At 71.2% G+C, this 43,897-nt stretch carries 42 protein-coding genes and 1 tRNA gene (1 of these 43 running past the window's edge); 22 read left to right on the forward strand and 21 right to left on the reverse strand.

The features are described from left to right. Positions 1-1,274 carry the 5' portion of a histidine ammonia-lyase gene (gene hutH, locus AC3ENQ_RS03245; protein WP_431801618.1) on the reverse strand. Its footprint begins 349 nt before the window's first position, so the window shows 1,274 of its 1,623 coding nt (coding positions 1-1,274); its start codon is at positions 1,272-1,274; the stop codon falls past the left edge of the window. Positions 1,275-1,326: 52 nt separating this feature from the next. Between hutH and AC3ENQ_RS03250 the strand changes: the two genes are divergently transcribed. Beyond that, positions 1,327-2,112 (forward strand): IclR family transcriptional regulator, encoded by a 786-nt coding sequence (locus AC3ENQ_RS03250; RefSeq protein WP_431801620.1) that lies wholly within the window; start codon positions 1,327-1,329, stop codon positions 2,110-2,112. A gap of 10 nt (positions 2,113-2,122) precedes the next feature. Here the strand turns inward: AC3ENQ_RS03250 and AC3ENQ_RS03255 are convergent, their stop codons facing one another. After that, complete coding sequence (locus AC3ENQ_RS03255; protein ID WP_431801622.1) at positions 2,123-3,124, reverse strand: LacI family DNA-binding transcriptional regulator; 1,002 nt, start codon at positions 3,122-3,124, stop codon at positions 2,123-2,125. Between the two features lie 184 nt (positions 3,125-3,308). Here AC3ENQ_RS03255 and AC3ENQ_RS03260 point away from each other — a divergent pair, with 184 nt between their 5' ends. Genes AC3ENQ_RS03260 through AC3ENQ_RS03275 form a run of 4 tightly spaced genes read left to right on the forward strand, consistent with a single transcriptional unit; the run spans position 3,309 to position 8,581 of the window. Then, a complete protein-coding gene (locus AC3ENQ_RS03260; protein WP_431801624.1) occupies positions 3,309-4,562 on the forward strand; it encodes a sugar ABC transporter substrate-binding protein in 1,254 nt (417 codons plus the stop codon). 4 nt (positions 4,563-4,566) lie between these two features. Next, entirely contained in the window at positions 4,567-5,772 is a 1,206-nt protein-coding gene (locus AC3ENQ_RS03265) for a carbohydrate ABC transporter permease (protein ID WP_431801626.1), read from the forward strand. Continuing rightward, positions 5,769-6,680 carry a carbohydrate ABC transporter permease gene (locus tag AC3ENQ_RS03270; RefSeq protein ID WP_431801628.1) on the forward strand — a complete coding sequence of 304 codons (912 nt, stop codon included), beginning with the start codon at positions 5,769-5,771 and terminating at the stop codon, positions 6,678-6,680. The genes AC3ENQ_RS03265 and AC3ENQ_RS03270 overlap by 4 nt, the downstream gene beginning before the upstream one ends. Next, on the forward strand, positions 6,677-8,581 hold the full coding sequence (locus AC3ENQ_RS03275; RefSeq protein ID WP_431801629.1) for a glycogen debranching N-terminal domain-containing protein: 1,905 nt from the start codon (positions 6,677-6,679) through the stop codon (positions 8,579-8,581). Before AC3ENQ_RS03270 ends, AC3ENQ_RS03275 begins: the two co-directional genes overlap by 4 nt. Positions 8,582-8,662: 81 nt before the next feature. On the opposite strand, the gene AC3ENQ_RS03280 is transcribed toward AC3ENQ_RS03275, so the two are convergent. Beyond that, positions 8,663-9,199, reverse strand: coding sequence for a YbaK/EbsC family protein (locus AC3ENQ_RS03280; RefSeq protein WP_431801631.1), 537 nt, complete (start codon positions 9,197-9,199; stop codon positions 8,663-8,665). Between the two features lie 134 nt (positions 9,200-9,333). Further along, positions 9,334-9,957 (reverse strand): hypothetical protein, encoded by a 624-nt coding sequence (locus AC3ENQ_RS03285; RefSeq protein WP_431801633.1) that lies wholly within the window; start codon positions 9,955-9,957, stop codon positions 9,334-9,336. A gap of 624 nt (positions 9,958-10,581) precedes the next feature. On the opposite strand from AC3ENQ_RS03285, the gene AC3ENQ_RS03290 reads away from it, so the two are divergent. From AC3ENQ_RS03290 to AC3ENQ_RS03300, 3 genes are all read left to right on the forward strand, one after another. Continuing rightward, positions 10,582-11,655: a Glu/Leu/Phe/Val dehydrogenase family protein gene (locus tag AC3ENQ_RS03290; protein WP_431801635.1), complete on the forward strand. Its 1,074-nt coding sequence runs from the start codon at positions 10,582-10,584 to the stop codon at positions 11,653-11,655. 128 nt (positions 11,656-11,783) lie between these two features. Further along, a complete protein-coding gene (locus AC3ENQ_RS03295) occupies positions 11,784-13,382 on the forward strand; it encodes an AMP-binding protein (RefSeq protein ID WP_431801637.1) in 1,599 nt (532 codons plus the stop codon). Further along, on the forward strand, positions 13,379-14,395 hold the full coding sequence (locus tag AC3ENQ_RS03300) for an NADP-dependent oxidoreductase (RefSeq protein WP_431801639.1): 1,017 nt from the start codon (positions 13,379-13,381) through the stop codon (positions 14,393-14,395). Before AC3ENQ_RS03295 ends, AC3ENQ_RS03300 begins: the two co-directional genes overlap by 4 nt. Positions 14,396-14,472: 77 nt before the next feature. Here the strand turns inward: AC3ENQ_RS03300 and AC3ENQ_RS03305 are convergent. Beyond that, positions 14,473-14,548 (reverse strand) — tRNA-Ala (locus AC3ENQ_RS03305). 83 nt (positions 14,549-14,631) lie between these two features. On the opposite strand from AC3ENQ_RS03305, the gene AC3ENQ_RS03310 reads away from it, so the two are divergent. Then, on the forward strand, positions 14,632-15,837 hold the full coding sequence (locus tag AC3ENQ_RS03310) for an amidohydrolase family protein (protein ID WP_431801641.1): 1,206 nt from the start codon (positions 14,632-14,634) through the stop codon (positions 15,835-15,837). A 51-nt stretch (positions 15,838-15,888) separates the two neighbouring features. Here the strand turns inward: AC3ENQ_RS03310 and AC3ENQ_RS03315 are convergent, their stop codons facing one another. From AC3ENQ_RS03315 to galU, 3 genes are all read right to left on the reverse strand, one after another. Next, positions 15,889-16,824, reverse strand: a complete 936-nt coding sequence (locus AC3ENQ_RS03315) for a large exoprotein (protein ID WP_431801643.1) — start codon at positions 16,822-16,824, stop codon at positions 15,889-15,891. A gap of 107 nt (positions 16,825-16,931) precedes the next feature. Beyond that, positions 16,932-17,564 (reverse strand): GNAT family N-acetyltransferase, encoded by a 633-nt coding sequence (locus AC3ENQ_RS03320; protein WP_431801645.1) that lies wholly within the window; start codon positions 17,562-17,564, stop codon positions 16,932-16,934. A 33-nt stretch (positions 17,565-17,597) separates the two neighbouring features. Continuing rightward, entirely contained in the window at positions 17,598-18,473 is an 876-nt protein-coding gene (galU, locus tag AC3ENQ_RS03325) for a UTP--glucose-1-phosphate uridylyltransferase GalU (protein ID WP_431801647.1), read from the reverse strand. A gap of 78 nt (positions 18,474-18,551) precedes the next feature. Between galU and AC3ENQ_RS03330 the strand changes: the two genes are divergently transcribed. From AC3ENQ_RS03330 to mscL, 3 genes are read left to right on the forward strand one after another with little or no spacing between them, the layout of a single operon-like run. Then, positions 18,552-19,148: a 5-formyltetrahydrofolate cyclo-ligase gene (locus AC3ENQ_RS03330; RefSeq protein ID WP_431801649.1), complete on the forward strand. Its 597-nt coding sequence runs from the start codon at positions 18,552-18,554 to the stop codon at positions 19,146-19,148. A gap of 20 nt (positions 19,149-19,168) precedes the next feature. Further along, positions 19,169-19,441, forward strand: coding sequence for an FmdB family zinc ribbon protein (locus AC3ENQ_RS03335; RefSeq protein WP_431801651.1), 273 nt, complete (start codon positions 19,169-19,171; stop codon positions 19,439-19,441). Between the two features lie 34 nt (positions 19,442-19,475). Continuing rightward, the gene (mscL, locus tag AC3ENQ_RS03340; protein ID WP_431801652.1) at positions 19,476-19,922 is read left to right on the forward strand and encodes a large conductance mechanosensitive channel protein MscL; all 447 of its coding nucleotides are present in this window, start codon (positions 19,476-19,478) and stop codon (positions 19,920-19,922) included. Between the two features lie 491 nt (positions 19,923-20,413). Here the strand turns inward: mscL and AC3ENQ_RS03345 are convergent, their stop codons facing one another. Beyond that, a complete protein-coding gene (locus tag AC3ENQ_RS03345; RefSeq protein ID WP_431801654.1) occupies positions 20,414-24,109 on the reverse strand; it encodes an AAA family ATPase in 3,696 nt (1,231 codons plus the stop codon). A gap of 211 nt (positions 24,110-24,320) precedes the next feature. Here AC3ENQ_RS03345 and AC3ENQ_RS03350 point away from each other — a divergent pair, with 211 nt between their 5' ends. Beyond that, positions 24,321-24,899, forward strand: a complete 579-nt coding sequence (locus AC3ENQ_RS03350; RefSeq protein WP_431801656.1) for a methylated-DNA--[protein]-cysteine S-methyltransferase — start codon at positions 24,321-24,323, stop codon at positions 24,897-24,899. Positions 24,900-25,013: 114 nt separating this feature from the next. On the opposite strand, the gene AC3ENQ_RS03355 is transcribed toward AC3ENQ_RS03350, so the two are convergent. Continuing rightward, positions 25,014-26,648, reverse strand: a complete 1,635-nt coding sequence (locus AC3ENQ_RS03355) for a solute symporter family protein (RefSeq protein WP_431801658.1) — start codon at positions 26,646-26,648, stop codon at positions 25,014-25,016. After that, positions 26,645-26,995, reverse strand: a complete 351-nt coding sequence (locus AC3ENQ_RS03360) for a DUF485 domain-containing protein (RefSeq protein ID WP_431801660.1) — start codon at positions 26,993-26,995, stop codon at positions 26,645-26,647. Before AC3ENQ_RS03360 ends, AC3ENQ_RS03355 begins: the two co-directional genes overlap by 4 nt. 129 nt (positions 26,996-27,124) lie before the next feature. On the opposite strand from AC3ENQ_RS03360, the gene AC3ENQ_RS03365 reads away from it, so the two are divergent. Together AC3ENQ_RS03365 and AC3ENQ_RS03370 are read left to right on the forward strand one after the other, a co-directional pair. Continuing rightward, positions 27,125-27,979 (forward strand): LuxR C-terminal-related transcriptional regulator, encoded by an 855-nt coding sequence (locus AC3ENQ_RS03365; RefSeq protein WP_431801661.1) that lies wholly within the window; start codon positions 27,125-27,127, stop codon positions 27,977-27,979. Between the two features lie 27 nt (positions 27,980-28,006). Then, positions 28,007-28,375: a histone-like nucleoid-structuring protein Lsr2 gene (locus AC3ENQ_RS03370; RefSeq protein WP_431801663.1), complete on the forward strand. Its 369-nt coding sequence runs from the start codon at positions 28,007-28,009 to the stop codon at positions 28,373-28,375. A gap of 20 nt (positions 28,376-28,395) precedes the next feature. Here AC3ENQ_RS03370 and AC3ENQ_RS03375 read toward each other — a convergent pair whose 3' ends face one another. Genes AC3ENQ_RS03375 through AC3ENQ_RS03385 form a run of 3 tightly spaced genes read right to left on the reverse strand, consistent with a single transcriptional unit; the run spans position 28,396 to position 30,457 of the window. Then, positions 28,396-29,283: a polysaccharide deacetylase family protein gene (locus tag AC3ENQ_RS03375; RefSeq protein WP_431801664.1), complete on the reverse strand. Its 888-nt coding sequence runs from the start codon at positions 29,281-29,283 to the stop codon at positions 28,396-28,398. Beyond that, on the reverse strand, positions 29,178-29,927 hold the full coding sequence (locus AC3ENQ_RS03380; RefSeq protein WP_431801666.1) for a hypothetical protein: 750 nt from the start codon (positions 29,925-29,927) through the stop codon (positions 29,178-29,180). The genes AC3ENQ_RS03375 and AC3ENQ_RS03380 overlap by 106 nt, the downstream gene beginning before the upstream one ends. Next, positions 29,924-30,457: a hypothetical protein gene (locus tag AC3ENQ_RS03385; protein ID WP_431801668.1), complete on the reverse strand. Its 534-nt coding sequence runs from the start codon at positions 30,455-30,457 to the stop codon at positions 29,924-29,926. The genes AC3ENQ_RS03380 and AC3ENQ_RS03385 overlap by 4 nt, the downstream gene beginning before the upstream one ends. Positions 30,458-30,579: 122 nt before the next feature. Between AC3ENQ_RS03385 and AC3ENQ_RS03390 the strand changes: the two genes are divergently transcribed. Next, positions 30,580-31,290 carry a DsbA family protein gene (locus AC3ENQ_RS03390; RefSeq protein WP_431801669.1) on the forward strand — a complete coding sequence of 237 codons (711 nt, stop codon included), beginning with the start codon at positions 30,580-30,582 and terminating at the stop codon, positions 31,288-31,290. 46 nt (positions 31,291-31,336) lie between these two features. Here the strand turns inward: AC3ENQ_RS03390 and AC3ENQ_RS03395 are convergent, their stop codons facing one another. Both AC3ENQ_RS03395 and AC3ENQ_RS03400 read right to left on the reverse strand, forming a co-directional pair. Next, positions 31,337-32,713 carry a M20/M25/M40 family metallo-hydrolase gene (locus tag AC3ENQ_RS03395; protein WP_431801671.1) on the reverse strand — a complete coding sequence of 459 codons (1,377 nt, stop codon included), beginning with the start codon at positions 32,711-32,713 and terminating at the stop codon, positions 31,337-31,339. 41 nt (positions 32,714-32,754) lie between these two features. Further along, positions 32,755-34,155: an SLC13 family permease gene (locus AC3ENQ_RS03400; RefSeq protein WP_431801672.1), complete on the reverse strand. Its 1,401-nt coding sequence runs from the start codon at positions 34,153-34,155 to the stop codon at positions 32,755-32,757. Positions 34,156-34,204: 49 nt separating this feature from the next. Between AC3ENQ_RS03400 and AC3ENQ_RS03405 the strand changes: the two genes are divergently transcribed. Further along, on the forward strand, positions 34,205-35,794 hold the full coding sequence (locus tag AC3ENQ_RS03405) for a catalase (protein ID WP_431801674.1): 1,590 nt from the start codon (positions 34,205-34,207) through the stop codon (positions 35,792-35,794). A 57-nt stretch (positions 35,795-35,851) separates the two neighbouring features. Here AC3ENQ_RS03405 and AC3ENQ_RS03410 read toward each other — a convergent pair whose 3' ends face one another. From AC3ENQ_RS03410 to AC3ENQ_RS03420, 3 genes are all read right to left on the reverse strand, one after another. After that, a complete protein-coding gene (locus AC3ENQ_RS03410; RefSeq protein ID WP_431801676.1) occupies positions 35,852-36,292 on the reverse strand; it encodes a hypothetical protein in 441 nt (146 codons plus the stop codon). A gap of 102 nt (positions 36,293-36,394) precedes the next feature. Further along, positions 36,395-37,129 (reverse strand): YidC/Oxa1 family membrane protein insertase, encoded by a 735-nt coding sequence (locus AC3ENQ_RS03415; RefSeq protein ID WP_431801678.1) that lies wholly within the window; start codon positions 37,127-37,129, stop codon positions 36,395-36,397. Positions 37,130-37,202: 73 nt separating this feature from the next. Next, positions 37,203-37,490 carry a DUF6412 domain-containing protein gene (locus tag AC3ENQ_RS03420; protein ID WP_431801680.1) on the reverse strand — a complete coding sequence of 96 codons (288 nt, stop codon included), beginning with the start codon at positions 37,488-37,490 and terminating at the stop codon, positions 37,203-37,205. A gap of 102 nt (positions 37,491-37,592) precedes the next feature. Here AC3ENQ_RS03420 and AC3ENQ_RS03425 point away from each other — a divergent pair, with 102 nt between their 5' ends. Beyond that, positions 37,593-37,898 carry a hypothetical protein gene (locus tag AC3ENQ_RS03425; RefSeq protein ID WP_431801682.1) on the forward strand — a complete coding sequence of 102 codons (306 nt, stop codon included), beginning with the start codon at positions 37,593-37,595 and terminating at the stop codon, positions 37,896-37,898. A gap of 28 nt (positions 37,899-37,926) precedes the next feature. On the opposite strand, the gene AC3ENQ_RS03430 is transcribed toward AC3ENQ_RS03425, so the two are convergent. Then, positions 37,927-38,856 (reverse strand): NAD-dependent epimerase/dehydratase family protein, encoded by a 930-nt coding sequence (locus AC3ENQ_RS03430; RefSeq protein WP_431801684.1) that lies wholly within the window; start codon positions 38,854-38,856, stop codon positions 37,927-37,929. A gap of 118 nt (positions 38,857-38,974) precedes the next feature. Continuing rightward, entirely contained in the window at positions 38,975-40,171 is a 1,197-nt protein-coding gene (gene dinB / locus AC3ENQ_RS03435) for a DNA polymerase IV (protein WP_431801686.1), read from the reverse strand. 130 nt (positions 40,172-40,301) lie between these two features. Between dinB and AC3ENQ_RS03440 the strand changes: the two genes are divergently transcribed. From AC3ENQ_RS03440 to AC3ENQ_RS03455, 4 genes are all read left to right on the forward strand, one after another. After that, a complete protein-coding gene (locus AC3ENQ_RS03440; protein WP_431801688.1) occupies positions 40,302-41,207 on the forward strand; it encodes a hypothetical protein in 906 nt (301 codons plus the stop codon). Further along, on the forward strand, positions 41,200-41,610 hold the full coding sequence (locus AC3ENQ_RS03445; RefSeq protein WP_431801690.1) for a GIY-YIG nuclease family protein: 411 nt from the start codon (positions 41,200-41,202) through the stop codon (positions 41,608-41,610). Before AC3ENQ_RS03440 ends, AC3ENQ_RS03445 begins: the two co-directional genes overlap by 8 nt. A gap of 82 nt (positions 41,611-41,692) precedes the next feature. Beyond that, complete coding sequence (locus tag AC3ENQ_RS03450; protein ID WP_431801691.1) at positions 41,693-42,631, forward strand: ADP-ribosylglycohydrolase family protein; 939 nt, start codon at positions 41,693-41,695, stop codon at positions 42,629-42,631. A 45-nt stretch (positions 42,632-42,676) separates the two neighbouring features. Further along, positions 42,677-43,621: a phosphotransferase family protein gene (locus AC3ENQ_RS03455; RefSeq protein WP_431801693.1), complete on the forward strand. Its 945-nt coding sequence runs from the start codon at positions 42,677-42,679 to the stop codon at positions 43,619-43,621. Positions 43,622-43,897: the final 276 nt, after the last annotated feature.

Genomic DNA, 43,897 nt, shown 5'->3' on the forward strand with positions numbered 1-43,897 from the left:
GGCACAGCCAGGCGCTTGAGCTCGGAGACGATCCCCGCCGCGGCGTACTGCGCGATCATGAGCCCCGAATCGACCCCGACCTCGTCGGCGAGGAACGGCGGCAGCCCGTGGCTGCGGGTGCGATCGAGCGCCCGGTCGGTGCGCCGCTCCGAGATCGAGGCGACATCGGCGACCGCGATCGCGAGGAAGTCGAGGACGTACGCGACGGACGCGCCGTGGAAGTTGCCGTTGGATTCGACCCGCCCGTCGGAGGTGACGACGGGATTGTCGACCGCCGCGGCGAGCTCCCGCGCGGCGATGAGCGCGGCGTGGGCGTGGGTGTCGCGCGCGGCGCCGTGCACCTGCGGCGTGCAGCGGAGCGAGTAGGCATCCTGCACGCGCGTGCAGACGGCCGGGTCGCGGTGGCTCGCCGTGATCTCCGAGCCGGCGAGCAGAGCCCGCAGGCGCGCGGCCGAGTCGGCCTGCCCGATCTGGGGACGAAGCGCCATGAGGTCGGCGGCGAACACGGCATCCGTCCCCAGCTGGCTCTCGACCGACAGCGCCGCCGCGACGTCGGCGGTGTCGAGAAGGACCGTGAGGTCGTGGAGGGCGAGCAGGAGCATGCCCAGCATGCCGTCGGTCCCGTTGATGAGGGCGAGACCTTCCTTCTCCTCGAGGACGAGCGGCGCGATCCCGGCCTCCGCGAGGGCGAGGGATGCCGGGAGGAGCTCGCCCGAGCCGTCGCGCACGTCGCCTTCCCCGAGCGCGGCGAGCGCGACGTGCGAGAGCGGTGCGAGGTCGCCCGAGCACCCGAGCGAGCCGTACTCGCGGACGACGGGGGTGATCCCGGCGTTGAGCATCGCGGCGTAGGTGTCGACGACGACCGGTCGCACGCCCGTGTGGCCGGTCGCCAGCGTCTGCAGGCGCAGGAGCATGAGGGCGCGAACGACCTCGCGCTCGACCTCCGCGCCGGTGCCGGCGGCGTGCGAGCGGATGAGGGATGCCTGCAGCTGGCGGCGCCGTTCGGGCGCGATGAACGTCGTCGCGAGCGCGCCGAACCCCGTCGAGATGCCGTAGTGCGGCTGCGGATCGTCGGCGAGACGCTCGATGAGGGCGCGCGTCGCGGCGACCCGCTCGTGCGCGGCATCCGCGATCTCGACAGTCGCCCCGTGTCGCGCGACGGCGACGACCTCGGCGGGCGTCAGGGGACGCTCGCCCAGGCGGACGGGGGCGGTGCGGCGTGTGCGCGCAGAGTCGGACGCGGTGTCGCGTGCGGTGTCGGGAACGGTCGTCATGATCCGATTCCAGCGCGCACGGCCCGCTGCGCACAGGCATCCCTGGCAGTATGTGTCTGTGATACCAGACAGCGATCTTCCGCAGGAGGCCGGCGCCCCGCAGGTTCCCGCCGCCGACCAGACGCTCCGGATCCTGTCGTTCCTCGGGCGTCAGCGGGGTCCCGTCGCGGCGCGGACGATCGCGGAGCAGCTCGGCATCCCGCGTTCGAGCGTCTACCACCTGCTCTCCGCGATGGCGGCGCACGGGTTCGTCGTGCACCTGACCGACGCCCGGCGCTGGGGGCTCGGCACCGCGGCGTTCGAGCTCGCCGGCGGCTACACGCGCCAACAGCCCCTCGCGCGTCTCGGCCGGCCGCTCGTCGCCGCGCTCGCCGACGCGACCGGGCAGAGCGCGCACCTCGCGGTCATGAGCGGCCGCGACGTCGTGTACATCGTCGAGGAGCGGGCGCCGCGCCGCCCGGCCCTCGTCAGCGACGTGGGCGTCCGCCTTCCCGCGCACCTCACCGCGACGGGGCGCGCGATGCTTGCCGCGCTCCCCCGCGCGCAGGTGCGGGCGCTGTATCCGGATGCCGCGGCGTTCGCCGACCGCACCGGGCGTGGCCCCCGCCGACCCGCCGAGCTGCGCGAGCTGCTGCGCGTCGTGCGGGCGGAGGGGTACGCGAGCGAGGACGGCGAGGTCACCCTCGGCTTCCGGTCGGTGGGCGTCGCCGTCCGCGACCACGCCGGGTGGCCCGCGGCGGCGATCGCCGTGACGTGGCCCGACGACGAGGCACGGGCCGAGGCGATCAGGCCGCTCGTCGCCGACGCCGCCGCGGAACTCGCCCGCCGGATCCGCTGACGATCGATCCTCAGCGCACGACGAGGCGCGGCTCGACGAGCACGTGCGCGCCGCCCGGCTCCGCCGCGCGCGGAGCGATGACGCTCCCCGCGCCCATCAGGAGGTCGAGCGCTCCCGATGCGACATCCTCGGGGCGCTGCTCGACGCTCGAAAGGCCGAGGGCCTCGGCGGCGGGGGTGTTGTCGAACCCGATGACCTCGAGGTCGGTGCGCCCGCTCGTCACGGCGGCCAGGTGCGCGCCGACGGCGAGCGAGTCACTCGCGCACACGAGCGCGTCGAGGTCGTGATGCGCGAGCGCGTCGGCGACCACCTCACGGGCCGTCGCCACGCTCTCCGGGGCGACGAGGCGCACGGCGTCCGCGCCGCGCGGCAGCGAGCGCCGCCATCCGGTCTCACGGTCGTCACCGGTCCCCGACCCTTCCGGCCACCCGAGGAAGCCGACGCGGGGTCCCGCGGAGGCGACGGCGTGCCGCGTGGCCTGCTCCGTGCCCGCCGCCCCGTCGACGTCGACCCACAGGTGCGCGGGCTCCGCGTAGTCGTCCTCGCCCCAGGGGCGCCCGAAGGAGACGAACGGGACGCGATGGTCGAGGAGCCAGCGCGTGCGCGGGTCACCCGCGAACGTGCCGGTGATGACGATCGCGTCGACCTCCGCACCGTCGCGGAGGTCGGCCATGCGGCGGATCTCCTCCTCGGGAGTTCGCGCCGCATACAGGGCGACCCGCAGGCCCCGCTCGCCGGCGCGCTCGGTGAGCGCGTGCACGAAGCGGTCGAGCACGACACCGGAGATGCCCCCGGCATACGGATCCAGGTGCACGCCGATCGTCGAACTGCGGCGCGTGCGCAGGCGCCGGGCCGCAACGTGCGGCGAGTAGCCGAGCAGATCGATAGCCGCCTGCACGCGTTCGCGCGTCTGCGCGCGCACGACGTCCGGTGCGTTGAGCACATTGCTCACCGTCTGCCGAGAGACGCCCGCCTCGCGGGCGACGTCCTCGATCGTCGCTGCCCGGTTCATCGTGTCCTGATCTTGACCTGCGCCGTCTTGACGCACTTCGCGTCGACGTCTACGTTATCTTCCAACCCACGAATTTGAACGATCAAATTCTTGCGGCGGATCCAGCGATGGAAACTGCCCACGGGGTGTCACGTCACGACGGGGCCGGTTCCCTCTCCGGCTTCGCAGGATCGAAGGAGATGCGATGAAGCGACACACAGCACGCACGCTGCTCGCGGCGGGAGGGCTCGCGGCATCCGCCGCGCTGGTCCTCACCGGATGCGGATCGGGGTTCGACGACTCGGGATCGGGGGGCGCCAGCGGAGAGCTCACCTCGTCCGACGACGCCCTGACGATCATGATCGGCTCCAGCGGGGATGCCGAGACGAAGGCCGTCACCGACGCCGTCGCCGCCTGGTCGAAGGATTCCGGCGTCGACGCGAAGGTGGTCGCCGCGACCGACCTCACCCAGCAGCTCTCCCAGGGATTCGCGGCGGGTTCTCCGCCCGACCTCTTCTACCTGTCGACCGAGGCGCTGGCCGGCTACGCCGACAACGGGTCGCTGAAGGCGTACGGCGATCAGCTGTCGAACAAGGATGACTTCTACCCGTCGCTCGTGAAGAACTTCACGATCGGCGACGAGTTCTACTGTGCACCGAAGGACTTCTCGACGCTGCAGCTCGTGATCAACAAGGGGCTGTGGGAGGCGGCCGGACTCACCGAGGCCGACATCCCCACCACGTGGGACGAGCTGGCCGATGTCTCCGCGAAGCTCACCAGCGGCAGCACGAAGGGGCTCGTCTTCAGCGGCGAGTATCAGCGCGTGGGCGCGTTCATGGCGCAGGCGGGCGGCCGGCTCGTCTCCGAGGATGGCACGAAGGCCGAGGCCGACAGCGACGCCAACGTCGAGGCCCTCACCTACGTGCAGACGCACCTGAAGGACGGCTCCTTCGCCTTCGCGGCCGACGTGGGCGCGGGCTGGGGCGGCGAGGCGTTCGGCAAGCAACTGGGCGCCATGACGATCGAGGGCAACTGGATCACCGGTGCGCTCGGCGACTACCCCGACGTCGATCCGCTGATCGTCGAACTGCCCGCGGGCCCCGGCGGCAAGGGCACCCTGCAGTTCACGAACTGCTGGGGCATGGCCGCCGACAGCCCCAACCAGAAGGCCGCGCTCGACCTCGTCGAGTACCTGACGACCGCCGAGCAGCAGCTGGCGTTCTCGAAGGCCTTCGGTCCGATGCCCTCGGTGCAGTCCGCCGCCGACGAGTGGAAGAGCGAGAACCCCGACCTCGAGGCGTTCCTCGCCGGTTCCGACTACGCCCAGGGCGTTCCCACCAACAAGGGCATCACCGACGTCCTCTCCGACTTCAACGCGCAGCTCGAGTCGCTCAAGACGGGTGACCCGACGGCGATCCTGACGTCGGTGCAGACGAACCTCGAAGGCATCGTCGGCTGATCCCATGACCGCTCCCGCCGCCCCGGCCGAGGCGACACCGCCGCAGGCCTCTCCCCCGCACTCCGCTCGCACCGCCCGTCGCGGCAATCCGCGCGGCGTGCACCGGGGAGAGGCCCGCGCGGGCTGGCTGTTCGTCTCGCCCGTCATCCTCATCCTCGGAGTGTTCCTGCTCGTCCCGGTGCTCATGGCGCTGTGGGTGAGCTTCTCGGACTGGTCGGGGCGCGGGAGCCCCTTCTCCGCGAACGTCTCGTTCGTGGGGCTCGACAACTACGCGTCGGTGACGGCAGAGCCGGGGCTCGCCCAGCGCGACTTCGGCACCGCCCTGCGCAACAACGCCTGGTATGTGGTGCTCGTGGTGCCGCTGCAGACGGCGCTGTCGCTGTTCCTCGCCGTGCTCGTGAGCCGGCGTATCCTCAAGGCGCGCGGCTTCTTCCGCACGGCTTTCTACTTCCCCTCGGTCACGAGCTCGGTCGCGATCACCGTCCTGTGGCTGTTCCTCTTCTCGTTCGCCGGTCCCGTCAACGCGATCATCGCCCAGCTCGGCGGATCGGGACCGAACTGGTTCAACGACCCCCGCGGCATCGTCCACGTCGCCCTCGGGAGCCTCGGTGTCAGCTCCGGTCCCGACGCCCTCACCGGCGGCGGCTTCCTCGGCATCTCGTGGTGGGAGTGGCTCTCCGGCCCCTCCGTCGCGATGTCAGCGCTCATCCTCATGGCCGTCTTCACGACCAGCGGGACCTTCATGCTGCTGTTCATCGCCGCTCTCCAGAACGTCGGCTACGAACTGACCGAGGCCGGCATGATGGATGGCGCGAACGGCTGGCAACGCTTCTGGCACATCACGCTCCCCCAGCTGCGTCCGACCGTCTTCACCGTCGTGACCCTCGGACTCATCGGGTGCTGGCAGGTCTTCGACCAGATCTACACCGGCACGCAGGGTGGTCCGGCCAAGACGACGGTGACGCCGGCGTACCTCTCCTACACGGCGGCGTTCCAGAACAATAACTGGGGCATCGGCGCCGCCATCGCGTTCATCCTGTTCCTCATCATCATCTTCTTCACGATCGTCCAGCGCTGGGTGCTCCGCGAGCGGCCCGTCTCCAAGCGCCGTTCGGCACCCTACGACCGCGCTCTGAAGAAGGACCGCGCGCGCGAGCAGGATGCCTCGGCATCCTCCTCCGCGACCGCCACGACCGGAGGTGCCGCATGAGCGCCGCGACCGTCCTCACCGAGGCCGAGATCCACGACCAGCCCCCGATCGCGGTGCCGCGCCGCCGGCGCCGGTTCACCGTGAAGAGCACGCTCGGACAGGTCGTCCTGTACGCCCTGCTCGTCGCGCTCGCGATCATCTACATCTACCCGTTCCTCGTGCAGGTGGCGACGTCGTTCAAGAGCGAGCAGGAGGCGGCGATCAGCCCCATCTCCCTCATCCCGCAGACGTTCACGACGGCCGCATACGAGCGCCTGTTCCTCAACAGCGACTTCCCGCTGTGGTTCGCGAACTCCGCGATCGTGACGATCTGCGTGACCCTCGGGCGCGTCTTCTTCGTCTCACTCGCGGGCTACGCGCTCGCTCGGCTGAACTTCCGCGGTCGCGGCGTCGTGTTCGCGCTCGTCGTGGGCGTCATGGCCGTGCCGGGCGTCGTCCTCCTCATCCCGAAGTTCCTCGTGCTGAACCAGCTCGGCCTGTACGACTCGTACGCGGGCATGATCCTGCCGCTGCTGGTGGATGCCGCGGGGGTGTTCATCATGAAGAACTTCTTCGAGTCGATCCCGCCGTCGGTCGAGGAGCAGGCCCGCATCGACGGCGCGGGGAGCTTCCGCATCTTCTGGTCGATCGTCCTGCCGATGGCGATGCCCGCCCTCGTCACGATCATCATCCTGTCGTTCCAGGGATCGTGGAACGAGCTCAGCCACTTCATCGTGTCGACCCAGTCGCCCCAGCTGACGACCCTGACCAAGGGCGTCGCTTCGCTCGCGTCGGGGCAGCTCAGCCAGGGCACGCAGTACCCTCTGAAACTCGCCGCCGCGGCGATCATGACGATCCCGGTCGCCGTGCTCTTCTTCATCTTCCAACGACGCATCATGAACACCAGCGAAGGAGCAGTGAAGGGATGACGGCACTCTTGCAGCCGTTCCTGTCCGATCGGGTCGTCGCGCTGTCGGCGCCGACCCAGGCGTGGTCGGGCACCGACGGCGAGGTGGGAGGTGCCGCGATCGACGGCATCTACCACGGCGACACGCGCTTCGTCCGGTCGGGATCGCTCCGCTACGCGGGCGCGTCGGGCGCGCTCGCTGAGCCCGAGTGGGTGTCGTGGTCGCTGCCGTCGGCCGAGACCGTGCGCTTCGACGCGCTGCTGCGCGGCGTCGACGACGAGTGGCCCGATCCCAAGGTGCGCCTCGTCCGCGAGCGGCACGTGTCCGACGGACAGGTGACCGAGACCCTCACGGTGCGCTCGCACCTGACCGAGCAGGTCACGGTGCGCCTCAAGGTGACCCTCGCCCCCGACTTCTCTCCCCTGCAGATCGTGAAGTCCGGGGCCACGGGAGACGCGTCGTGGGATGCCGAGGCCACGGCATCCGGTGTACGCATCGCCCACTCGGCGAGTGCGGCGGCGTCGGTCATCGACGCCCCGGACGCCGCGGTGGCCGTCGAGGGCGATGCGGTGACCCTGAGCTGGCGACTGCGGGTGCCGGCTCGCGGCGCGGCATCCGCACGGTGGGACGTCGCGATGGACGACCCGAGTCTCGTCGTCCGCGGACCCTCCGGCGCGGCGCCGTGGGACACCCCCGTGACCGTCCCGGGCGCCGACCCGCGCCTCGAGCGGTGGCTCGACCGCGCGCTCGGCGACCTCTCCGCTCTTCGCCTCGCCCTGCCCGACCATCCCGAGGACGAGTTCTTCGCCGCCGGCGCACCCTGGTTCTTCACCCTCTTCGGCCGCGACTCGCTGTGGGCCGCGCGCCTGCTGCTCCCGCTCGACGCACGCATGGCCGCGTCGACCCTCCGCGTCCTGGCGCGCCTGCAGGGGACGAAGAACGACCCGTCGACCGCCGAGCAGCCCGGCAAGATCATGCACGAGCTGCGCGCCGGCACGCTCTCGATGCCGGGCGAGGGCATCGAGCTGCCGCCGCTCTACTACGGCACCGTCGACGCGACGCCGCTCTGGATCTGCCTTCTCGCCGAGGCCGCCGATGCGGGGATGCCCGAGGACGATGTCCGTGCGCTCGTGCCGACGCTCGAGGCCGCGATCGCGTGGATGCGCGACAGCGTCGGCGCACACGGCTTCCTCGACTACGTCGACGAGACCGGCCACGGCCTCTCGAACCAGGGGTGGAAGGACTCAGGTGACTCGATCCAGTGGCGCGACGGGTCGCTCGCCGAGGGGCCCATCGCCCTCTGCGAAGTGCAGGGTTACGCGTACGAGGCCGCGCTCGGCGGGGCGGCGCTCCTCGATCGGTTCGGGCGGCCGGGCGGCGATGACGTGCGGTCGTGGGCCGCAGCGCTGAAGGAGCGGTTCGCCGAGAGCTACTGGGTCGAGACCCCCGAGGGCCGCTACCCGGCGATCGCCCTCGACCGCGACGGGCGCGCCGTCGATACCCTGACGAGCAACGTCGGACACCTGCTCGGCACCGGCATCCTCTCCCCCGAGGAAGAAGCACGGGTCGCCGGGCTCCTGGTCGGAGACTCGATGTCGTCGGGGTTCGGGCTCCGCACCCTGTCGACCGAGGCGGGCGGCTACTGGCCGCTCAGCTATCACGGCGGCAGCGTCTGGACCCACGACACCGCGATCGTCGCCCGCGGCATGCTGCGTGCGGGGCTCATCGACGAAGCCGAGGCGCTCGTCGCCGGGATGCTTACCGCCGCAGAGGCGTTCGAGTACCGTGTGCCCGAGCTGCACGCCGGCGACGACGCGGGCGCCATCGAGCGGCCCGCACCCTACCCCGCGGCGTGCCGCCCGCAGGCGTGGTCGGCGGCGGCAGCCGTCACCGCATGGGAGGTGCGGGGCTCGCGGCCGTAGCGCTCCGTCGACGCGCGGGGGCTGACGGGGTGCGGGGGTTGCGCGGGGGCTGACGGGGCGCGGGGGTTGGCGCGGGTGCCGTCAGTCGACGCGCGCGACGGTGCCGCCGGTGAGCCGGACGAGCTCGTCGTAGGTCAGTGGGGAAACGGTGTGCGGCGTGCCGCCCGCCGCCCAGATCTCGTCGTACGCGGCGAGGGCTTCGTCGACGATCGTCGTGAGGGGCGCGGGGTGCCCGGTGGGCGCGACCCCGCCGATCGCCTGACCGGTCGCGGCGCGCACCTGGTCGGGCGTCGCACGGACGATACTGCCCCGCCCGAGACGCTCGGCGAGGGCCGCGGTATCCACGCGGTGCGCTCCGCTGGTCATCACGAGCAGGGGCTCGCCGTCCGACCAGAAGACGAGGCTGTTGGCGATGGCGCCGACCTCGACGCCGAGCGCCGTCGCCGCGAGGGGCGCCGTGGCCGCGGCATCCGGCAGCACGACGATCTCGCCGCCGATCCCCGCCGCGCGGAGGGCCTCGTGGACGCGCCTGCTCCGCGCCCCGAGCCCGTCCGGCGCGCTCGCGCCCGCCTCGCCCGTGCCGCGCGTGCCGCGCGTGTCGCCCGCCTCACCTGTCATGCCCCGACCCTACCGCCACGTTCGGTTCGCAGGACTTTTGCAACGCGCGACCCCGTTGCGCCGCAGAAACGCGCGGGACGACACCAAATTTCCTGCGAACCGAACACACCTCTCGCCTCTTCCCGCCCCTGCCGTCATCCCCGGATGGCGAGCAAACCTCGAATCGCCGCCACGACGCGCTCCGGATGCCAGAAGATGTCCTCCGCGATCGGGCGGTACGTCACCATCCCCCGCGCGGCCGCCTCTTGGTCGCGGCGGCGATCGGTGCGCTGCTGATCCCAGGACTCGTGGAACTCCCGGCTGTCGCACTCGATGATGAGCCACCCGTCGATGACCAGATCGACCCGGCCGACGCCGTCGATCCGGACCTGAATCTCCACTTCGCATCCGAGCATCCGCAACAGCAACCGCATGAGCGTCTCCGATCCCGACTCCGCGCGCTCGTCCAGCAGTCCGCGGATGAACTGGAGCCGGCGCGGCAGCGCGGCGAACACCTCGCCGAGCTCCGCCTCGCCGATGAGTCCCAGATGCAGGGCCGAGTCGAGCGTCGCGACGGCCGCTCGCACCGGCTGGCAACGCGTCGCCTCGATGAGGGCCTCCACGATGTCGACGCTCGCCCACCCGTCGGCCCGCCGCCGGGTCCAGTGGACACGGACGTCGCGCTCGACCTTGCCGAGTCGGGAGCCGGTTCGCGGCACCTCGACGTGGAGCGCGGAGCGATCGAGCACGAAGACGCCCCACCGCGCCAGCTCGGACACGCACGTGAGACGCCCTCCGACCCGGCACGCGTCGACACAGTCACCTTCGACGTCGGGGAGGAGATAGGTGTTCTCCCGGGGGCGGAGGAGACGTCCGTCGCGGACGGCCTGCGTGAGGTCGCGGGGCCGGAAGCCCGCGTCGAGGAGTTCCTCACGCGTGTGAACCGGCGCGCGTTCGGGGATCCGGAGCTTTCGGGCGACGCGGCGCCGGACATATCGGGGAGCGAGAGCGCGGGGAGCAGACCGGATGCGAAGACGACGGAGCATGTGCAGGATCGTGCCGGGAGCACCCCGCCCGCGGGACCCGAAGGTGCGGATCGGTGGACAACTGGCGAGATTGCCCGCCTGGGGAGGAGCCGATGGCGGCGCCTCGGGCGCGCGGTGTTCGGTTCGCAGGAGATTCTGGCGAAAGCGCGTCGATATGCGGGCTGGAGCGCGCCTGCGCGCAAGAAGTCCTGCGAACCGAACGAGGAACCGAGACGCCCACCCGCGGACGCCCGCCCGCACACGCGTCCGCCGCGCCACCCCACGCGGCGTCGGCGCGGTGGCAGAATGGCTCGCGGATGCCGCAACGCCGCGGCATCCGCAGAGCACAGCCCACAAGGCCAGCCGAAAGAGGATGCGATGACGCACACCCTGCCCCTGCCCGATCTCACCCACGAACGCGTGGAGGTGACGACCGGCCCGCGCAGCGGCCTGGTCATCACCGTCGCCCTCCACTCCTCGGCGCTCGGCTCCGCCCTCGGCGGCGCGCGCCTGTGGACGTACCCGCACTGGAGCGACGCCGTCGGCGACGCCTTGCGCCTCTCCGCGGCGATGACCCTCAAGAACGCCGCCGCGGGCCTCGACGCCGGCGGGGGGAAGTCGGTGATCGCGCTCCCGCCCGGCACGACGCTCGACGCCGACCGCCGCCGCGCCGCATTCCTCGATCTCGGCGATGCGGTCGAGAGGTTCGGCGGCCTGTACCGCACCGCCGAGGATGTCGGCTCGACGACCGATGACATGCTCACGGTGAGCGAGCGGACGAGCCACGTCGTCGGCCTCCCCGATTCGGCGGGCGGCTCGGGCGAGCCGGCCGGTCCCACGAGCCTCGGCGTCTACGAGTCGCTTCGCGCGACCCTCGAGCGCGTCACGGGCTCCCCCGAGGTGGCAGGCCGGCGCATCACGATCGCGGGCCTCGGCCAGGTGGGCAGCCGCCTCGCGGTGCGGCTCGCCGCCGAGGGCGCCGCCCTCACCGTGACCGACGTGAACCCCGCGAAGCGCGCGCTCGCCGCCGACCTCGACGCACGATGGGTCGAGCCGGGCACGGAGCACCTGGTCGAGGCCGACGTCTTCGTCCCCGCCGGCATCGGCGGCATCCTCGACGACGAGGTCATCGACGCCCTCGCCGCGCGCGCCGTGTGCGGCCCCGCGAACAACCCGCTCGCCGACCGCAGCGGCGCCGGCCGCCTCGCGGCGCGCGGCATCCTCTACGCCCCCGACTTCGTCGTGAACGCCGGCGGCGTCATCTACCTCGACCTCGAGGCGAAGCGGCTGGGCTCGCGCGCCGAGATCATGGAGCGGGTCGCCGGCATCGGCGACACGCTCCGGGGCCTGTTCGACGCGGCCGCCGCGCAGGGCATCACCCCGCTGGATGCCGCGGAGCAGCGCGCCGGCGACCCTCTCGCCGCGGAACGCCTCGCGACCACGGCGGCCTGACGCGCACCGGACACGCGACACGACGCGGACCCGGTTCCACAAACAGTGGAACCGGGTTCGTCGTGGTGCGAGGATGGAGCCAGCCGGCGAAGCCGCCGGCATCCGTGCACCGTCGAAGGAGACCGCCCGTGTTCCGCAGCCCGTACCCCGATGTCGAGATCCCCGACACGAGCATCTACGACTACCTGTTCGGTTCACTCGATGAGAGCGACCTCGGGCGCGTCGCGCTCATCGACCCGACCTCGGGCGCCGAGACGACGTACGGCGCCCTCCGCGCCCAGATCGATGCGCTCGCCGGCGCCCTCGCCGACCGCGGCGTCGGCATCGGCACGACGCTCGGCCTCCTGAGCCCGAACGTCCCCGCGTTCGCGACGGTGTTCCACGGCATCCTGCGCGCGGGAGCGACCGTCACGACGATCAACGCGCTGTACACCGCCGCCGAGATCGAGAAGCAGCTGAAGGATGCCGGGGCCACGTGGCTCTTCACGATCTCGCCGATGCTGCCGCAGGCGGAGGCCGCCGCGGCGGCGCTCGGCATCCCGCCCGAGCAGCTGGTCGTCCTCGACGGCGCCGACGGCCACCCGAGCCTGCGCGACCTGATCGCCGAGCAGAAGCCGGCCCCCGAGGTCACGTTCGACCCGGCGACGCACATCGCCGTGCTCCCCTACTCGTCGGGGACGACCGGCAACCCCAAGGGCGTGATGCTCAGCCACCGGAACCTCGTGGCGAACGTCCAGCAGTGCCGCATCTCGATCACGCTGAGCGAGAAGGATCGCGTGCTCGCGGTGCTCCCGTTCTTCCACATCTACGGCATGACGGTGCTCCTGAACCTCGCGCTGCGCCAGCGCGCCAGCCTCGTGACGATGCCGCGCTTCGACCTCGTCGAGTTCCTCACGATCATCCAGCGCTACGGGGTCACGTTCCTGTTCATCGCGCCGCCGATCGCGGTCGCCCTCGCGAAGCACCCGATCGTCGACGAGTACGACATCTCGACGGTGCACACGGTGTTCTCCGGCGCTGCTCCCCTCGACGGCGAGACGGGGCACGCGGCCGGCCGCCGCATCCACGCGACGATGCTGCAGGGCTACGGTATGAGCGAGTTGAGCCCCGTCTCCCACGCGATGCCGCCCGAGCGCGACGACATCCCGCTCGACTCGATCGGCGTGCCGCTGCCGAACGTCGTGTCGAAGCTCGTCGACATCGACACGGGCGAGGAGATCACGGAGTTCGGCGAGGACGGGTTCACGGCGCCCGGAGAGCTCCTCGTGCAGGGTCCGAACGTCATGCTCGGCTACCTGGGCCGCGAGGACGCGACGGCGGAGACGATCGAGCCCGACGGCTTCCTCCACACCGGCGACGTCGCCGTCGCGCACCGCGACGGGTACTTCACGATCGTCGATCGCGCGAAGGAGCTCATCAAGTACCACGGCTACCAGATCGCTCCGGCCGAGCTCGAGGCGCTGCTGCTCAGCCACCCGAAGATCATGGATGCCGCGGTGATCGACGTGCTCGACGAGGAGAAGGAGGAGATCCCGAAGGCGTTCGTCGTCGCAGCTCCCGGCGCCGATCTCACCGAGGACGAGGTCAAGGCGTTCGTCGCCGAGCAGGTCGCCCCGCACAAGAAGGTGCGCCGCGTGGAGTTCATCGAGGCGATCCCGAAGTCGAGCTCGGGGAAGATCCTCCGGAAGGACCTCCGCGCGCGCGAGGCGGCACAGGTGAGCGCATGACGGATGCCGACGACACGGCGACGAGCATCCGTCTCGCCCGCCGCCCCGTCGGCTGGCCGACTCCGGGCGACTTCGACATCGTCAGGGAGCCGTTGCCCCCGCTCGAGGACGGGCAGGTACGGGTGCGGAACGAGTTCGTCTCCGTCGACCCGTACATGCGCGGCCGGATGTCGGATGCTCGTTCCTACGTCGCACCGTACGAGATCGGCGCCGTGATCTCCGGCGGCGCCGTCGGGCGGGTGGTCGCGTCGGAGAGCGAGGCGCTCCCGGTCGGTACGGCCGTCCTCCACCAGCGCGGCTGGAGCGATCTCGTGCAGGGCGACGCGCGCCGCTTCCAGAAGGTCGACGAGGTGGACGGCATCCCGCTGTCGACCCGCCTGCACATCCTGGGGCTTACGGGCTTCACCGCCTACGTCGGACTCACCGCGATCGCGCACCTGCAGCCCGGCGAGACGGTGTTCGTATCGGGCGCGGCCGGCGCCGTGGGGACGGCGGCCGGGCAGATCGCTCGCCTCCTCGGCGCGGGACGCGTCGTGGGATCGGCGGGTACGCCCGAGAAGGTGGCGCTGCTGACCGAGCGCTACGGCTACGACGCCGCGTTCTCCTACAAAGACCAGCCGGTGCGCACGTCGCTGAAGGCCGCAGCTCCGGAGGGGATCGACGTCTTCTTCGACAACGTCGGTGGTGAGCACCTCGAGGCGGCACTCGGGGCGTTCAACGACAACGGGCGTGCCGCGCTGTGCGGCGCGATCGCGAACTACAACGCGACCGAGCGTCCGCAGGGTCCGTCGAACATGGCGAACCTCATCACCCGCGCCCTGACCCTCCAGGGTTTCACCGTCGGGAACTACGGCCACCTCATGCCGGAGTTCCAGGCGAAGATGTGGGAGTGGTTCGCCGCCGGCGAGATCGTCTACGACGAGACGATCGTCGACGGCATCGAGAACACGATCGACGCGTTCCTCGACATGATGCACGGCGCGAACACGGGAAAGATGCTCGTGCGCGTGTGAGGATGCCGGAGGGCCGATGCCGTCCCCCGAACATGAGAGAACCCCCGCCGAGCGGGGGTTCTCTCATGTCTTCCGGTTGGTGGACCTAAGGAGATTCGAACTCCTGACCTCCTCGATGCGAACGAGGCGCGCTACCAACTGCGCCATAGGCCCGTAGACGACAACGAGCCTATCACGCGCGACGGGCGGCGTTTCACTCGGCCGAAGATGACGGCGCACGAGGGCAGGATGGAGGGATGAGCTCCGCCCTGATCGCCCTCTCCACCGTCCGGAACGTCCGCCCGTGGGGAGGTGATCCGGTCGATCTGACGATCACGGACGGCGTCATCAGCAAGATCGCGGCGACGACGGCATCCCCCTCCGCGGCCGCGTCGTCCGCGGGCGCCGGCTCCGCCTACGACGGCCGGGGCCTTCTCGCCCTCCCGGGCCTCGTCAACGCGCACGCACACATCGACAAGTCGTGGTGGGGGCTCCCCTGGCAGTCGTACGGCGGCGAGGGCGGCACCGAGGGCCGGATCCGGCACGAGCGGGCGCGACGCGACGAGATCGGGATGCCGTCGGTGGAGATCACGCGGAACGTCCTCGATCAGCTCGTGCGGCACGGTACGACCGCGATTCGCACCCACGTCGATGTGGACCTCGGACTGGGTCTGCGCGGCATCGACGTGGTGCGCGAGGCGGTCGCGGCCTACGACGGCGCGCTCGCCGTCGAGATCGTCGCGTTTCCGCAGGACGGCGTCCTCCGCCGCCCCGGAGTCTTCGACCTCCTCGCCCGCGCTGCACAAGCCGGCGCCGAGCACATCGGAGGTCTCGACCCGGCCACGATCGACCGTGACCCCGTCGGCCAGATCGACGCGATCCTCGGGCTCGCCGCGGAGCACGGTGTGGGCGTCGATATCCACCTGCACGATCCTGCCGATCTGGGTGCCTTCCAGATCGAGCTGATCCTCGCCCGCGTCGCCGAGCTCGGGCTCGAGGGACGCGTGAATATCGCCCACGGTTTCGCCGTCGCCGAACTCGAGCGTGCGCGCCGCCGCGACCTGCTCGCGCAGATGGGCGAGCTCGGGGTCACGATGACGACGGTCGCGCCGCTGCGCCTGCCGCAGCTGCCGCTCGACGAGCTGGATGCCGTGGGCGTCGTGCTCGGGTTCGGAACCGACGGCATCCGCGACCTGTGGAGCCCGTACGGCACCGGTGACCTCCTCGGCATCGCGTGGCAGTACGCGCGCGCATCGAGCCTCGTGCGCGACGACGACCTGCGCCGAGTGGTCGAGATCGCGGCCGGCGGGTCGGCGCCCTTCGCGGGTCTTCCCGCGAATCGTCTCGCCGTGGGCGACCGCGCGGACCTCGTGCCGCTCGACGCGGGGAACCCGATGGACGCGCTCGTGCGCACCCCACCACGCGAGGCCGTCATCGCAGCCGGGCGCCTCCTCGTCGGCTGACCCTCACCCCACGTCGGCCGTCGCCGGCGGGCGGTGATGATCACTGGCCGGTCACTGGCCGCTGGCGCGCCGTTCCAGCAGTCGGCGCACGTGCGCCTCGATCGCCTCGTCGCCGGCCGCGGGGCCCCCGGCGAACTCCTCGTCCGGGTGGGTGCGGCGCGTCGCGCGCGCGGCCTGGATGCTCGGCGGGCGCTGACGCTCCGCGCGTGCCCGCATCGCCTCGTCGAGGGCGGCGCGGCGAAGCGCCTCGCGGGCGTCGACCTCGTCGAGGACGACGGCGGCGCGCGATCCCGCCGAAGCGGTGAGAGGTCGCGGCAGTTCGCGTGGCGTCCAGGCGGTGCGGTCGGAGGCAAGCGACACGTCCTGCAGGTCGCCCGTGACGCGGGCGACAGCGGCAGGCGCGACGATCCGCACCTCGGCGCGGCGCCGCACGACGGCCACCCGGCGGAGCACGACGAGCGTCATGAGAGCGAGCCCGACGGATGCCGCGATGAGCAGCACCGAGCCGCCGGCGGCGACCGCGAAGCCACCTCCGACGGCGAGCCCGAGCGCCGCAACACCGAGCACGCCGGCGATCACACGCGCCCGCCCGAGGGCACGGGCGCGGCGGGCCTCGGGGCGTTCCCGGGCGGCGCGCGCCTCGGCGGCGGCGCGCTCACGGGCGGCGGCCGCGTCGGCCTTCGCCTGCAGGGTCGCCGCGGCGAGCTCGGCACGGGCGCGGTCGAGGTCGGCCTGCTCGCGCTCGGTCTGGGCCTGGCGCGCGAGCCGCTGCTGCGCGAGGGCGGTGCGGGCATTCAGTTCGAGCCGCACCTCGTCGGGGGTCTCACTCGTCTCCGCCAGGACGCGCAGGGCCTGGTTCAGCCGGACGGCGTTGCGCTCCGCTGCGGTGAACTGATGGCGGCCGTACCAGGAGGGGACGAGATAGACGAGCCAGAGCACGACGGCGACGAGGACGATGACGCCTCCACCCAGAACCTGGCCTCCCATGCGGTCCACGGTAGGGCCGGCGGTGCGCTGATCCCGGCATCCGCCCCGCGTGTCTGACCTTCGAGTTCAACGTGAAGGTCGCGACGAGGACGTCGGCGCCGATCGCGTCAGCCCGGCAGCCGGTCTGTGACCGGCACCGTCGCCGCGTGCGCGGGAGCACGACCGCTCACCCAGCGCTGCAGGACGCCCTCCGGAACCTCTTCGCGGACGAGCGCGAACGCGTAGTGGTCGCGCCAATCCCCCGCGATGTGGATGTATCTCCGCCGCAGCCCCTCGTAGCGGAACCCGAGCTTCTCGACGACGCGCAGACTCGCCTTGTTCTCGGGACGGATGCAGATCTCCATGCGGTGGATCCCCAGTTCGCGGAAGCACACGTCGGTCGCGAGCGCGACGGACGTAGGCGTGATGTCGCGCCCCGCGTAGCGCTCGCTCACCCAATACCCGATCGTCGCCGACGCGAGGGAGCCGCGCGACATGCCCCAAACGTTCAGCTGACCGGCGACCTGCCCGTCGTACTCCATGACGAACGGCACGCCGCCGCCGTCGCGATACTGCTGAAGCAGGCGCTTGACGCCCAGGCGCACGTCGAACGAGACCGGCCCGTCGGGGCTCGTCGCCTCCCACGGGCGCAGCCACGCACGGTTCGACATGAGCTCGGACTGCAGGACCCGCGCGTCGCGCTGACGGACGAGGCGGATGCCGATGCGCCCGTGCTGTCGCGGCACCGTCAGATCGACCACCGACTTCCCCTCACCTGCGCCGCAGGAGCAACCTCACAGCTGCTCGGCGAACTCCTTCAGCCAGGGACGCAGTGCGGGGCCGAGGTCGTCGCGATCGGCGGCCAGCTGCACGATGGCCTTGATGTAGTCCACCCTATCGCCGGTGTCATAGCGACGCCCGCGGAACACGACACCGAGCACCCCGTCGGTGACGGCGAGCTCCTGCAGGGCGTCGGTCAGCTGGATCTCGCCGCCCTTGCCGGGTTCCGTGCGCTCGAGGATGCCGAACACCTGCGGCGTCAAGACGTACCGGCCGATGATCGCGTAATTGGAGGGGGCGTCCTCCTTCTTCGGCTTCTCGACGAGGCCGGTGACCTTCACGACGTCGGGGTCGTCGGTCTCCTCGACCGACGCGACGCCGTACATGTGGATGTGCTCGGGATCGACCTCCATGAGGGCGATGACGGTGAGCCCCGTCCGCTCGTTCTCGGCGATCATCGTCGTGAGCAGCGGGTCGCGCTCGTCGATCAGGTCGTCACCGAGGAGCACCGCGAAGGTCGAGTCCCCGACATGGTGCTTCGCCCGCAGCACGGCGTGACCGAGGCCTTTGGGCTCGCCCTGCCGCACGAAGTGGATGTCGGCGAGTTCGGTCGAGGCCTGCACACGCTGCAGCTTCTCGAGGTCGCCCTTGTTGGTGAGATTCGATTCGAGCTCGGGAACCGAGTCGAAGTGGTTCGAGATGTTGTTCTTGTTGCGCCCCAGGATGATGAGGATGTCGTCCGCCCCTGCGCCGACGGCCTCTTCGACGACGTACTGGATCGCCGGCTTGTCCACGACAGGCAGCATCTCCTTCGGCATCGCCTTCGTCGCGGGAAGGAAGCGGGTGCCGAGCCCGGCGGCGGGGATCACAGCCTTGATGCGCGTCGTCATGGGCACAGCCTACCGGCGCACGCCGACATCGCCCGTCCGAACGGGGCCGGGCCATCGAGGTGCACCTACAATCGGACCATGCCCGATGCCATCGACGACGCGAAACGGGCGCTCCGCGCCGACCTTCGCGAGCGTCGCCAGCAGCGATCCGATGCCGCCCGCGCGGAGGCCGCGGAGGGTGTCAAAACGCAACTCGACGCCCTCGTGGATGCCGTCGGCGCCCGGTCGATCTCGTGCTTCCTGTCGACGCCGACCGAACCCGGAACGCACGCGTTCATCGTCGACGCGGTCGCTCGCGGCATCCGGGTTCTCCTTCCGATCACCCGCACCGACGGCCTGCTCGACTGGGCCCTCGCTGACCCGGAGGGCGAGATCGCGGAGGGCGTCTTCGGCGCCCCCGAGCCGGTCGGCGAAGTGCTCAGCCCCCTCGCCGTCAACGACGTCGACCTCCTCGTCATCCCCGCCGCCGCCGTCGATCGCACCGGCATGCGACTCGGCTGGGGCCGCGGCTACTTCGACAAGACCATCGGCTCGATGGAGCAGTGCCCGCCCGTCTACGCCGTCATCTTCGACTCCGAGCTCGTCGACGAGGTGCCCCGAGACCTCCACGACCAGCCCGTCACCGGCGTCGTCACGCCCACCCGAACCCTTACCCTCGCGCCGCAGCGGCGCTGACCGAACCCTCGAGGACTCCGATGCCCACCTACGCCTACGCCTGCACGCAGTGCGGCCACGCCTTCGACGCCGTCCAGTCCTTCAGCGACGCCTCGCTCACCGAGTGCCCCGTCTGCGGAGGCGCACTGCGCAAGCAGTACGGGTCGGTGGGCGTCACCTTCAACGGCTCGGGCTTCTACCGCACCGATTCGCGGAAGAGCGCGGTATCCGGCGATTCCTCTGGCGGCGGCGCGACAACTTCGCCATCATCGAAGTCTGAGGCAAAGGCCTCACCCGCACCGTCGGGATCGTAACCGGCGCACCGTTGCCGGCAAGGAGGGGGCTCGAATGCTCAAGGGCTTCAAAGACTTCATCATGCGCGGCAACGTCATCGACCTCGCGGTCGCGGTCGTCATCGGCGCCGCGTTCACCGCGCTCGTCAACTCGGTCGTCGAATCGATCATCAACCCGATCCTCGCCCTGTTCATGAAGGCGGATGCCAGCGGCAACATCGGCTTCACGGTGCCGGGTCTCTACGGCGAGGTGACCTTCCCCGTCGGCAACCTCATCACGGCGATCATCACCTTCATCGTGACCGCTGCCGTCGTCTACTTCGTGTTCGTCTACCCGATGAACAAGTGGAAGGAGATCCAGGCCGCGAAGGCCGGCATCTCCGAAGAGGAAGAGGCGAAGCTCCCCACCGAGCAGGAGCTGCTCGTCCAGATCCGCGATCTGCTGCAGGACCGGAAGCTCCTCGACGACGCGCCCGCCGCGACACCGCCCGCGGCGAAGTAACGCCGTTTCGACTCGCTGCGCTCGCTCAACGACCGGATCAGCCGCACCACACCCCCGGCCGCACCACGCCCCCGGTCGTTGAGCGAGCGGCTCCGCCGCGAGTCGAAACGCCCCACCACGTTTCGACTCGCTGCGCTCGCTCAACGACCGGATCAGCTGCACCACGCCCCCGGCCGCCCCGCGAGCCGCACCAACGCCCACTCCCCGGTCGTTGAGCGAGCGGCTCCGCCGCGAGTCGAAACGCCCCACATCAGTAGTGCGGCGGAACGTCGCGGCGCATCCGCTCGTCGTTCGGGCCCGACGCGCCGCCCTCGCCTCCGGCAGAGGCCGCAGCGCCGTCCGCAGTCCCGGACGAGCCCGGCATCTCCGGGTCGGGGTCGGTCCCCGGCACCGGCGTCAGCTGCGCGCGCCGTGCACCGCGTACCCGCACGACCCGCTGGCGCGGAGCGCCCGGGGACGGAGCGCCCGGCGACGACTCGGCAACCGGCTCGTCACTCGACGACATCGATCGGCTGCGTCTGCGTCTCGGCGGTCGGCGCCTCCGGCGGCACCCCGAGGATCGCCGCGATCCGCTCCGCGACGCCCGCCGGGTCGCTGTAGAGGTCGAACGCGTGCACGCGGATGTAGTGCCAGCCGAGCCGGCGGAGCACCTGCGGGCGCAGGCGCAGGGTCTCGCGCAGCGTGTCGTGCGCCGTGTCCGAGTCGCTTTCGGCGACGACGGCCTTGCCGCGGTACTGGGCGACGATCGGCAGCTGGCCGCGGTAGTCGACGTCGACCGCGACACCGCGCGCGCGCAGATGCCGGGCGAGCGAGAGGGTGAGCGGGTCGGCGAGGTCTTCGAGCCGCGCCTCGCGCGCCCGGGCGGCGATGCCGCCGAGGATCGACATGAGTCGCGACGCGCCCGACGCGAGCCGGCTCTCGTCGAAGCTCGACGGGCGGATCGACGAGACGATCACCATCGACCGGCGCGCGCGCGTCATGCCGACCGTGAGGAGCCGCTCCCCGTCCTCGCCGGAGAGGTCGCCGAAGTCGCTGAGGACGCGTCCGTGCTTCGTGAGGCCGAACCCGAGCGAGAAGACGACGCGGTCGCGGCTCTCGGCGACCGACTCCTCGAGCCCGAGCACGGCGAAGGGTTCCGCCGTGTCCCGCCCCACGAAGTCGGCGACGTCGGCGCGTCCCGCGAAAGCGGCGGAAACGGCCGCGCGCACACGCTCGGCATGACGGGTGGATGCCGTGACCACCATGAGCGACTCGGTGGGTCGGTTGACGGCGTGTTCGACGACGAGCGTCACGACGCGGGCGACCTCGGCATCCGGGCTCTCCACCGCGCCGGTGACGGGGTCGGGCGTTCCGTGCCCGCCCTCGACGTAGTCGACGCTGAGGCTGCCGCGCCCGAGATATGAGCCGGCCCACGGGAGCGACACGAGCCGCCCGTCGTAGAAGGCGGAGTTGACGAGCTCGGCGAGGTCCTCCCCGCCGGCCCGGTAGCTGCGCGTGAGCGTCTCGGAGGGCACGAGCTCGGCGAGGCGCTCGAAGACGCTCACGTCGTCGAAGTCCACTTCGGGCTCGTCGCCCGGCTGCGGGGCGCCAGAGGCGACCCGGAAGGGAGTGGGCTTCTGCGTCACGGGGTCGCCGAAGGCGACGACCTGGTGCGCGCGCCGGAGAGCGGGCGCGGCCTCGGCGAGGCAGAGCGCCGCGGCATCCGCGATCACGACGACGTCGAAGGCCGCGTCGAGCGGGATCGCCGGCACCTCGTAGGGCGAGGCGAGCCACACCGGCGCGAGGGTGCGGACGAGCGCGGGGGCCGCGTGAACGATTTCCGCGGGGGTCGCGACGCCGGCGCGGAGGGCGTGCTTCAGGGCACCGACCTCGTGCGCCTCGTCGACGACCGCGATCTTCCACTGCGTCGCGAGCTCGGCGGCCAGGAGCGGACCGGCCGACCCGGCGTGGGCCTCGTCGACGAGGCGGAAGTCGCGTTCGAGACGGTCGACGACCGAGGTGTTCGCACCCAGCAGCGCGCGGTCGGTGCGGAGCATCGCCTCGAGCGCCGACTGCCACCACGCGAACTCGAACTCCGCCGCGACCTCGCTCTCGGGGACGTGACGCACCGACAGCTCGGTGAGGAGGCCGTCGAGTCCGAGCTCGGCGAGGCGGCTGCGGAGCTCGGCGCGCTCGACGAGATTGTCGAACACCTCCGACTCGGCGGCGAGGCCCGCGAGGGTGCGGAGCAGATGCGGGATCGGGAGCGACGCGAGCGGCTGCGTGCGGCCGAGCGCCGCGTCGAGCGAGGCGAGGTCGGCGTCGACGCGCTGCCACGCCGTCGCGACGTCGTCGAGGCCGATCGGCACCTCGGGGAGCACGCCCGGGTCGACGAGCTGCTGCCACGTCGCGCGCTGCTGCTGCACGCGCAGGAGGGACTCGTGCATGTCGGAGATGTGCATGCCGGGGCGGACGTACTCGCGCGAGAGGTTCTTGAGGCGCCGGCGCTGCGCCCCCGACATGTCCGGGGCGTCCCGCCGCGCGGCGTGCGCGGTGATGAGCTCCTGCAGCGGGCGCTCGAAGACCGTCATGCTGAACCGGTCGAGCGAGGCCCGAATGCCCTGCAGCAGCCGGATGTAGGCGCCGAGCTCGGCGACGGTCGTGAAGGGCCGCATGCGGGTCTGCGCGATGAGCTCATAGCCGCGTTCCAGGATGCCGGGGACTTCGCTCCGGTGCAGTCGCTGCGCGAGGGCGTGCGCGTCGGTCGCCTGCTGCGTCGTCTCGAACGCGACGGCATACCACGGCGAGTCGTCCGGCCCGAAGCGGAACTCTCCGAGCGTCGCCGCGGTCGCGAGGAGCTCGGCGGCTTCGGTGCGCCGATGGGCGAGCGTCTGCAGGGTGCGCAGGTCGAAACGGGTCTCGGCGGCCGGCTGCGGGTCGTGGCTCGTGATCGTCGTGAGCGTGCGGAGCGCCTCGATCGGCGAGATGCCGAGCTGGGCGTGCCGGCCGGTCAGCGCGTCGCGGTAGTCGCGCAGAACGGTCCGGAGGCGCACGAGCGCGTCGTCGACGTCGGCGACCTTCGGTTGCTCGGCCTTCTCGTTGCGTCCGATCGCACGGATGAGGTCTCGGTGCAGCTGCGTCGGCGAGACGGCGAGCGCCGGCAGGCCGATCCCCGCGAGACGGTGCCGCACGCCCTCGAGGGTCGAGCGGCGCGCGCTGACGACCAGCACGCGCTTTCCCGCGCGGACGAGCTCGCCGACCGCGTTGATGACGGTCTGCGTGCCGCCGGTCCCGGGGAGGGTCTGCACCGTCAGCGACTGCCCGGCGAGGATGCGGGCGAGCACCGCCTCCTGCTCGGCGTCGGCGTCGAGCAGCAGTCGGTCGGATGCCGGGGGCCGGTCGTCGGCGCCGACGAGCGGCGAGAGGGGGCGCAGCCGCGCGAGCTCCTCCCGATCGGTCGCGTGCCCGGCGAGCGCGTTCAGGATCGGGTGGTCCCGGTCGTCGGCGTCGCGCACCATCTCGGAGGCGGCGTCGGCGAACGTCGAGACCACGAGGCGCGGATGCACCGTGAAGGTGTCGATGTGGGCCGTCAGCGCGCGCAGGTGGTCGATGACCGGCTGCGGCTTGAAGACGCCGTCCTCGTGCGCGAGCTCGGCGAGCGCACGTCCGTCGAGGGCGATGCCGAAGTGGGTGCGCGCCGCCACGACGAGCTCGGGGTTGATCGTGAAGGAGCCGTGCAGGCGCAGGTCGAAGTCGAGGTGGTGGCGCCGGATGATGAGGGGTCGTAGCAACACGGGCGCGGAGAACGGCGCCCCGCCGATCTTCCAGCCCGCGATCCCGACGGCGAGGTGCACGGTGTCGAGCCCCCGCGCGGTGCGCAGCTCCACGTCTTTCGCCGCGATCCGCTCGGCGGCGCGCCGCGCGGCGAGGAGGGCGACCTCGTCGCGGAACAGGTTGGAGAGGAGCGTGGGTCGTCCGGTGATGAACTGCGGGAGACTCCCCGGGTGCGCCTTCGTGATGTCGATGCCGGCGTCACCGGCATCCGTGTAGTGCAGGAGCGTCGACGGCCCGCCCAACTGTCCGGCCTCCTCGCGCAATCGCGCACGCTCGGCGCGGGCGACATGGGTCACCACGACCCCCGGCTCGGACAGATCGAGGTCGGCCGGGGTCACCGAGTACTCGTGCTCGGCATCGTTCACGCCGCGCACGGCGCCACCGTTCGCTCGCCACACACTCGACACCCTAGGCGCGACCGGCGCGAGAATCTCGTTAGTCCGCCGGGTTTTGCGCTATTGAGGCGCACGCGCCCCCAGAGCCGCGTTGCCATCGACTCCTCCCCAGGCGGCGGATTCGCCGATTCGTCCACAGATCGCCCGGCGCGGGCGCCTCGCATCGGAGCGGCGCGACATCATGGGAGCCATGTCCGCACTCCCCTCCCCCTCGGCCGCATACTCGGTGCACCCGACACCGATCGGCGAGGCCCTCGTCGTCGTCACCGACGCGGGCCTCGCCGTCCTCGAGATCCTCGAGGACCACGCGGGCGCGGCCGAAGGCGCGCTCGAACGGGCCGCGCTCGCGCTGCGCACGGCGCCCGAGCCGGATGCCGACGCCACGGCATCCGTCCGCACACAGCTCGACGAGTACTTCGCCGGGATCCGCCGCCGGTTCGAGGTGCCCCTCGACCTGCGCGTGGGCGGGTTCGTCCGCGCCGCGCTCGACGCGGTGTGCGAGATCCCCTACGGCGAGGTCGCCTCGTACGCCGAGGTCGCGATCGCCGCCGGGTCTCCCGGCGCGAACCGTGCCGTGGGGACCGCCTGCGCGCGCACCCCGATCTCGATCATCGTTCCCGCGCACCGCGTGGTGCGCAGCGACGGCTCGATCGGCGACTACGGCGGGCATCCCGAGCGCAAGCGCCACCTGCTCGATCTGGAGGCGCGGGTGACAGAGGCCTCGTCCTCGCCGGGGGCGCCGGCGACACAGACGTCGCGGGCCGTGTAGGCCGGCCGCGACGAGCGAGCGGCCCCGGGCGCACCTCCTTGCGACAGGAAGGAATGCCCGGGGCCGCCGCGTCCTCACGCCGTGACGTCGCGTCAGCGCGTCATCACCGGCATCTCAGTGGTCGACCGCCTTCTCGGCGCCGTAGCCCGTGAGCGAGCGCACCTCCATCTCGGCCGCCTTCTCCGGGTCTTCCGCCGTGCGGGAGGTCACCGATCCGAGCCAGCCGAGGAAGAACCCGAGCGGGATCGAGACGATGCCGGGGTTGTTCAGCGGCCAGATCGCCGTGCCGACGTTCTTGAACACGCTCGTCTCGGTGCCCCAGAACACGGGCGAGAGGACGATGAGGATGATGGCGGCGGCGAGGCCCCCGTACATGCTCCACACCGCGCCACGGGTCGTGAACTTCCGCCAGTACAGCGAGTAGAGGATCGTCGGCAGGTTCGCCGAGGCGGCGACCGCGAAGGCCAGCGCGACGAGGAACGCGACGTTCTGCCCCTGCACGCCGATGCCGCCGAGGATCGCCAGGATGCCGATGACGATCACGGTGCGACGGGCGACCTTGACCTCGCCGTCCGGCGGGACGTTCCCCTTCTTCACGACGTTCGCATAGATGTCGTGGGCGAACGAGGCTGCCGCCGTGATCGTGAGACCGGCGACGACCGCGAGGATCGTCGCGAATGCGACGGCGGAGATGAACCCGAGCAGGAGCGGCCCGCCGAGCTCGAACGCCAGCAGCGGTGCTGCGGAGTTCACGCCCCCGGGCGCGTTCTTGATCGTGTCGGGGCCGACGAGGTAACCCGCACCGTAGCCGAGGACGAGGGTGAGCAGGTAGAAGAGCCCGATGAGCCAGATCGCCCACACGACCGAGCGACGTGCTTCCTTGGCGGTGGGCACGGTGTAGAAGCGCATCAGCACGTGCGGGAGGCCAGCCGTGCCGAGGACGAGCGCCGTCGCGAGCGACACGAAGTCCCACGGGTTCTTTCCGTACTGCAGACCCGGCTCGAGGATCGCCTCCTTGGGGGTCGACGTCGATGCGGCGACGGCGTTTTCGAGCAGCGTGTTGAGGCTGAAGCCGTTGAGCGCGAGCACCCAGATGGTCATGACGACCGCACCGCCGATGAGGAGGAACGCCTTCACGATCTGCACCCAGGTGGTGCCCTTCATGCCGCCGATGAGGACGTACACGATCATGAGGAGCCCGACGACGGCGACGACGACGGACTGACCGATCTGCTCGTGGATGCCGAGCAGCAGCGAGACGAGTCCGCCGGCGCCGGCCATCTGCGCGAGCAGGTAGAAGAAGCAGACGGCGAGGGTCGTGATGGCCGCCGCCATGCGCACGGGCCGCTCCTTGAGACGGAAGGAGAGGACGTCGGCCATCGTGAACTTGCCGGTGTTGCGCATGAGCTCGGCGACGAGCAGCAGCGCGACGAGCCACGCGACGAGGAAGCCGATGGAGTAGAGGAACCCGTCGTAGCCGTTGATCGCGATCGCGCCGACGATTCCGAGGAAGGATGCCGCGGAGAGGTAGTCGCCCGAGATCGCGAAGCCGTTCTGCGGGCCGGTGAAGGATCGATCGGCCGCGTAGTAGTCGGCCGCCGTCTTGTTGTTGCGGCTCGCGCGGATGACGATGAAGAGCGTCACCGCGACGAAGGCGCCGAAGATCGAGATGTTGAGCACCGGGTTGTTCTCGACGGTGTCGACGGCCGCCGCGGCGGCATCCCATACGGACTGCGTCAACGCGCTCATGCGCTCGGCTCCAGTTCCTCGAGCTCTTCACGGATCTTCGCCGACAGCGGGTCCACTCGCCTGTTCGCGTAGGAGACGTACCACATCGTGATGGCGAAGGTCGTGACGAATTGGCCGAGACCCATCAGCAGACCCACGTTGATGAGGCCCCACACCGGCGTCGACATGAACTCGCCGGCGAACGACGAGAGCAGCACGTAGGTGAAGTACCAGACGAGGAACGCGATGGTGAGCGGCCAGACGAAGCTGCGATGCCGCCTTTTCAGCTCGACGTACTCGGGCGATCTCTCGACCGCGACGTAGTCGATGCCGCCCGAGGGACGGGCATCGGTGGACGATCCTGACATGTGGCCTCCTTGCCTCATGGGGGGTCGGGCGTGCGCCCGGACGCCCGGTCGACGTCGTCCGGGCGCGTGGTAACGTCGACGCTACGAAACCGGGTGACGCAGTCGTCACCCCCGGAAGTGGGTAGTGGGATGGCACCTTCTGGCGTCGCCTCCGAAGCCGATCTCCTGACGCGCGCGGTCGGCGACCTCGCGACGCGCACGGGACTGCCCGTCGCGTTCGGCGGGTACGAGCAGTCGGGCGCGATCGATGTGACCTCTGTCGTCGGCAACCGCACAGGGCACCTCTCGACCCTCGTGGTCGAGCCGACGCGCGGCCTCGGCGGACGGGCGTTCGTCGAGCGGCGTCCGCGCCTCGCCCTCGACTACCGGTCATCGCGCAACATCACCCACGACTACGACCGCGCCGTCCTCGGCGAAGGCATCGCGACGCTGTTCGCCGTGCCGGTGCTCGTCGCGGGGCTTCCGCGCGGCGTGCTGTACTGCGGCTCGTGGGCGCAGACCGCCTTCGGCGAGCAGACCGCACGCGCAGCGCTCCAGGTCGCCGCCGACCTTGCGACCGAGCTGCGCGTCAACGACGAGGTATCACGTCGCGTGAGCCGACTCGCCCCCGCGGCCCCCGCCCCGGGCCTCGACGCAGCATCGCGCGAAGAGCTGCGCGAGGCATACGCCGAGCTGCGCCGGATCGGCGCAGAAGTGGCGGATGCCGGCATCCGTCGACGCCTCGAGGCGATCGAAGAGCGCCTCGCGACGCTGTCGCACGACCGCGCGGAACCCGAGGCGGCCCTCGACGTGCGCCTCTCGCCGCGCGAGACGGATGTGCTCGCGTGCGCGGCGCTGGGGCAGACCAATGCCGAGATCGCCGCGCACCTGACGCTGCGCGAAGGCACGGTGAAGTCGTACCTGCAGGCGGCGATGGCGAAGCTCGACGCCGCGACCCGGCACGCCGCGGTCACGAAGGCGCGCCGCGCCGGCCTTCTCCCCTAGCCGCGCCCGCGTCAGTAGGCTCTGGCCATGGCTCGCAGAATCGTGCATCAGCTCGTGGACGACCTCGACGGCACCGTGTTGGAGGTCGGCTCGGGTGAGACCGTGCTGTTCTCGCTCGACGGGACGGCGTACGAGATCGACCTCACCGACGAGAACGCCGAGGCGCTGCGCGCCGCGCTCGCTCCCTACGTCGCCGCGGGGCGGTCGGTGTCGGCGCGGCCGGCCGGCGGTGGCACGCGCACCGGGTCGGCGGGTGGCGGCGGCCGCAAGCAGAAGCGCGCCGGCCAGCGCGACTACGCGCCGGTCCGCGCGTGGGCGGCCGAGAACGGGTACGAGCTCTCCGAGCGCGGGCGCGTGCCGGCCTCCGTGCTCGAGGCCTACGACGCAGCTCACTGACCTCCGCGGGGTACCTGCCCTCAGTCGAGCGGGCCGTGCCGCACGATGCCCGGCGGCACATGACCGTCGAACAGCGCGTCGACCGTGACGAGGGAGAAGCCCCGATCGCGCAGACCCGCCACCACGTCGGCGAAGACGCTCTCAGTGACCGGCTGGATGTCGTGCATGAGCATGATCGTCTGGGGATTCGGGCGGTCGATCGCGTAGCGCTTCAGCGACTCCGCGTCCGGGCCCGCCCAGTCGCGCGTGTCGACGCTCCAGAGGATCGCGCTCTGCCCGGCGAGCGCCACGACGTGGTCGTCGACGTATCCGCCGGGCGGCCGGAAGAACGGGATCGGCTGCCCCGACAGCCGTTCGAGCAGAGCACGCGTGTTCCCGAGCTGCGCCTGGATCTGCGTGTCGGTGAGGTCGGTGAGGTATGGGTGATCCCAGGTGTGGTTGCCGATCTCGTGCCCCTCGGCGGCGACGCGCGCGACGGTGTCGGGGTGGTTCTGCGCGTTCTTGCCGAGCATGAAGAACGTCGCCGCCGAGTGCTGGTCGCGGAGCACGTCGAGGAACGCCGGGGTCAGCGTCGAGGGTCCGTCGTCGAGGGTCATCGCCATGCGCGGGACGAGGTCGCACGGCGTCCGCTCGAACCCGGCGCCTGCGCTCGTGGGGCCTGTGAAGGGTCCGGATGCCGTCGCCACGGCGCGTCCGAGATCGGTGAGCACCGGTGAGATCTCGTCTGGGGTGAACTCCACGAACAGCGCGCGATCGGTGCCCCGCGCGTTCCAGCGGACGAGTCCGTCGAGTTCGGGGGCGCTCAGGCCCGCGGGCACCGGCACCGACACGGCGCCGTCCGCGAAGCGCGCGCGCCCGAGCTCTCCGGCGAGGGCCGCGGCGACCTGATCGGCATCCGGCGGCTGCACGCTCTCGAGCGACAGGCTCCCGCGTCACGACGCAACACGTCGACCATCTCGGTCCAGAGCGCCGGGACGTCGGCGAAGAGGTCGGATGCCGTGCCGACGACACCCGTCGAGAGGTCGGTGTAAACGGTCTCGGCCGAGTCGGAGGTGACGAAGCCGGCGGACCCGATGACGGTGCGGAGGGTCTCGGCGAACACCGCTCCGCGCGCGACGGTGACCTCGCAGACGACGACCGTGCCGGCGCGGTCGCCGAGAACGTCGGCCGCCAGCTCGGTCGCCGCACCCGCCGTGCAGCCGCGCTCGGCGAGCCCCGCGCCGGCGGGGAAGGCCTCGGGCCGATAGGCGGCGCCGGAGGCATCCGACCGCACCGCGACGGCATCCCGCACCGCCTTCTCGATGACATCGTTGATGGGCTGATCGCCGGGAAGGGCGGACCAGCGGGCGTCGATCCCGACCGTGTCGTTCCGCAGGCGCTGATCGACGGTTCCTGGCGCCGCGTCCGCCGCAGAGGCGGGCTCCGTCGTCACCGTGCCGATCACCGGCCACGCGGTGGGCTCCCAGCCGGGGTCGGTCGCGGGAGCGCACGCGCTGATGCCGAGGAGCATGGCCGCGACGGCGAGCGCGGCGGCGGCGCGCCGCGCGATCACGGCGTCACCCCGGCGGACGTGACGACGACGTGGGAGAGGAGCAGCGCGAGTTCCGCGTCGTAGCCGGTGGTCGGTCGCGCGTCGAAGAGGACGGCGGCCCCGCCCGCGACGACCGCGCCGACCGTCGCGTCGTCGTCGACGGCGCGCGTGTGAAGCACGCGGGTAGCGCCGACCGGCTCGACGTCGAAGGGCGCAACGGCGCCCCCCGCCCGCTCTCGCACGGCCGCCTCCGCATCATCCGTCCGGACGACGGTGAAGGCGACGGTCATCTCGCCGTCGGGACTCCGGACGGTCGCGGATGCCGCATCGAACGGGTCGACGAGGTACGACCAGCCGTCCTCAACGGTGATCTGCCCCGCCGCGCCCGTCGTCGCGACGCGAATCTCCGTCGGACCGGCGGCGACCTCGGTCTGCGCGGCGCGGACGATCTGCGGCACGACGAAGACGGCGCCGACGGCGAGAGCGACGAGGACGGTCGCCCCGACGATGAGCGACACCACGAGAGGAACGCGCGATCGCCTGCGGGACACGGAGCGATCTTGACACGCACCTCCGACATGGCACGCGCGACGCGCGCGATCTCTGGCGGATACTCAGACTCCGTCCGTAAAATGAGGTCTGACCACAATAGACGCTTTCCGAGGAGACCACCGTGCGCCGCGCTCGTCCGTCCACCCGTCTGTTCGTGACCGCCGTCGCCGCCGGCACACTCCTCCTGTCGGGGTGCGCCGCGGGGTCCGACCCGGCGCCCACCACTCCCCCGGCATCCTCCGCCTCAGCCGCCACCCCCGCAGGCGCGACGGAGTACGGACTCCACTCGGGGACGGGACACGTGTCGATCCAGCTGTGGACCGACCTGTCGTGCCCGTACTGCCAGATGCTCGAGGCGGCGACCGGTGACATCATCGCGGACGCGGTCGCCGACGGCACGGCGACCCTCACGATCCACCCGCTGAACTTCGTGAGCGGTAAGCACGGCGACGCGACCGACTGGTCGACGCGCGGCGCGAACGCGCTCGCCGCCGCACTCGACGCCGGCGAGGGCGACGCGCTCCCCGCCTTCTACGCCATCCTGCAGGAGCACCAGACGCTCGCCGACGGCACGTCCCACCCGAGCGACGACGACATCCTCGCCTTCGCGAAGGATGCCGGAGTCCGCGCCGACATCTCCGACGCCGTCACCTCACGCCGCTTCGCCGCGTGGGTGAACGCGTCGAACGAGCATTGGCTCGGGGCGACGATCGCCGGCACCCACCAGGTCGTGCAGGGCGTGCCGATCCTCGTCGTCGACGGAACGGTGATCGACCTGTCCTCCGGCGATGTCGTCAGCCGCCTGCAGGCAACAATCGACGCCGCCCGCTGACGGGCACCCGTCGTCATCGAGCGAGCGCAGCGCGTCGAAACGCCCCTCAGTTCTTCTCGCCGGTGTTCTTCTCGCCGGTCTTCTCCCCGAGCCGCGTGAGCAGCAGCACCTGCGCCGCGATCATGCGTTCGAGCTCCGCCGGGTCGACCGACTCGTCCGAGGCGTGGATGCGCGCGTGCTCCGTGTCCTGCACGCCCCACAGCACGACCGACGCCTTCGGCGAAGCCTTCAGCAGCGACGCGACGAGCGGAATCGACCCGCCCGAGCCGATCTGCTCGACGTCTTTCCCGTAGATCTCGGCGAGCGCGGCCTCGGCATCCCCGATCGCGGGTGCGGACGTGTCGGCCTGGAAGTTGCTCCCGGCCTTCACGCGCTCGACCTCGACCTTGCAGTTCCAGGGCGTCTGGGTCTCGAGGTACGACATGAGCGCCGCCAGCTGGCCCTCGGGGTCGGCACCGGGGGCGATGCGCAGCGACAGCCGCGCCTTCACCGATGGGATGAGCACGTTCCCGCCCTCGACGGTGTTCGGCACGTCCATGCCGATGACGGTGACCGACGGCCGTGCCCAGACGCGGTCGCTGATCGTTCCCGTGCCGAGGTAGTCGACGCCGTCGAGGATCGCCGATCCCTGCCGGTAGATCGCCTCGTCCATGTCGGCGCCCGGCCACGTGCCGCTGTCGACGCCGGGGATGACGGTGTCGCCGTTCCCGTCGTGCAGCGTGTCGAGAATGCGGATCATCGCGGTCATGGCGTCGGGCGCGGCCCCGCCGAACAGGCCCGAGTGGACGGGGGCGGAGAGCGTCGAGACGGTGATCGTGCACGACACGTCGCCGCGCATCGCGGTCGTCAGCGCCGGGCGGTTGACCGCCTGCGGGCCGACGTCGGCGATGACGGCAACGTCGAAGCGGAACCGGTCGGGGTTGTGCTCGACGAACTCCTCGAGGTGCGAGATCGTCTCCTCCTCACCCTCGACGAGCACCTGGATCGAGCACGGCGGGTTTTTCGCGAGCTGCGCGATCGTCGCGTAGTGCATCGCGAGGCCCGACTTGTCATCGGCGGCGCCGCGCCCGTAGATGCGGCCGTCGTCCTTCGTCGTCGCCGTCCACGGGTCGCTCGTCCACCCCTGGTCCTCGGCGGCGGGCTGCACGTCGTAGTGCGCATACAGAAGCACGGTCGGAGACCCTTCCGGTCCCGGGATCTCGGCGACGACGGCGGGGTAGCCCCCGGGGATCTCCTGCAGCCGGGCGTTGTCTGCTCCGGCATCCTTCAGCATGTCGATCACGGCCTGCGCCATGTCGTGCACGGGCTGCTCGGGAAAGCCCGGGAAGGCGATCGAACGGATGCCGACGAGGGTCGCGTGCCGGGCGAGGACGTCGGGCATCATCGCCTTCGTCGCGGCGGTGATCTCTTCTGCGGTGGACATGGGGTCTTCCTTTCCCGGGCACGCTGGTCGGCGCCCGCGATTCAGCGCACGAACAACTGGATGACAAGGCCCGCGGCGACGACCGACACCCACGAGACGAGCATGGGGATCGTGAAGGAGTGCCAGATCGGCACGGAGGTGAGGTGGGTCGACCCCGTGAGGTCGGTCTCGACGGCGGCGATCTGCGAGCCGTTCGCGGGGAAGAACCAGACGCCGACGAGCGACGGCCACATCGCGGTGATGACGCCGATCGGCATGCCGGCACCGATCGCGATGGGGATGATCGTGTTGGTCGTCGCCGACTGGCTCGTCGTGAGGCCCGCCATGAGGAACAGAGCGACGGCGAGGAGGATCGGCGCGGTCTGAACGAGACCGCCGAGGGGCTCGACGATCGTCTCCTGGTTGGCGTTGATGAAGGTGGATGCCATCCAGGCGATGCCGAAGAGGGCCACGGCCGCGACGAAGCCCGAGGCCAGGAGCGACTGCTTCATCACGTCGCCGGACTTCACCTTGCACACCAGCATGATGATGAGCGCCGCCGAGAACATGAACAGCTGGATGACGGTCGACATACCGATCGGTTGCAGGTCGCCGTTCGCGTCGGGGAAGGCGGGGCGGAGGTTCGGGAAGAACCCCATGACGACGACCGCGAGGATCGCCGCGACGAAGATCGCGGCCGAGACGCGGCCGTTCTTCGGGACGTCCTGGGTGATCTTCTCCGTGGCGATCGAACTGCGTGTCTGCTTGCGCGCCTGCTTCGCGGCATCCGCGGGGCTCGCACCGCCCGCGATCGCGTCCTCGCGCGCCTTCTTCTCGGCGACGAGCACGGGGGTCATCTCCACCGTGCCGTCCTCGACGTGCTTGAGGTACACGGGGTCGTCGAGCAGCTCCTTGCCGATCCGCTGCTGGATGAACGAGGTCGCGATGCACGCGACGATCGCCGCGGGGACGGTGATGAGAAGGATCGATGTGAGACCGAAGCCCAGCGGCGAGGCGAGCACGAGGTAGGCCGCCATAGCCGCAGAGACCGGGCTGGACGTGATGCCGAGAGCGCTCGTGACGGTGGACGCTGCGAGCGAGCGCTCGGGGCGCTGCCCGTTGCGGTAGGCCGTCTCGTAGATGACGGGGATGAGCGCGAAGAAGATGTTCGAGGTGCCCGAGAGCGCCGTGAACGCGAAGGCGACGAGCGGCGCGACGTAGGTGAGGCGCTTGGGGTTCGCCTGGATGATCTTCGACGCGATCGACACGAGGTAGTCGATGCCGCCGGCCGCCTGCATGGCTGCCGCCGCCGTGATGACGGCGATGACGATGAAGAACGCGTCGACCGGAGGCGACCCGGGCGGCAGCCGGAAGATGAAGACGAGCACGAGCGTGCCGAACACGCCCCACAGACCCAGGCCGATCCCCCCGGTTCTGACACCGAGGACGATCGCGCCGAGCACGACGCAAGGGGGGGTGGTCCTCGCCGCGATCGCTCCGTAGCCTGGCGCTATGCCTGATCTCCCTGAGCCCACCGACGGCGAATCCATCAAGACCGCTCCCTCCGTCGAGGCCGATCTCGGCTCGACGACCGACACCGGTTCGCCGGCCCCGAGCGACCGCAACTCCCTGACGGTCGGCGCGGACGGCCCGATCCTCCTTCACGATGTCCACTTCGTGAACCAGATGGCGCATTTCAACCGCGAACGCGTCCCCGAGCGGAACGTCCATGCGAAGGGCTCGGGCGCGTTCGGCGTCTTCGAGACCACCGAGGACGTGTCGGCGTACACGAAGGCATCCCTGTTTCAACCGGGAGCGACGACGGAGATGCTCGCCCGCTTCTCGACGGTCGCGGGCGAGCAGGGGTCCCCCGACACGTGGCGCGACCCGCGCGGATTCGCGCTGAAGTTCTACACCGACGAGGGCAACTACGACCTCGTCGGCAACAACACGCCGATCTTCTTCATCCGCGACGCCATGAAGTTCCCCCACTTCATCCGCTCGCAGAAGCGGCGCGGCGGCAATGGCCTGCGCGATAACAACATGCAGTGGGATTTCTGGACGCTGAACCCCGAGTCCGCGCACCAGGTCACCTACCTCATGGGCGACCGCGGCATCCCGCGCACCTACCGTCACATGAACGGCTACGGGTCGCACACCTACCTCTGGGTGAATGCGGCAGGTGAGAAGCACTGGGTGAAGTACCACTTCCACAGCGACCAGGGCGTGGAGGGTCTGGAAGACGCCGACGCGACCCGCATCGCCGGCGAGGACGCCGACTTCCACCGTCGCGACCTGTGGGACGCAATCGAGCGCGGCGACTACCCGCGGTGGACCCTCTCGGTGCAGCTCATGCCGTACGAGGATGCGAAGACGTACCGGATCAATCCGTTCGATCTGACCAAGATCTGGCCGCACGCCGACTACCCGCTGGTCAAGGTCGGAACGATGACCCTCAACCGGAACCCCGCGAATTTCTTCGCCGAGATCGAGCAGGCCGCCTTCGAGCCGTCGGCGCTCGTCCCGGGCATCGGGTTCTCCCCCGACAAGATGCTGCTCGGCCGCGCGTTCGCCTATGCCGACACGCACCGCCACCGCATCGGCGCGAACTACCTGCAGCTGCCGGTCAACCGTCCGCATGTCGAGGTGAACACCTACACGAAGGACGGCCCGATGGCGTACGAGCACACGGGGGATGCCCCGGTGTACGCACCGAACTCGTTCGGCCGCGGATACGCCGACAACGTGGGCGAGGTCGACCCGGGCTGGGAGGTCGACGGCGCGATGGTCCGCGAGGCGTACACGCTACGGCCGGACGACGACGACTTCTCGCAGCCGGGCGCGCTCGTGCGCGACGTGTGGAACGACGAGCAGCGCGCCGCGTTCGTGAAGACGGTCGCGGGGCACCTTCTCGGCGGCGTCACGGGCGACGTGCTCGAGCGGGCGTTCGCGTACTGGAAAGCCGTCGATCAGGCCACCGGGGCCGAGATCGAGAAGCTCGTCCGGGCAGACGCCGACCTCGGAGCTCCCGGCGCGCAGCCGGACGCCGCCGCCGCGAACGCAGACGACCCGATCGTCGAGCCCGACACGCACGCCGGGTGAGAGCGCACCCGCCCAGAGCGGGTTCGAGCGGCCCCTCGCGCGCGAGCGCGGGGGGCCCTACTCGTGGACCTCATCGACGAGGGTGAGCTCGGTGTCGTCGATGCGGATCGTGAGAGGTTCGGTCGTCTTCACCGAACCGGGTGTCGCGAACACGGTCGTGTGCGGCACGAGGTCGAGCGTGCAGGGCGTCTGCTCGGGCACCTCGCGCGTCTCGACGCGGACCGCGTTTCCTGCTCCCGCGCGCTCTTCGACGATCATGCGCTCTCCGACGGTGGGGCAGCTGCTGCTCCCCCACAGGACGACCGCGATCGCGCCGGCGTTCTCGAGGTAGAACGCCTCGGGCTCGCCGGTGAGCTCTGTCCCGCCGGTCTCCTCGCCGTGTCCCCCCGCGGGGCCGCCCGGGTAGCTCTCCGTCGGGGCGCCGCTCGCGCATCCCGCGAGTGCGAGCACCGCCGCGATCGCCAGGACCGCCGCACCGGTGCGTGTTCGCGTCGTCATCGTGCCACCTCCGCCGTCGTCGTGCCCTCAACATACCGAGACGCGGCGCCGTGCGGCGAAAACTCGGCCGGTCGAGTTCTCGATCCGGCCGGCGCGCGCCGGTCACGGGGATGCGAGCGGGTAGCGACGCCGCAGCACGAGCCGCTGTCCGAGCGTCCAGACGACGGTCACGGCGAGGTAGATCGCTGCGGCGAGCGGCACGAAGGCCGCGATGACCGCCGTGGTGTACTGCAGAGCTCCCAGCGCTCCCCCCGGAACCTGCGGCCCGTCGGCGGATGTCGGGACCGGAAGCAGCCGCCGCGTCGCCTCCGCGACGGCGGCGATCACCGCGATGATCACGGCGAAGACGATCGCGGTCCCGGCGCCGGCCGTCCCCTGGACGATCTCACCGGCCAGGCTCGCCCCCAGCGGGACCCCGAGCAAGGTCTCGTCGAGGAGGGCGTTGGGCCGCCCGGCGATTGAGGAGTGGATGAAGACGGTGTACAGCAGCCCGAGCACCGGGGCCTGAGCGAGCACGGGCAGACATCCGGTGAACGGCGACGCGCCTTCGGCGCGGTAGAGCGCCATCGTCTCCCGCTGCAGGCGTTCGGGGTCGCGGCGGTGCCGCTTCTGGAGGTCGCGCAGGCGCGGGGCGAGGCGGGAGCGCAGCTGTTCGGCTCGTGCGCTCGCGACGCCGAGCGGGATCAGTCCGGCCCGGACGACGAGGGTCACGAGCGCGACCGCGACGGCCGCGGAGGCGTGGCCCGAGACGGGGGCGATGAGCGACGTGACGGCCATGAGGCCGTCGTAGGTGAGGGAGACGAGGGTCGAGATGAGGGGCAGCGAGGTGAGGTCCATGAGGCATCCATCGGTCGAGGCGATCAGGGGCTGATCGGCCGCGAAGGATGCCGGGGTCTTCCCGACGGGTGGGCTACGCGGCCGAGGCCGCTGCGCTCGGACCGCGCCGGCGGATGTGCCCGTCGGCGTCGGGGTCGCTCTGGGTGAGGGGGGCTGCGCGTTCGTCGTCGCGCGTGGGATGCCGGCGGGCTCCGCCGACGCGACGCGGGGCGACGACGACGGAGGCGACGAGGAGGACGAGGGTCGCCGCGACGAGCACGGTCACCGTCACGAGTGCGCCGGCCGACGTCAGCTCGGGGACGGCGAGGATGCCGAGCGCGGCGAGTGAGGCGCGCCACAGGGAGATCAGTGTGTCGATCACGTCGCCCTCCCTGCTCGTGGTGTGTGCCCAGAGTAGCCGAAGGTCGTCGACCGGCGCGGGGCCGCCATTGCCCATCGAGCGCGGGTGTGCTGGCATGGGTGCATGCCTGTCATCGCGTACGTCCTCATCGTGATCGTCGGCGTCGCACTGTGGACCGCGTCGCTGGTCGTCGTGTCGCGCGCGAATCCCGAAGACCTCATCCCGTTCTGGCGGAACCCGCCGCACGTTCCCGGCAAGGCCCTTGCTCTGCGCGTCTTCGGGATCCTGCTGGTTGTCGGCGGAGCCACGACGGGCGGCTCGCAATACCCGGGGTCACCGCTGCCGATCATCGCCGTCGTGCTGGGGTTGCTCCTGCCTCTGCTGCTCGTCAACCTGGCCCACAACCGGCGGGTCGAGGCTCAGTCCTGACGAGCCCGGCCCGTCCGGAACGGACGGCTCAGGCTGAGCGCTCCCCCGCGATCTCGGCGAGACCCTCCGTGTACGACGTGATGCGGAAGTCAGGGAACGCGGCGGCGAACTTCGTCGAGTCGAAGAGGTTGTCGTGCGCATAGCGCGGGAGCAGTTCGCGGATCTCCCGTGCCTGCGGTGAGACGATCCCCGCGGCGCGCAGAAGCCACGCCGGGACGACCCGGTAGCGGTCCTTGGCCTCGAACGCCGCCGCGGCGTCGGCGACGAAGGTGCGATACGTCGGGTGCTCGGGCGATACCGGCAGGTGCCACGTCTGGCCGAAGGCGTCTGGCGTGTTCCCGAGCAGCGCGAGGGCGCGACTCGCGTCCGGCGTCCAGATGAGTGAGCGGCGGCGATCGTCGCGCACCGGCACGAGCGGCGTCTCGCCGGCGGCCAGCCGCTCGGTGATGAGACGGTTCGTGAAGCTCTGCGTCTTGCCCGGTCCGTAGAACTCCGGAGCGCGCGCGACGAGCACCGGGATGTCACCGCGCGCCATCTCGTCGAGCACCATCTCGGCCATCTCCGCGCGCACGCGACCCTTGGGGCCGACTGGCGCGAACCGGGTGGCCTCGGTCTGGACGCGATCGTCCTGCGGGTACATGTACGTGTTGTCGAAGTACGCGAACGCCGCGCCCGCGGCGGATGCCGCGTCGAGCGCGTGCCGCAGCATCGACGGGAAGCGGGTCTGCCACAGTTCGGTGCTCGCGGGCAGCCCCGCCGTGAAGTAGACGATGTCGCTGCCGGCGACGGCGCGTTGCGTCTGCGCCGCGTCGGTCAGATCGGCGGCCACGACGGTGTCGGTGGCGTTCACCGCGACCGGATGCCTGCTGACCAGCCGAAGCTCGGTCGTGTATTCGCGGGCCAGCTCCCGCGCGAGCTCCGTCGCTATCTGTCCGCCTGCTCCGAGAATCGTCTGCACCCTTCGATTGTCTCGCCGTTTCCCTCCTGCCGTCTCGCTCGTGCGCGCTCACTCGGACCGTCTCGCTCGGGCTCCCTCGCTCGGGCCCCCTCACTCGTGCTCTCTCGCTCGTGCCGCCTCACTCGTGCTCCGGCAGCAACGGCGCGTCCCATCCGGTGTCGCGCCCGATCTGCGTCGCCCGGGCGACAGACGCCGCCCCGAAGCGGTCGCGGACGGCATCCAGCACCGAGTCGAGCTGCGCGCCGTCGCCCCAGTCGATCGGCAGATCCGCCGGCAGCGCGTCGCCGCGCACGAGGTGCGAGAGCGAGATGCCGATCAGGCTGATGCCGCGCGCCGAGATCTCGGGCATCGCCTCGGCGAGCAGCGTGCGCGCGATGCCCCCGAGCAGCCCCGTCCGATCGGTCGCTGTTCGGAGCGTGTGCGAGCGGGCAGCGCGCGCGAAGTCGCCGAAGCGCAGTCGGAGGGTGACCGTGCGGCATCCCCGCCCTCCGTCGCGCAGTCGCCGTCCGAGGCGATCGACGATCTGGGTCAGGATGACGTCGAGCTCGTCGGGCGCGCGCGGGCGGTTGCCGAGCGCACGTTGCGAGCCGATCGACCCGCGCCGCGTCGTCGTGACGACCGGTCGCGGGTCGCGCAGCCGCGCCATCGCGTGCACGTGCGCGCCCGCCGCGCGTCCGAGCAGACGCTCCGCCGTCGCCTCTTCGAGCTCGGAGAGCTGCCCGACGGTGCGGATGCCGAGGCGATGGAGCTTCTCGGCGGTCACGGCACCGACGCCCCAGAGCCGCTCGACGGGCAGCGGGTGGAGGAACTCCTCCTCCCTTGCCGGGTCGACGCGCAGAAGCCCGTCGGGCTTGCTGACCGCGCTCGCGACCTTCGCGAGGAACTTCGTCCGCGCGATGCCGACCGAGATCGGCAGCCCCACCTCCGCCCGGATGCGCACACGCAGCGCTCGCGCGATCTCCTCGGGCTCGCCGGCGATACGCCGGAGGCCGCCGACCTCGAGGAACGCCTCGTCGATCGAGAGTCCTTCGACCAGCGGCGTCGTGTCGCGGAAGATCGCGAAGACGGCGCGGCTGGCGGCTGTGTAGGCATCCATGCGGGGAGGGACGACGACGGCGTCCGGGCACAACTCGCGCGCCTGCCGCCCGCCCATCGCGGTGCGCACCCCGCGCGCCTTCGCCTCGTAGCTCGCGGCGAGCACGACCCCGCCGCCGACGATGACCGGGCGCCCGCGGAGTTCGGGCGCGTCGCGCTGCTCGACCGACGCATAGAACGCGTCGAGGTCGGCGTGCAGCACGGTCGCCTCCCCTCGCATCTCGCCCTCCCCCGATCAGTCCGCGTGCATCGTGTACGCATGCTCACACGCATCGTCACACCGATGCTCACACGGGGCTCCGACATCGACTTTCGAACCGATGTCCGAGGCTCGACGTAGTGTGCGACGCATGGCGGAGAGGATCCAGGACTGGTGGGCGCGGCGGCAATTCTCGCGCGGGCGCGCGGTGCCGTACGAGGTCGGCGCGTACCGCGAGGCGTGGGCGTCGTTCCCGATGCTCGTGCGCCAGTATCACCCCGACCTCAATGCGGGCATCGTCTTGTCGCAGATCCCGCCCGCCGCCGACGTGCTGCTGCTGTGGCAGTGCGAGGCGGGGCACCTGTTCGTCGCGACGCCGACCGAGCAGCGCGGCCGTCCCGGCGGGCGTCGGCGCAGATCCGCCTGGTGCCCGGATTGCACTGCGGAGGCTGCGCCGTCGCGCGTGCAGCCGGCGCCGCGGCTGCCCGGGCGGCGCTTGTCCGAGGCCCGTCCGTCTGAGGCCCGTCTGTCCGGCGCGCGGATGCCGTCAGCACCGGCATCTACGCAGCGGCGCGCGTCCCCGGCATCCGCGCGCCTCTGCCGGAAGACTCCAGACGTCGCCGTCGGTACACCGTTCGTGAGCGCCTGCGCGCCGAAGCCGGCCTCAGCCGCCGAAGCGGCGCTGCGCGTGGCGGTGTTCGATGCCCTCGCCGTCACGCGCGGCATGAACGCGGTGCGCGTCGCCCGCCCCTTCTTCGACCACGTCGAGGTGTGGCCCGACATCCTCCTGCCCGAGCTGCGCGTCGCGATCGAGTACGACACCGTGGGGCGGTTCGGGCTCGAGCACGTCGGCCCGCGGGAGGAGTCCGACCGGCGGAAAGACCGCGCCCTCCGCGCTGCCGGCTGGGAGGTGGTGCGGCTGCGCACCGGCACGCTCCCCGCCCTCGGCCCGCACGACCTCACCGGCGCGACGACGAGCCGGCGCGGTATCGAACGGCTGATCGATACGCTCTGCGACATCCGCGGGCCCCTCCTCGTGGACGCCTACCGTGTCTGAGCGCTGCGTGCTGTGCGGGGCCGATGCCCTCGCGCCGAGCGCGCGCGAATGCCCCGTGTGCGGGTGGGTCGTGGGCGACGCTCCGGATGCCGAGCTGCCGCGCCCGCGCATCGATGTCGTCTACTACCTGCGCTGGGACGACCGCATCAAGATCGGCACCTCGTCGCGGCCGCGGCGGCGCCTCGCGGCAATCTGGCACCAGCAGTTGCTCGCGTTCGAGCCGGGCGACCGCACCGTCGAACGTGCGCGTCACGCGCAGTTCGCGCATCTGCGCGAGGGCGGCGAGTGGTTCCGTGCCGATGCCGAACTCGTCACGCACGCCGCCGCGCTCTCGGCCGGCGCCTCGCCGTGGGATGCCTACGCACGCTGGGTAGCCGAGGCGCTCCGTCGGAATGTGAGCTGAGCGTTGACGCCAGCGGAACTGAGGGGAGTGCGACGATGGAGACGACGCGTGCGCGCCGAGCCGTGCGCGACGGGAGGACACGATGACGCTCACCGCCGATCAACTCGACCGCGCCGTCGGCGCCGTTCTCGTCTCGGCTGCGGGCGATGCCCTGGGCTCACAGTACGAGTTCGGTCCCGCGCTTCCCGACGATGTCGACCCGGAGTACGGGACGGGCGTCTTCGGTCACGGCGTCGGCGAGTGGACCGACGACACGAGCATGGCGGTCGCGATCCTCGACCAGCTCGCCGCGGGGCGGACGCTCGAAGATCCGGATGCCGTCGCCGCGCTCGTCGCCGCGTGGCGCGAGTGGGCCCTCACCGCGAAGGACGTCGGCGCGCAGACCCGCACCGTGCTGAGCCTGCTCGGCGACGACACCGGCGAGACCGCCGCGCGCGCCGCGTCGAAGGAGAGGCACGACCGCGCCGGCCGGAGCGGCGGTAACGGGTCACTCATGCGTACCGGCCCCGTCGCGCTCGGGTACCTCGACCGGTCCCCCGCCGAGCTCGCCGAAGCCGCTCGCCGCGTTGCCGAACTCACCCACTGGGAGGACGATAACGGCGACGCCGTCGTGCTGTGGTCGCTCGCGATCCGCCACGCGATCCTCACCGGCGAGCTCGACATGCTGGGGCAGCTCGACGCCCTGCCCGCCGAGCGCCGAGATCGCTGGCGCGGTTTCATCGACGAGGCGACGGCTCCCGGCATCCACCCGCGGGACTTCCGCGCCCAGAACGGGTGGGTCGTCCGTGCGTTCCAGGGCGCGCTCGCGGCGGTCGCGGGTGCCGACTCGCCGCGCGAGGCGATCGTCCGTGCCGTGCGCGGGGGAAATGACACCGACACCGTCGCCGCGATCGCCGGCTCCCTCGCCGGTGCCGTGTGGGGCGCGAGCGCGCTACCGGATGCCGATGCGCAGGTCCTCTACGGCTGGCCCGGGATTGACGGGGATGAGCTGGCGCGGCGGGCGCGGGCGGCGGTGGCCTGACGACCTTCGAGCGAGATCTACGCACGACGGCGAGAGGATGCGGTGATGACCGATCAGAGCACGGTGCAGGGCGGCCGCAACCGGCTGACCTGGGCCGACTGCCCGCCGGAGGTGCGTGCCCGGATCGAGTCACTGTGCGGGTCAAGCGTCGTCTCAGCCGTAACGTCGTTCGGCGGCTTCTCGCCGGGTCTCGCGTCGACGCTGGTCCTCGCCGATGGTCGGACGGTGTTCGCGAAGGCGGCCTCGACCGACACGTCCGACCGCGCGCGCGATCTGTACCGGCGCGAGCGGGACATTCTCGGGCTGCTGCCCCGACAGGTTCCGCACGCGGACCTTCTGGCATCCAGCGAGTTCGACGACTGGATCGTGCTGCTGTACGCACACATCGAGGGCCGCCACCCCGTTCCCGGCGATGCCGCCGACCGTGCCGCGATGTTCGACACGTATGCCGCGCTGTCCGAGCTGCTCGACCCGAGCCCCATCGACCTTCCGCCGTTCGAAGAGGTCAGCGCCGGCAGTCTGGATGCCTGGTCGCGCGCGGGCGCCGACGCACCCGCCGCGCGTCTCGACCCGTGGATCGCCGACCACATCGACGCGGTGATCGGCTACTCCCGATCGTGGCGCGAAACCGTGCACGGGAGCGCGCTCGTCCACGGTGACCTCCGCGCCGACAACATGATGCTCGCGAGCGACGGGATGATCGTGCTGGACTGGCCCGAGGCGAGCATCGGTGCGCCGTGGCTCGATGTCGTGCTCGCACTGCCGAGCATGGCGATGTTCTCGGGAACGCCGCCGATCGAGGAGATGGGTCGACAACCAATGCTCCGCGCAGTGGATGCCTCCGCGCTGCGGTCGGTGGTCGCCGCGATGACGGGATTCTTCCTCTGCGCGTCGACGGAACCGGTGATCCCACAGCTCCCCACCCTGCGCGGGTTTCAACGCGAGCAGGGCCTTCGCGCAGCGGCGTGGCTGCGGGCGCTGTCGGAGTGATTTGGACTGGCTGTGGCCGCGGTGGGCAAGCGCCGCGCAGACCGACACCGCCGCAGGCGCACCGCACGATGGCGGGTCCGATTGGGGCGGTGCGCGTTGAGCGGACGGCTTCGAGCAATCCAGATCAGGGCGGTCTGCGCGCTCGACTCGACCGCATAGGCCGGTCCTAGCGTTGCCGCTTGCGGCATGGGCGCCCCCGCGGTGGCACGCGAATGCGCCTCGCGTGACGGAACGGACCTGAGCTACCGAGCGTGACCGCAGTGCGAAGCGAAGCAA

The sequence above is a fragment of the Microbacterium sp. bgisy203 genome, assembly GCF_057706945.1.

Coding starts and splice junctions, on each gene's coding strand:
- AC3ENQ_RS03255 (WP_431801622.1), bottom strand. CDS start 3,124: ATGAACCGGGCAGCGACGATCGAGGACGTCGCCCGCGAGGCGGGCGTC.
- AC3ENQ_RS03260 (WP_431801624.1), top strand. CDS start 3,309: ATGAAGCGACACACAGCACGCACGCTGCTCGCGGCGGGAGGGCTCGCG.
- AC3ENQ_RS03265 (WP_431801626.1), top strand. CDS start 4,567: ATGACCGCTCCCGCCGCCCCGGCCGAGGCGACACCGCCGCAGGCCTCT.
- AC3ENQ_RS03270 (WP_431801628.1), top strand. CDS start 5,769: ATGAGCGCCGCGACCGTCCTCACCGAGGCCGAGATCCACGACCAGCCC.
- AC3ENQ_RS03275 (WP_431801629.1), top strand. CDS start 6,677: ATGACGGCACTCTTGCAGCCGTTCCTGTCCGATCGGGTCGTCGCGCTG.
- AC3ENQ_RS03280 (WP_431801631.1), bottom strand. CDS start 9,199: ATGACAGGTGAGGCGGGCGACACGCGCGGCACGCGCGGCACGGGCGAG.
- AC3ENQ_RS03290 (WP_431801635.1), top strand. CDS start 10,582: ATGACGCACACCCTGCCCCTGCCCGATCTCACCCACGAACGCGTGGAG.
- AC3ENQ_RS03300 (WP_431801639.1), top strand. CDS start 13,379: ATGACGGATGCCGACGACACGGCGACGAGCATCCGTCTCGCCCGCCGC.
- AC3ENQ_RS03310 (WP_431801641.1), top strand. CDS start 14,632: ATGAGCTCCGCCCTGATCGCCCTCTCCACCGTCCGGAACGTCCGCCCG.
- AC3ENQ_RS03315 (WP_431801643.1), bottom strand. CDS start 16,824: ATGGGAGGCCAGGTTCTGGGTGGAGGCGTCATCGTCCTCGTCGCCGTC.
- galU (WP_431801647.1), bottom strand. CDS start 18,473: ATGACGACGCGCATCAAGGCTGTGATCCCCGCCGCCGGGCTCGGCACC.
- AC3ENQ_RS03330 (WP_431801649.1), top strand. CDS start 18,552: ATGCCCGATGCCATCGACGACGCGAAACGGGCGCTCCGCGCCGACCTT.
- AC3ENQ_RS03335 (WP_431801651.1), top strand. CDS start 19,169: ATGCCCACCTACGCCTACGCCTGCACGCAGTGCGGCCACGCCTTCGAC.
- mscL (WP_431801652.1), top strand. CDS start 19,476: ATGCTCAAGGGCTTCAAAGACTTCATCATGCGCGGCAACGTCATCGAC.
- AC3ENQ_RS03350 (WP_431801656.1), top strand. CDS start 24,321: ATGTCCGCACTCCCCTCCCCCTCGGCCGCATACTCGGTGCACCCGACA.
- AC3ENQ_RS03355 (WP_431801658.1), bottom strand. CDS start 26,648: ATGAGCGCGTTGACGCAGTCCGTATGGGATGCCGCCGCGGCGGCCGTC.
- AC3ENQ_RS03360 (WP_431801660.1), bottom strand. CDS start 26,995: ATGTCAGGATCGTCCACCGATGCCCGTCCCTCGGGCGGCATCGACTAC.
- AC3ENQ_RS03365 (WP_431801661.1), top strand. CDS start 27,125: ATGGCACCTTCTGGCGTCGCCTCCGAAGCCGATCTCCTGACGCGCGCG.
- AC3ENQ_RS03370 (WP_431801663.1), top strand. CDS start 28,007: ATGGCTCGCAGAATCGTGCATCAGCTCGTGGACGACCTCGACGGCACC.
- AC3ENQ_RS03395 (WP_431801671.1), bottom strand. CDS start 32,713: ATGTCCACCGCAGAAGAGATCACCGCCGCGACGAAGGCGATGATGCCC.
- AC3ENQ_RS03405 (WP_431801674.1), top strand. CDS start 34,205: ATGCCTGATCTCCCTGAGCCCACCGACGGCGAATCCATCAAGACCGCT.
- AC3ENQ_RS03410 (WP_431801676.1), bottom strand. CDS start 36,292: ATGACGACGCGAACACGCACCGGTGCGGCGGTCCTGGCGATCGCGGCG.
- AC3ENQ_RS03415 (WP_431801678.1), bottom strand. CDS start 37,129: ATGGACCTCACCTCGCTGCCCCTCATCTCGACCCTCGTCTCCCTCACC.
- AC3ENQ_RS03425 (WP_431801682.1), top strand. CDS start 37,593: ATGCCTGTCATCGCGTACGTCCTCATCGTGATCGTCGGCGTCGCACTG.
- dinB (WP_431801686.1), bottom strand. CDS start 40,171: ATGCGAGGGGAGGCGACCGTGCTGCACGCCGACCTCGACGCGTTCTAT.
- AC3ENQ_RS03440 (WP_431801688.1), top strand. CDS start 40,302: ATGGCGGAGAGGATCCAGGACTGGTGGGCGCGGCGGCAATTCTCGCGC.
- AC3ENQ_RS03450 (WP_431801691.1), top strand. CDS start 41,693: ATGACGCTCACCGCCGATCAACTCGACCGCGCCGTCGGCGCCGTTCTC.
- AC3ENQ_RS03455 (WP_431801693.1), top strand. CDS start 42,677: ATGACCGATCAGAGCACGGTGCAGGGCGGCCGCAACCGGCTGACCTGG.